Raw genomic sequence first — 57,671 nt, forward strand, 5'->3', positions numbered from 1 at the left:
CACCCGTCAACCATGCCCCAGGACACGGCGTCAACCATGCCCCGAGACACGCGTCAACTATCCGCTGAGACTAGACAGTACATGCGTGTGCCCCTGCACGCATGAATCGGTTGATTCCGTGTGCGGGGGCACGGTTCCGTTTCCTGGAATCGTTGGAAAATGGCGGTTTATGGCATGCGTGCGTAAATATGGCATATGACCGGTGTGCCCCTGCGCGTGAAAAACAAGCCTCGTACGCGTACGGGGGTACGGAGTGTCCAACGGGCAGGGGTGAAACGGGGCGAAGAGCCTCGTATGCATACGAGGGTACGGGGTTATCTCCTGTGATCGTGTTCAGCGAGCTCCCGACCATCAGGGGTCACCGAACATGGTCATGGGTATCCGATGCAGTGTTCGTGCGCAGTTTATCCGATAGATGCGGAGTCGGGAAGGGCACGTGCGGAGTCGGGTGCCGAAGATATGTGCGGCCGGCCCGGACGGGCCGAGGCAAAACCTTGGAATTCCGGCGAAGCGTCATGGCGTTTTGTCGGGTCGTTCCGCGTTCTTCGAGACCCCACTCCGCACGTGTTGTCGAAAACTCCGCACGTCACCCCAAAACTCCGCACTTGCATCATGGCTGCTGTGTGACGAGGCGGGTGGATGGATCCCGCCGGATGGCTGGTCCGGGCCATGCGGAACGGCTGCCGTACCCGGTCCGGTTCGCCGTGCTCATGACGTGCGACGGTGGCTCGGTTGGTCTCCTGAACCGCATGCGGACGGGACGGAACGGACAGGCGGGCGGCCCCGGCATGGCCGATTGTGCCCGATTTGGGAGGCAATCGGGCGAACCGGGTGATTTTCCCGCGCTCGCCGATTACCATGGGGCGGGTAACGGGCGTGCCGCCGTATGCCGCACGCCATTCGCGGATGTTCGAACGAAGGATGCAGAACCATGCCGAAGATGTTTGGAACCGATGGGGTGCGCGGACTGGCCAACCGTGATCTGACCGCCCGCCTGGCGCTCGACCTGGGCGACGCCGCCGTGCGCGTGTTGGGCGACGCGGGCACGCAGGACAACCAGCCGGAGGGACGCCGCCGCGCCCTCGTCGGCCGTGACACGCGCGTGTCCGGCGACTTCCTCGCTTCCGCGCTGTCCGCGGGCATGGCCGCCGGCGGCTTCGACGTCATCGACGCGGGCATCATCCCTACCCCGGGCGTCGCGTTCCTCACCTCCGTGCTCAACGTGGAGATGGGCGCCGTGATCTCCGCCTCCCACAATCCCATGCCCGACAACGGCATCAAGTTCTTCGCGCGCGGCGGCTTCAAGCTGCCCGACGCCAAGGAGGACGAGATCGAGGCCGTGCTCGGCCAGGACTGGGACCGCCCCACCGGCGCCGGCGTGGGCCGTGTGAGCCACGACACCGTGACCGCCACCAACCTGTACATCGACCACCTGGTCTCCTCGATCGCCCCGCTCAATCCGGACAAGACCCAGCCCAAGCCGCTCAAGGGCCTCAAGATCGTGGCCGACTGCGCGAACGGCGCCACCTCCGTCGTGGCCCCCGAGGCTCTGCGCCGCGCCGGCGCCGACGTGATCGTCATCAATGCCTCCCCGGACGGCTACAACATCAACAAGCACGCCGGCTCCACCCACCCGGAGCAGCTGCAGGCCATGGTCAAGGCCACCGACGCGGTCATGGGCGTCGCGTTCGACGGCGACGCCGACCGCTGCCTCGCCGTGGACGAGGACGGCAACATGGTCAACGGCGATCAGATCATGGGCATCCTCGCGCGCGCCAAGAAGGAGTCGGGCAAGCTCGCCGACAACACGCTCGTCGTCACCGTGATGAGCAACCTGGGCTTGAAGCTTGCCCTGAAGGACATGGGCATCAAGACCGTGCAGACCGCCGTCGGCGACCGCTACGTGCTCGAGGAGATGCTGCGCGGCGGCTACACGCTGGGCGGCGAACAGTCCGGCCACGTCATCAACCGCGAGTTCGCCACCACCGGCGACGGCACCCTGACCGCCCTGACCCTGTGCAACGAGGTCGTCCGCTCCGGCAAGAGCCTCAAGGAGCTCGCCGCCGACTTCCCGCAGCTGCCGCAGACCCTCGTCAACGTGCCGAACGTCGACAAGATGGCCGCCACGACCAACGCCAAGGTGCAGGCCGCCGTCGAACGCGAGGAGAAGCTGCTCGGCGAGACCGGCCGCGTGCTGCTGCGCCCGTCCGGCACCGAGCCGCTCGTGCGCGTCATGGCCGAGGCCGCCACCCAGGAGCAGGCCGACGAGGTGTGCGAGCGCCTCGCCAAGGTCGTCGCCGACGAACTCGCCCTGTAGCCCGCGTCCGGAGCCCGTTCCGGAGCACACCCCGTAAGGAGTCAACGCATGTTCGGCAAGAACACCAAGGTCGACCTCGCCCTCAACCGCGACGTCGAACAGCTCATCAAGACCGGCGGCAAGGAGCGCATCCTGCCCATCGTGCAGGCCGGCGAGCCGGTGCTGCGCGCCAAGTGCGCCGCCTACACCGGCCAGCTGTCCAAACGCACGCTCGCCAAGCTCATCGACACGATGCGCACGACGATGCTCGAGGCGCCCGGCGTGGGCCTCGCCGGCCCGCAGATCGGACTCGGCCTGGCGCTCGCCGTCGTCGAGGACCATGTGCGCGACGACGAGGACGACCCGCGCGAGATCGCCGAATTCCCGTTCCACGTGATCATCAACCCGAAGTACACGCCGGTGGGGGAGAAGACCGCCAGCTTCTTCGAAGGATGCCTGAGCTTCGACGGCTACCAGGCGGTGCGCCGCCGCTGGCTCGACATCGAGGCCGAATGGGACGACGAGGACGGCGGCCACCACAAGGAACGGCTGCACGGCTGGCCGGCGCGCATCTTCCAGCACGAGACCGACCATCTGAGCGGCGAACTGTACATCGATCAGGCGGAGATCCGCTCCCTGACCACCACGGAGAACCTCGAGGACTTCTGGTGCGACGACCCGGTGCCCGCCGAGGCCGCCGAGGAACTCGGCTTCGAACTGTGACGGCAAGGCCGTCGCGGGCATGATGCCATGACGACAAGGGCCCCGCGGGCCGGCGACGGCCGCGGGGCCCCGCCATACCCGGGCATGGGCTATAGTGAGACGCGGTGATCGACCCCTCACGGGGCGGTCAACCATGCAACACTCACGGCATCGATGGACGAGGGCGTCGGCATGCCCTCGGCCCGGACGATGCCATAACCGAATACAGGGAGCATCCCATGTCCCAGGAGAACGGTGCGCACGGCGAGGCCGGCGCAACCAACGGGAACGAATCCAGGAACGAATCCAGGACGACCGGCGCCGCCAGCACGGACGCCGGCCTCAACGCGCGCGCGAAGGCGCCGCGGGGGCCGAAAGGCCACAAGTCCAGGGGATGGCTGTGGTCGCTGATCGCCGTCATCGTGGTCGCCGCGCTCGTCGTCGGCGTCAACGCGTTCTTCACGAACAAACAGGGCGGCGACGCGAACGGCGACGGCGGCGCGTCCGCGGCGAAGACGGCGGACACCGTCGCCATCGGGCTCAAGCTCGCCCCCGTGAACCTCGACATCCGCCACCAGTCCGGCTCTGCGCTCGAGCAGATCCTCATCGGCAACGTGTACGAAAGCCTCGTCTCGCGCGGCTCCGACAACAAGGTGCATCCGGGCCTGGCCAAAAGCTGGGACGTGTCCAAGGATGGGCTCACCTACACGTTCCATTTGAACGACCACATGAACTTCTCCAACGGCGACACGCTCGACGCCGAGGACGTGGCCTGGTCCATCAACGAGCTCAAGGCGAGGAAGTACTACAACTACGACCAGGTCGCCAACCTCGACAAGGCCGAGGCCGTCGACGCGCACACGGTGAGGATCACGCTCTCTGCGCCCGACTCGAACATGCTGTGGTACCTGACCGGACGCCCCGGCCTCGTCTACGACAAGGACGCGACCTGGGACGAGAAGACCGGCGCGCTCGGCTCCGGCCCGTACACGGTCGAATCCTTCGATCCGAGCGACAAGATCGTGTTCAAGGCCAACCCGAAGTACTGGGGCGCCGCGCACAAGGCGAAGACCGAGAACGTCGTCATCCGCTTCCTGCCCGACGACAACGCCGGCATCAACGCCCTCAAGAGCGGCGACGTGCAGGTGCTCTCGCCGATCACCGCCACCCTCGCCGTACCGTTCCGCGACAACCCCGACTACGTGGTCAAGGCCGGCGACGGCTCCGACAAATTCGTGCTCGCGTTCAACATGACCGACGCCAAGCTCAAGGACAAGCGCGTGCGCCAGGCCATCCGTTACGCCATCGACCACAGGCAGATCATCGCCTCGCGCGGCGGCGTCGACGCGAAGCTCGGCGGCCCGATCCCCAAGGTCGACCCCGGCTACGAGGACCTGTCCGGCGTGTACCCGCACGATGCGGCCAAGGCCAAGAAGCTCATGAAGGAGGCCGGCTACAGCGAGGACCATCCGCTCGAGCTCACACTCACCTACGCGAACGTGTACGGCAGCGAACTCGGAGACCAGCTGAAAAGCCAGTTGAAGCCCATCGGCGTCGACCTGAAGATCGACTACGTGGAGTTCTCCACCTGGCTGCAGGACGTGCACACCAACGGCGACTACGAGCTCTCCCTCGTCGACCACGCCGAAAGCCACGACTTCTACAAGTGGGCCACCCCGAGCTACTACTACCACTACGACAACAGGCAGGTGCGGGACCTGTACGCGAAGGCGCTCGCCGCCACCTCGGACGAGGAGGCCTCCGACTATCTCGCCAAGGCCGCGAGGATCGTCTCCGAGGACGCTCCCGCCGACTGGCTGTTCTCCTGGCGCGTCACCATCGCCTACGCCAAGGGCGTCCACGGCTTCCCGCAGAACCTGAGCCAGACCGTGCTGCCCCTGTGGCGGATCACCTACGAGAAGTGAGCCGCCGATGCGATTCGTGATACGACGGCTGCTGCTGTTCGCGGCGGCGCTGTTCGGCATCTCCGTGCTCGTGTTCGCCGCGCTGCGCATCCTGCCGGGCGATGTCGCCGTCGTCATGGCCGGCACCAACGCGACCGCCGCGCGCGTCGCCGAACTGCGCGCCGAATTCGGCCTCGACCGGCCGTACCCCGTCCAATACCTCGACTGGGCGGCCGGGCTCCTGCATGGCGATCTCGGCATGTCCGCGCTGACCGGCCGCGCGGTCGCCGCGCAGGTCGGCCGACGCGCCGCGATCACGTTCCCGCTCATCGTGATGAGCCTCGTCGTCGCGCTCGCCGTCGGCCTGCCGCTCGGCTGTGCCGCCGTCATCACGAGGAATCCGCGGCTCCGCGGCTTCTTCCATGTGCTCGCCATCGCCGGCGGCGCCGTGCCCGCCCTGTGGAGCGGCCTGCTGCTGCTCCTGCTGTTCGGCCGGGGCGTGGGCCTGCTGGGCGTGCTGCCCTCGCAGGGATTCCCCGCCGACGGCTGGACGGGCGCGCCCGGGCGCGCATTCGCCTCGCTTGTCCTGCCCGCGTTCGCCACCGGATTCGTCGCGGCCGCCGGCATCATGCGCTACACGCGAGCCGCCCTGGAGGACATCGCCGCGGAAGGCGGGCCGGTCGACATGGCCATGGCGTGCGGCATGACGCGCACGCAGGCGCTGCTGCGCGTGGGGCTCCGCCTCGCCACCCCGCAGCTCGTCTCCGTCGTCGGACTGACGTTCGCCTCGATGATCACCGGCGTCATGGTCATCGAGAACCTGTTCGCCCTGCCCGGGCTCGGCGCGCTGCTCGTCGGCGACGTCGGCAACCGCGACCTCGTCGCCGTGCAGAGCGAACTGTTCCTGCTGGCCGCGTTCTTCCTGACGCTCGGCCTCATCATCGACCTGACGCACCGCGCGCTCGACCCGCGCCTCGCCGCCGGAGAGGGGGAATGATGACCGCACGCCGCGTCATATCCCGAGCCCGCATCGCCGTGGTCGCGCGCACCATGTGGTCGCGCGGCACCGGCCGCTACGCGCTCGTCATGCTCGGGGCCTGGCTGATCGTCGCGCTCGTCTCGCTGTTCTGGACGCCGCAGCCGCTGCTCGCCACCGACGGCTACCACGTGTGGGACACGCCGTCGGCCTCGCACTGGCTCGGCACCGACGGCACCGGCGCCGACGTGCTGAGCTGGCTCATGGCGGGCTCGCGCACCAACCTCGCCATCGCCGCGCTCACCGTCGTCTGCTCGGGCGCGCTGGGACTGCTGCTCGTCGGGCTCATGGTCTCCAGGTCGCACGCGCTCGCCTCCGTGTCCGTCGCCGTCGTCGACGCGCTCATCTCCATCCCCACCGTGCTCATCGCGCTGCTGCTCGCCGTGCCGTTCGGCGCCTCCGCCGCGGTCGTCGTCGGCGCATGCTCGATCGCCTACGGATTGAACCTCGCCCGCGTCGCGCGTCCCGCCGCCCTGCTCGCCGCACGCTCGCAATACGTCGAATCGGCGCGTTCGAACGGCATGGGCGGATTCGGCGTGCTCGTGAGGCATATCGTGCCGAACATCACGCCGGTGCTCGCCGTGCAGCTGTCCATGTCCGCCGGCACGTCCGTGCTCGCCGAGGCCGGACTCACGTATCTGGGCGTCGGCGTGGGCGCGGGCGTGCCCAGCTGGGGGCATTCGCTTGCCACCTCGGTCAAGCTCATCAACGTGTTCCCGCTGACCGTCCTGTGGCCGGGCCTCGTCGTCACGCTCGCCGTCGTCGCGTTGAACCTGTTCGGCGACGCGCTGCGCGACGCGGCCGACCCGGTCGCGAACCCGGCGCTGCGCACCGCGGGTCCACGCCCCACGCATTGGAGGAAGGGGACGTCCGATGACCGTTGACATCGCGGACCTGCATATCTCGCTCGGCATGCAGGAGATCGTGCACGGCGTGGACCTGCACATCGGAGACGGGGAGCGTGTCGGGCTCATCGGCCCATCCGGCTCCGGCAAGTCGATGATCGCGAAGTCGCTGCTGGGACTGCTGCCCCGCGAGGCCGCGCTATCCGGCGCGATCACGATGGGCGACGCCGCGATCCTCGCGCCGGGGGCGGCCGGTGACGGCGCCGACGATTTTCGTGGCGGTCGTGGCGGTCGTGACGGTCGTGACGGGCGGCGGGGCGGTTCGTCCATCTATGCGGACGAACGCACGCTCGCCGACCTGCGCGGACGGTACGTGGGCGCCGTGTTCCAGAACCCGACGCGCGCGCTCAACCCGGTGATGACCATCGCGCAGATCATCGGACTGCCGCTCTACCTGCACTACGATCTGACGCTTGCCGAACGCGTGGAACGCATCAAGGCGATGCTCGACAAGGTCGGCCTGCCGCAGGATACGCTGCTCAAACGGCCACATGAGCTTTCGGGCGGGCAGCGGCAGCGCGTCGGCATCGCCGCGGCGCTCGTCACATCGCCACGCCTCATCATCGCCGACGAGCCGACCACCGCGCTCGACTCGATCACGCAACGCCAGATCGTCGACCTGCTCGTCTCGCTCGTCGACGACGCGGGCGCATCCATGCTGTTCATCACCCACGATTTCGCCGTGCTGCAACGCGCCACCACACGCTGCTACGTGCTCGATGCGGGGCTTGTCGTCGAATCCGGCGCCACCGCCGGCCTGCTCGCCGCGCCCAAGGCCGCGCCGACCCGCGAACTCGTCTCCGCCGCCCGTACGCTCACATTGCATTCCGATATGGCAGGGATGGCCGGGGCGGACGGAGCGGAAGACGACGCATCCACGTTGCCGCCCTCGCCCGGGGAGCCGGGTGAAGCGGGGAGCGGCGCATCCATGCGCCTTCCCCTCAAGGGGGATCCGGCGGCACAGTCGACCGAGGAGACGAAACGATGACCGATTCGACCCGATCCCTCCTCGCCGCCCGTCACATCGACGCGTCGTTCGCCACACGCGACATGCACGCCGGATTGCGTGGTCTGACGCATCTGTTCTCAAGCGCTCCCCGCCGGCAGGTGCTGTTCGACGTGTCCGCCGAGGTGCGGGCGGGGGAGTGCCTCGCCGTGATCGGCGCGTCGGGTTCGGGTAAGACCACGCTGACACGCATCATGCTGGGGCTTGGCTCCGCCGATGCGGGCGGGGTTTTCTATAGAGGGAATGCCGTTTCGCGTGGCTCGGCCGGCATGAAGGCCCTGCGCGCCGAGTCCTCCATCGTGTTCCAGGACCCGTATGGCTCGCTCGACCCGCGATGGACGGTGGAACGTTCCGTGTCCGAACCGTTGTGGCTGCGCCGGCGCGCGCTCGGCTACGCGTTCGACGAGGTCGGTGCGAAGACCGTGCAGGCGCTGGCGCGCGTCGGCCTCGACCCGCGCGGGTTCCTGGATCGATACCCGTGCGACCTGTCCGGCGGGCAGGCGCAGCGCGTCGCCATCGCCCGCGCCATCGTCAACGAGCCGAAGGTGATCCTCGCCGATGAGCCGATGAGCGCCATCGACGTGGCCGCCCGAGTGCGGATCCTCGAGACGTTGCAGTCGATCGTGCATGGCGGAGGGACGTCCCTGGGTGCGGATGCCGTGGGCGAACGGCCCGCGCTGATCGTCGTGTCGCATGATCTGGGGGTCGTCCAGCACATCGCGGACCGTATCCTCGTGCTCAACGATGGGCATGTGGAGGAGACCGGACCCACCGCGCAGGTGCTTGGGCGTCCGCGATCCGACTACACCCGCCGTCTCATCGAGGCCGCCTCGCTGTAACGGCGCCTCCGGCGCCGCGGCGCGCATGCGTGCGGATTGGTTTCATTGCGTGGTGTGGGTTATCGGCTGTGTGTTTCGTCCGCTACCCGCATACCGGGCTTGTCCGTGGCTGCGATCGTCATGTCGAGCGCCTGCCGCTGTTGCGCGCATGCGGGAGGGCGACCTCATGGGGGATGGTCTGCCGGCTTATGAGGTGAGGCCGTTGTTCGTATGTGTGCGGATTCCTGCCGACAGACCCGTCCACGTATGGGATCGGTATGGGTATATGCGGAGTTTTCGAGCTTCGTGCGGAGTTCGAAGGCGTTCGTGCGGACCGGGGTCGGGTAGCCACCGGTTTTCGGCGATGTGCTTATGTGGACAATGCCTGGTATTCCGCCATTCCATGCAAGCGTGCATGGCGTGGTGGAAGCCGTCTTCAAGGAGTGGGTCCGCACGAAGCCCCGAAAACTCCGCACGAAGCTCGAAAACTCCGCATATATGACGCATATCGATCGCGCGCGTCGCCCGACAATCATGCAGGAGACCGAGGCCCTTTCGAAGAATGAACCGTTTCCGAGGGGCCGGGGTCTTTTTCCGGGATTAAGGGCCCTTCGGTAGGTCGGAGCTTTTCCGGCTGGCGTGCTTCCGGGGTCTGTTTCCCCAGTTGGTTCCCTTTCGGGTTCCTCTAGCTGGTTCCCCTAGCGAGTTCCCCTAGATTGGTTCCCCTAGTTGGTTCCCGCCGGGGGGGCGTTTGGAATCATCCGGCTTCCGAGCAGTCTCCGCTTGAATCGTTCCGTTTCCGATTCGCCTGTGAGAGCCATTTCCAATGCCATCCCCGTCTCAGGCCATTCTGTCTTCGGGCCATTCCACTCGGGGGTGCCGTTCCTTTTCATGGCCTCTTGTCGTTGTGGCATTCCGCTCTTGGGGTGTTGTAGTCCTCACTCGCCTGCGCGGTGTCCTTGGCGTTTGGGTCATTTCGATCCTGGAGTGTTGTCTTTCATGGACGTCCCGTTTTTCGGGTCATCCTGTTTTCGAGGCGCTCCGCATCCCTGTTGACATGTCGGCCGGTTGGTTATATGGTTAGTTACACAAGTAACTAACCAACTAACTAGCGAGGTTGCTTGTATTGAATCATCCGTTCGGCCCAAGGAGGTCATCATGAAGATCCAAGGACGATATGCGGCGATCGCCGTCGTGTGCACGATGCTGATCCCGTTGGCGGGGTTGGCCGCCGATGCGCGCGGCGATGCGCTGGGCGAGCCGGCCCCGGCCTCCGCGGCCGCGCGGCCGGCGGATGCGTTGGAGCCGGTCGTGCCCGACGACGTCCAGAAGACGTACGCGTCCGAGATCGCACGGCTGCGCGACACCGTCTCCAGTGCCGAGGCCAGGCAGGTGCTGGCCGACGGCGTCATCACGCAGGACGAGCTGGCCGGCCTCACCGCCGGATACACGCAGTGCCTCGCCTCCAAGGGCATCCGGTGGACCGAGCCCGCCGAGCCCGTCTACGCCGCCAAGGCCGACTACAACACCCTGCCCACCGGTCCGGTCGTCAAGAACGCCGACGGCACCTTCACCGGCAACGAGGAGGTCAAGGCGTGCAGCGACCGGTACGGGTACGATGAGGTGTTCGGCCTGTACGACGACATGCGCGCCAATCCGGCGAAAACCGCCTGGGAGTGACGCCGCCCACGGCCGTGCGCAAACGTCGCGCGCACGGACGCGGGCCCACCGTGAACGGAGTTGAAGCCACATGCGATTCGATTTTTCGGGGACCACGCCGCTGTTCCGGCAGGTGGCCGAGCAACTGGGAGAGGCGATCGTCTCCGGGGCCTTCGCCGAAGGCGAGCAGGTGCCCAGCACCACGGAGATCTCCACCACCTACAAGATCAACCCGGCCACCGTGCTCAAAGGCATGAACCTGCTCGTCGACCAGGGACTGCTGGAGAAGCGCCGCGGGCTCGGCATGTTCGTCACCGCCGGGGCCCGGCGCAAGGCCGGAGACGCCAAACGCGACGAATTCCTCACCACGCACGTCGGCGCATTCATCGCCGAAGCGAAGCGGCTCGGCATCGGCGCCGACGAACTCAAGGACATCATCGACAGGGGATACCGATCATGAGCCTCATCATCAACGACCTGACCAAAACCTTCCACAAGGCGTCCGCGCCGGCCCTCGACCACGTGAACCTCACGCTCGAACCGGGCATCCACGGCCTGTTCGGGCGCAACGGCGCCGGCAAAAGCACGCTGCTCGCCACCATCGCCAACCGGATCCTGCCCACGTCCGGCGACGTCGAACTCGACGGCGAGGACGTGCGCGACAACGAGCACGCGCAGGCGCGCATCCACCTCGTCAACGAAACGCTGCCGTTCCTGTTCGGCATGCGCGTCTCATCGTTCCTCAAGCGCGAAGGCCGCTATTGCGGCGGCATCGACGGCGAGGCGGCCGCGCGCATGCTCGCCGCGTTCGGCATCAAGGAGAACGCCTCATACGGCGGTCTCTCGCTCGGCCAGCGCCAGATCGTGCGCCTCGTCGCCGGACTGTGCCTGCCCGTCGACGTGCTGCTGCTCGACGAGCCGGTCAACGGCCTCGACGCGGCGAACCGCGAACGCTTCTACCGGCTTCTCATCGCATCGTTCGCCGAGCGCCCGCGCGTCATCGTCGTCTCCACGCACATCATCGACGAGGTCGCGCAGGTCGTCGAACGCGCCGTCATTCTCGACCATGGCCGCGTCGTCGACGCGTTCGACGCCGGCGACGTCGCCTCCCGCGCCACCGTGCTCGTCGGCGACGAGACGCGCGTGAACGCGTTCGTCGATGCGGAAGGGCTGCAGCCGGTCGCGGTCGAACGCATGGGGCGTCTCGCCACCGTCACCGTGCGTGGCCACGTGGACGAGCGTGACGCGCCCGACGGCATCGCCGTCAGCGGCCTCGGCCTGCAGGACTACTTCATCCGCGTCACCGGCGACGGCGGCACGACGGGGAAGATGACCGGCGCCGGTGGTGCGGAAGACTTCGCCGGGAATGCCGCCACGGCCGGTGCGACTGCGACGGGAGGCGATCGCGATGCGTAACGGACACCCTCCGAACGGCCCCCAGACCCGCGCGATGCGGCGGGACGCCCTGCTGGCGGCCATGGCGCTGCTCGCCACGATCCTGCTGCTGGCGACCATGCGATGGGGACTGTATCTGGCCTCGCAGCGACTCGGGTTCCTGTGGGTGAATCCGCTGACCGGCGGCGCCTCCATCTCGCCGTTCCGATTGGACCGGCTCACGGCGATGATGCTGTTCCTCGGCGCGGTCGCATGGTACGTGCTTTTCTTCGACCGGATGCTGTGCCACGGCGTCTCCCGGCGTTCGTTCGCCACGACGTCCGGCGGCATCGGGTTGTTCGCGGCGATCGTCTCGACCGTGCTGCTGGTGCCGTTGGCGTATGTCGGCACCTATTTCGGCAGCATCCGGCTGTACCAGACCGGGCACCTGGAAGGTGGCACGTGGATTGCGGAAGGGCCCAACGATGGTTGGAGATGGGTCAACGGCTGGCTGGGCAACGGCGTCATGATGGGCCGTGTCAACCGCTTCGCGAATGCGTGGGTCGGCCACAACCTCGATCCTCGTGATCCGTACGCCGCCATCAGACATGCCGGGCTTCCGCTGTTCCTGCTCGCCTGCGTCATCTTCCTCGCGATGATGATCGCCGCCACGGCCCTCGGCATGCTCGCCGGGGCGGCGCTCATGTGGGTGCTCGACGGCGGGACGCGGCGCATCGTCGGTATGGCGGCGGCCCTGCTCGCCGCCTATGCCGTGGGCGTGCTGGCGGTGCTCCCGTGGATGGAGGCGATGCGCGACCCCACGTGGTCCGGATGGGTGGGCGTGCTCAGCCCGCTGTGGGTGCGCCTGACGCGGGGCGATTCACTCTACAACGAATACGACGTGAGCCATACGGAACTCGCACTGCTGTACGCGTGGCTGCCGCTCATCGAATCGTTGCTGCTGTTCGCGGTGTGCGCGGTGGCGGCGAGGCGGCTCGCGGCGCGGCATGAGGTCCATTCCGTGCGGCTCGTCGCGGCGGGGGCCGGCGGCGAAGGAAAGACGAGGTGATCGCGATGGGATCGACGGCAATGAAGACGGCGCCCGGCATTTCGCCCAACGCGCGAGGCGGTACGCGGGGCGGTGCGCAGGGCGATGGGGCGGCGATGGCGGCGCGGAGGATGCGGCGTCATCGGGCCGGCCGGCAGACGCGCGTCATGATGCGGCGATGTGCGGGACTGTATGCGGCGGTGCTCGGCGTGGGCGTCGTGATGGCCGCGATCGGCGGCGGCGTACGGTATCTTGCCCTGCACGGGGACTGGCATGTGCGGATGCCGTACGCGCTCGACACCATGATGGGCGCCGGCGCGGCCGACATCGAATCGTTGATGGGGCTGATGCTGTTCGTCGCCGGGCTGGTCTGGTTCCTGGCGTTCGTGGGGCCGGAACTGTGCCACGGCGTGGACCGGCGCTCGCTGGCGTTCGCGCCGGCCGTATGCGGTGTGGCAGCCAGCGCCCTGTCGGCGGTGGCGATGACCGCGCTGGAATACGGGTTGGTGGATCGCGTTCGGCAAGGTTCCGTCGAGGTGACGGCTGGCGCATCCCCGGTCTATGGCTGGTGGGGCAACGATCTCTACCAGACGCCGTTCTCCTACCGGTTCCTGTACGCGTGGCAGTATATTCCGGCCTCCACGGGCGGCGCCTCGAAGGTGTCGGGCATCATCCCCGGCGGGTGGCTGTTCATGGGCGCGGCCTGCTTCGCGCTGATGCTCGCCGCCGCGGCGCTGGGACTGCTGGCCGGCGCGGCCGCCGCATGGGCGTGCTCGGGCGGTGCGAAGCGGATTGCGGCGTCCGCGGGCGTGGTCGTCGTCGCCTATGCGGCGGCGATGCGGCTGTTCCTGTTCAACGGCTCCGTGAAGCTGGCATGGCTGGCGCAGGCCATGACCGGCGAGGTCATCCGGTACACGCGGGCCTGGGACGAATGGCATCTGTACGTCGCGTGGATCCCGCTCGTCGAGGCGGTGGCGCTGTTCGTCGTCTGCGCGGCCGTCGCCCGTCGGCTCACGATGCGACGCGAGGTCCACGCCGCACGGCGATGGCTCATCTGAATCGGCCTTGAACCCTTGGAACGCCGCGGATTCCCTTCATGGGCGATCCGCGGCGTTCCCGTTATGCGGACGGCTCCGACACGCGGGAACACGGGGGAGTGGTATGGTGTGAGTCATGCAGATTCTCATGTGTTGTTGTCGCTAACCGACGCCCCCGGGCGAACGGTCAGTGACGCATAACTTGAGATAGGGCATCCGAACGCGGCGGGGGATTGCCGCGATCTTCATTTCGGATTTCATACGCTATGGGCAGACCGGTATCGGCCGGTACCGATTACGCGTGGATTATTGGCACGTTGGGGGTGCCGATACTCGTTCGGGATCCGCGAAGGAAGCATACGGGAACGGCGACGGATACCGAAGCGTTCCCGATTCGCAAGGCCTTCATCATCATCGGCATCGTCATTCATCGTCTCGCAGGGGAACGCCGGTTCACGACGGCAGCCAGCCGCATACCGACCCCACCAGTCCGCAACGAAACCACGAACCACAAGGAAACGAGACGATCATGACCATCGCGAACAGCACCGCCGACCTCATCGGCGACACCCCGCTCGTCAGGCTCAACCGCATCCCCGCCGAGGACGGCGTCAAGGCGACCATCGCCGTGAAGATCGAATACATGAACCCGGGCGGCTCCTCCAAGGACCGCATCGCCGCGCGCATCATCGACGCGGCCGAACGCTCCGGCGAACTGAAGCCCGGAGGCGTCATCGTCGAACCCACGTCCGGCAACACCGGCGTCGGCCTCGCCATGGTCGCCCAGCAGCGCGGCTACCGCACCATCTTCACCCTGCCCGACAAGGTCTCCGAATCGAAGCGCGCCGTGCTGCGCGCGTACGGCGCCGAAGTGGTCGTCACCCCCACCGACGCCGGCCCCGACGATCCGCGCTCCTACTACCAGGTGGCCGAACGCCTCGCCAAGGCCATCCCCGGCGGTTACCGGCCCAACCAGTACGACAACCCGAACGGACCGGCCAGCCACTACGCCACCACCGGCCCCGAGATCTGGCGCGACACCGACGGCAAGGTCACGCACTTCGTGGCCGGCATCGGCACCGGCGGCACCATCTCCGGCACCGGCCGCTACCTGAAGGAGGCGTCCGACGGGCGCGTCGTGGTCGTCGGCTCCGACCCGGAAGGCTCCATCTACTCCGCGGCCGGCCCCGCCGACGTGCACCAGTACGACATCGAAGGCGTCGGCGAGGACTTCTACCCGAAGGCCTACGACCGTTCCATCCCCGACGAGATCGTCAAGGCGAACGACGCCGAGGCGTTCGAGATGACCCGCCGTCTCTCCGGCGAGGAGGCGCTGCTCGTCGGCGGCTCCTCCGGCATGGCCGTCGCCAGCGCCGTCAAATACGCGAAGGAACACGACCTCGACGAGAACCAGCTCGTCGTCGTGCTCGCCCCCGACTCCGGCCGCAGCTACCTCGAGAAGATCTTCGACGACGACTGGATGCGCGCCAACGGCTACGGCGACGTGGTCGACCGCACCACCCTTCCGTCCCTCGCCGAACGGTACCTGTAGCGACCCCGCCCCCGCCGGGACGACAACCGGCGGACACAACGACCGTGACAACCACGGCAACCGACAACCACGACAACCGACAACCACGGCAACCGACAACCACGGCAACCGACAACCACGACAACCCCGCAATCGCACGATCCCATCCATTCCATCCATCCCATCCATCCGAAAGGAACACCCATCATGACCGCCGCATACAACGCCCAGTTCGCCGAAACCGCCCTCGCCACCCGTGCCATCCACGCCGGGCAGGAACCCGACCCCACCACCGGCGCCGTCGTCACGCCGATCTACGCCACCTCCACGTTCAAGCAGGACGGCGTGCTCGGACTGCGCGGCGGCCACGACTACTCGCGCTCCATCAACCCGACGCGCACCAGCTTCGACGAACAGCTCGCCGCCGTCGAAGGAGCGAAATACGCGCTCTCCTTCTCCTCCGGGCTCGCCGCCATCGACGTGCTCCTGCGCTCCACCCTGAAGCCCGGCGACAACATCCTCCTCGGCAACGACGTGTACGGCGGCACCTACCGTCTGCTCGCCAAGGTGTTCGTGCCGTGGGGCGTCAGCCTCGACGTGGTCGACATCACCGACCCGAAGGCGGTCGAGGCGGCGCTCGCCGCCAAGCCGTACCGCTACATCTGGGTCGAGACCCCGTCCAACCCGCTGCTCAACATCACCGACATCGCCCTGACCGCCGAGCTCGCGCACAGGCACGGCGCCAAGGTCGTCGTCGACAACACGTTCGCCTCGCCCGCCCTGCAGCATCCGCTCGACGAGGGCGCCGACGCGGTCGTCTACTCGACCACCAAGTACATCGGCGGCCACTCCGACGTGGTCGGCGGCGCCGTCGTCCTCAACGACCCCGACGTGCGCGACCAGGTCGCGTTCCTGCAGAACGCGGCCGGCGCCGTGCCCTCCCCGTTCGACTCCTGGCTCGACATCCGGGGGCTGAAGACCCTCGACCTGCGCGTCAAGCGCCACTCCGCCAACGCGCTCAAGATCGCGCAGTGGCTCGAATCCCAGCCGTCCGACGTCGTGGAACGCGTCTGGTACCCGGGTCTCGAATCCCACCCCGGACACGAGATCGCCGCACGCCAGATGCACGGCGGCTTCGGCGGCGTCGTCTCCGTGCAGCTCGCTGCCGGCGCCGAGGCGGCGAAGCGCTTCGTCGACCACACGACCATCTTCACGCTCGCCGAATCGCTCGGCGGCGTCGAAAGCCTCATCGAGGTGCCCGCCGCCATGACCCACGCCTCCGTGTCCGGCACCACCCTGCAGGTGCCCGACAACCTCATCCGCATCTCCGTCGGCATCGAGGACGCCGACGACCTCATCGCCGACCTCGACCAGGCGCTGGGCAGGCTGTGACCCCCTCCGCCGCATCTCCCACGGTGCGGCGGACATGCCATGGTGCGGTAATCATCCCATGGTGCGGTCTCGCGCAACGGCGTTATTCCGCCGTTGTGGAGAAAACGTGTCGCCGCACCATGGGAAGGGCCGCGCCAGGGGAGAGGCCGCGGGCCGGTCGCACGGCATGGGTGCGATGCGGGGATGTATGGTGGGAACCATGACTGGACAGACGGCGGACATGCATGCGGCGGCCTTGGCCGCGCTCGGACGGTACTTCGGCTACGAATCGTTCCGCCCCGGGCAGTCCGGCGTGGTCGACGCGCTCCTGCGCGGACACGACGTGCTCGCCGTCATGCCCACCGGCGCCGGCAAATCCTTGTGCTACCAGATCCCGGCCGCCCTGCTGCCCGGCGTCGCCATCGTCATCTCGCCGCTCATCTCCCTCATGCAGGACCAGGTCGACGCGCTCAACGACGTGGGGCTTCCGGCCGCGTTCGTCAACGGCATGCAGACGCCGGACGAGCAGTCCATGACGCTCGCCCAGGCGTCCGCCGGCCAGGTGAAGCTCCTCTACGTGGCCCCGGAACGCCTCGAAACCGGCCGGTTCCGCGACTTCGCCGCACGCACCCCGATCGCGCTCGTCGCCGTCGACGAGGCGCACTGCGTCTCCCAATGGGGACAGGACTTCCGATCCTCGTACCTCGCCATCGGCGACTTCATCCGCTCGCTGCCGCGCCGCCCGGTCGTCGGCGCGTTCACCGCCACCGCCACCGAGAAGGTTCGGCGCGACATCGTCGGCCTTCTCGGCCTCGACGCGCCCCGGGTGACCGTCACCGGATTCGACCGTCCCAACCTGTACTTCGACGTCATCGCCATGGAGCGCAAACGCAAGGCCGCATGGATCGCCGACTACGTGGCTGCGCACCCCGGCGATTCCGGCATCGTGTACTGCGCCACGCGCAAGGAGACCGAGGCGCTCGCCGACACGTTGAACCGGGCGGTTCCGGAACGCCGGGCCGCCGCCGGTGCGACGGCCGGGGGAGCGGGATCCGCCGGCGGCCCGGTGGCCGTCGCCTACCACGGCGGCATGAGCCCGGAGGCGCGCGGGCGGGCGCAACGCGACTTCGTCACCGACCGGGTGCCGGTCGTCGTCGCCACGAACGCGTTCGGCATGGGCATCGACAAGTCCAACGTGCGCTACGTGATCCACCACAACATGCCCGAATCCATCGAGGCGTACTACCAGGAGGCGGGCCGCGCCGGCCGCGACGGCGAACCCAGCCGGTGCGCGCTGCTGTGGAACGAGTCCGACATCGTCACACGCCGCCGCCTGCTCGACTCGGACAACGACAACGAGCGCATGACCCCCGAGGAGCAGGAGATCGCGCGACACAACCGCCGCCGCCTGCTCGACGGTATGATCGGCTACTGCCGCACCACCGAATGCCTCCACCGGTACATGACCCGCTACTTCGGCCAGGAGGACGGGTCGGTGTCCGGGGCAGGCACCGGTGCGGCGACGGCCGGCGCGCCGGGCAAGTGCGGTGCGTGCGCGAACTGCGAACGCACGTTCACCACCGTCGACGTGACCGACATCGCGCGCAACATCAGCCGTTGCGTGCACGACGTCATGTTCGAGCACGACGAACAGGGGCATGAGACCACCCCCACGCCGGTGCGTCGCGGGCTCGGATCCGGCAAGATCGTGAGGATCCTGCGCGGCTCGCAGGCGCAGGACCTCGCCTGGCTCGCCCCGGAGCGCATGCCGAGCTTCGGCACGCTCAAGGACGTGCCGGAGGCGCGCGTACGCGACGTGCTCAGCCAGATGACCACCGACGGCTATCTGACCGTCGGCGACGGCAGGTTGCCGCTCGTCGGATTCGGCCCGCGCGCCGCCGAAACCGTCGCCCCCGACTTCCGCTACGAGATCAAGCGCGTGGACCGCCGCTCCGACCGCACGGCCGATGGGGGAGCCGACGGTAGGACGCGGCGCTTGGGCGTGGGCGGCGGCGTGCCGTCCTCCACCGTGTTCGGTTCGGCCGGCACCGTCGGACCGGTCGATGCCGATGCGTACGTGCCCTCGGACGAGGAGGACGCGCTGTTCGAGCGTCTTCGCGCCCTGCGCCGCACCATCGCGCAGGAGATCGGCAAACCCCCGTACATCGTCTTCTCCGACCGCGCGCTGCGCGACATGGCGCGCATCCGGCCGGTCACCGACGCCCAGTTCCTCGCCGTCAACGGTGTGGGCGAACGCAAGCTCGAACGCTATGGCAGACGGTTCATGGACGAGATCGCGGCGTACGGCGCGCAGGGAGCGTGACCGTCGGGCAGAGGATGTGACCGTCAGGCAAGGGATGTGACTGTCGGGCAAGGGATGTGACCGTCGGGCGGGAGACGCGGCTGAGGGGCAAGGATGTGACCGTCGGGCAAGGGACGCGGCCGACGGGCGGCCGGTGCGTCTTCCGCGCGCCCGGACGGCGGGCCGCCGTGTCGTCCGCGCGTACCGTATGCGTGCCGCATGGTCGTGCGCGCCGCATCGTGCCGCGCGGTCGTGCGCGCGACGGATGTGCATGCGTATGAAGACGTCTATAAGGAACGTCTATAACGCCGACGAAGCCTGACGACCCCGTCTCCACGGTCCGCGACTAGGATGGGCGGCGGATGCGTCGCATGGCGATGTGCGACACGGAAAGGAACGAACATGGCTGACAAGACCGACAAGCCCGTGGTGGAAAGCTTCCAGCTCGACCATACGAAGGTGAAGGCGCCGTACGTGCGCTACATCGACACGGAGAAGGGTCCGCACGGCGACGTGATCTCCAACTACGACCTGCGCCTCGTGCAGCCGAACGAGAACGCCATCCCGACGGCCGGGCTGCACACCATCGAGCACACGATCGCCGTGCTGCTGCGCGAGCGCATCGACGGCTACATCGACTGTTCGCCGTTCGGCTGCCGCACCGGCTTCCACCTGCTCACCTGGGGCGAGCATCCCACCGAGGAGATCGCCAAAGCGCTCAAGGAGTCGCTCGAGTTCATCGCCTACAAGGCCACGTGGGACGACGTGCCCGCCACCACGATCGAAAGCTGCGGCAACTACCGCGACCACAGCCTGTTCACCGCGAAGGAATGGTGCAAGGACATCCTCGCCAAGGGCATCAGCTCCGACCCGTTCGAACGCAAGGTCGTCTGACCGGAGGGGACCGGGTGCCGGGGTACCCGGCGGATGGTGTCCGGAGGACATCCCGCAGGTGAGGCCGGGGATATCGTACTTGGGGCATGTGTCCCGCGTGCGATATCCCCGGCCTTACCATTTCAAGCCGGAGAAACCGGAACCGGGGGAATTCTCTGGAATACGTTTCCTCCGGCTTCATCGTTTTGGGCCGGGGAATCGTACTTGAGGGAACCTGGTGGAATACGTTTCCTTCGGTCTCTCCGGTTCAAGCCGGAGAAACCGGAACCGGGGGAGTCCCTTGGAATACGTTTCCTCCGGTTCTGCCTTCTTTGGCCGGAGGGAACGTACTCGGGGGATTTGATGGAATACGTTTCCTTCGGTCTGCCCGCGTGGAACCGGGGAGACCGTATATGCCGGCATGCGGCCGCCCGCTGTCCGCGTGCATGATGCCATGCGGGATATCGGGCGACCGCATTGTGGAGACTCCAGCCACGTCACGGGGGACCCGACCGTACTACCGGGAAACCCGGCCGTGTTGGAAGGCTCCGGTCGTATCGGAAGGCTCCGACCGTATCATGAACAACCTCAGCCGTATCACGGGAAGCCTCCGGCCGCATCACAGGAAACCCGCGGTGTTTGTGAGGCGGGCATGGTAGCGTAACGCGTCAGTTGACCCGTTTCCGATTCAATCGCCGTGCGCCCGGCCGCACGGACGTGAGGTGTGCCGTGGAGTCCAATACGCAGTCCCGTCGTTTCCGTCACGCGACCATGCGCGACCTGCCGCAGATGCTCAAGGTCTACGCGCACGCCCGCGAGCTCATGGCCCGCAACGGCAACCCCACGCAATGGGGGAACACGTTCCCGCGCGAATCGGTGGTGAGGGACGACATCGCCAACCAGCGCACCATGCTGCTGGTCGACATGAAGGACGGCCACGAGCGCATCCTCGCGCAGTTCGCCCTATGCCCGGGCGAGGACCCCACCTACGCGCGCATCGACGGGGCGTGGCTCGACGACGACACGTACGTGACCATCCACCGCATCGCCTCGTCCGGGCTGGTGCGCCATGCCGCGCGCGACTGCATCACCTGGGCGCTCAAGCACTACGGCAACGTGCGCGCCGACACGCATCCGAACAACAAGGCCATGCAGCACGTGCTCGAGACCAGCGGGTTCGCCCGTTGCGGCCTCATCCAGCTGCTCGACCGGCCGACGGACACCACCAGGATCGCCTACCAGCGCCACGAGTGGTAGGGGCATCGGAATAACGGGGTGTCATCCGGGGTGTCATCAGCGTCGCTCGGCCGCGATGCCTTCATGCCGTTCCCCCTCGGCATATTCCGTTGCCGCCCGTGGTATTCCGATGATTCCGGTAATCCCGTTGCCGATGCCGGTTTAAATCGCGGAAGGGGAGTATCGGAACGAGGGGATTCCCGCTGTTCCCGATCGCGGATACGACATGGATACGACATGGATACGGGAAAGCCCCTTGATGCAAATCGAGGGGCTTTCCCTATTTCGTCATGCTCGTTCACCATGGATGCGTCAGACATCGCCGATACATCCATGGTGAACGAGCATGACGAACGTCACCGCGCTTCCGCGGGGGAGGCGACTTGCGGGGTTTCGGCGTCGTCCGTGGCCTCCAGCTTGGAGTGGCGGCGGCTGTAGCCGAAGTAGACGGCCAGGCCGATGGCCAGCCAGATCGCGAACCGCACCCAGGTCTCCCAGTTCAGGCCGGCGATGAACACCAGGCAGAAGATGATGGACAGCGCAGGCACGACCGGCACGCCCGGCGCCTTGAACCCGCGGTGCGCGTCCGGGGCGGTCTTGCGCATCCACAGCACGCCGGCGGAGACGATGATGAACGCGGACAGCGTGCCGATGTTCACCAGCTCGAACAGGATGTTGATGTTGATGAAGCCGCCGGCGATCGCGGTGAGGATGCCGAAGAACCAGGTGCCCTTGAACGGCGTGCGGTGCTTCGGGTGCACCTCGCTGAAGAACTTCGGGAACAGGCCGTCGCGGCCCATCGCGTAGCAGATGCGCGACTGGCCGTACAGCTGCACGAGCATCACCGTGGTCATGCCGACGAGCGCGCCGATGTTGACGACCACGGCCAGCCAGTTCATGCCGGTGTACAGGATCACGCCGGCGACCGGGGCGTCGATGAACTTCGCGAACTCCTGGTAGGGCACGATGCCGGTCATCACCAGCGTCATGATGATGTAGATCACCGTGGAGACGGCGAGCGACAGGAGGATGCCACGCGGCAGCGTCTTGTTCGGCTCGATGGTCTCCTCGGCGGAGGAGGACACGGCGTCGAAGCCGATGAAGCTGAAGAACACGATGGACGCGGCCGGCAGGATGCCGTACGGCTGGGTGGAGCCGGGCTGGAACGTGTAGATGCCGTACGGGGAGAACGGCTGCCAGTTGGACGGCTTGACGTACCACACGGCGCAGATGATGAACAGAGCGATGATCGCGAGCTTGATCATCACCATGATGTCGTTGGTCTTCTTCGTCTGGTTGATGCCCACGGACAGCACCCAGGTGATGAGCAGCACGACCACGAAGCCGGGCAGGTTGAAATAGGTGGTCACGCCGGGCGTGGTGCCGTATGCGGCGGTCAGTTCGACCGGCAGGCTCAGGCCGAAGCCTTCGAGCAGCTTGTTGAAGTAGCCGGCCCAGCCCGCGGACACGGTGGCCGCCTGCAACGCGTATTCGAGGATGAGGTTCCAGCCGATCACGAACGCGATGAGTTCGCCGAACGCCAGATACGCGTACGAGTAGGCGGAGCCGGACACCGGCGCCATCGACGCGAACTCGGCGTAGCACAGGCCCGCGAAACCGCAGCAGATGGCGGCCAGCAGGAACGAGACGGACAGCGCCGGGCCGGCGGTGAGCGCGCCCTTGCCGGTGAGTACGAAGATGCCGGTGCCGATGATGGCGCCGATGCCGAGCATCGTCAGGTCGAAGGTGCGCATCGTGCGCTTGAGCGGGGTGGAATCGGCGACAAGCTGATCCACCGTTTTCTTACGGAACAGATTCATGGTCTTCTCTCATGAATTAGTGGAATGGGGCTTGGCCGGACGGAATTCCGGGACCCCGACACGCCTCAACGCCGGGAGTCTGAACTATGGGCGGCACGATGCCTCCGCGCCGTGCAGGGGGACGAAGTGGCCTGCGGGCAAACGGCTCGTGAACCGCGTAACCGCCGAGTATAGGGCGACCCGGGGAAAAGCGGCGCCGCGCGTCTCACGATGCGTCCGTCATGCGAAAAACGGGTCGTAGTGTGGAAGCCGATCCGTGATGCGGGGACGCGCAAACCTCGCGTGTCGGCATGTGGGCGCGAAAACGGACTCGTCACAACGCCGCGCGACAATGGGGCACCATGAGTATGAACGCAGCTCCCGAAATCGAATTCAGCTCCCAGGCGGGCAGGGCCAACTACGCGGCCGCCCGTCGCCGCTACCCCGCGCAGGCCATCGTCGACCTCAAGGCCCTGCGCGACAACATGGCGCATCTGGTGAGCGTGGTCGGCGGCCCCCACTCCGGCACCGCCGTGATGGGCGTGGTCAAGGCCGACGCCTACGGCCACGGCCTGCTGCCCGCCGCGCTCGCCGCGCTCGCCGGCGGCGCCACCTGGCTCGGCACCGCCCAGTCGCATGAGGCGCTGCTCCTGCGCAAGCTCGGCATCGGCCCCGACCGCTGCCACATCCTCACGTGGGTCTACAACGGCACGGAGGTCCCGTTCGACGAGCTCATCGCCAACGACATCGACGTGTCCGTCGGTTCGCTGCCCGGCATCGACGCGGTGGCCGAGGCCGCCCGCAAGCTCGGCAAGACGGCGCGCGTGCACGTGAAGGTCGACTCCGGCTTCGGACGCAACGGCTTCACGCCGGAGGGCTTCGACGCGGCGCTCGCCAGGCTCGTCCCGCTCGCCAAGGAGGGCGTGCTGCATATCGTCGGCCAGTGGAGCCACCTCGCCGTGGCCGATTCGCCGGACGTGCCCGAGTTCGTCGCCTCCACCGACCGCCAGATCGAGAACTTCAAGGCGTTCACCGCCCGCATGGAGAAGGCGGGCATCGCCCCCGAGATCCGTCACCTCGCGAACACCGCGGCCACGCTGTCCCGCCCCGAGATCCACTTCGAACTCACCCGCCCGGGCATCGGCCTGTACGGCTACGAGCCGGATCCGGCGATGGGCACGCCGTCCAGCTACGCGTTGAAGCCGGCCATGCGCCTGCAGGCGCAGCTCGGCACCGTCAAGGACGTGGAGGCCGGCCACGGCATCTCCTACGGCCGCACCTACCTCACCCCGGACGACACCTCCACCGCGATCGTGCCGCTCGGCTACGCGGACGGCATCCACCGCTCCGCCTCCGGATTCGACATGCAGGGCGCCAAGCACGTGGAGAAGCCGGGCGGCCCGGTGCGCGTGATGACCGCCGAAGGGCCGAAGCTGTACCGCGTCTCCGGCCGCGTGTGCATGGACCAGTTCATCCTCGACCTGCACGGTTCGGCCGCCGCGCTCGACGTGCATGAGGGCGACACCGTGGAACTGTTCGGCCCGGGCCGCGGCGAGGAGTTCGCCGAGCCGACCGCCGACGACTGGGCCCGCGCCGCCGACACCATCAGCTACGAGATCTTCACCTGCCTGCGCAACCGCATCCCGCGCCTGTACGAGCACGCCGCCGAGGTGCTGCCCGCCGACGATCTCGCCAGGCTCGACCCGGCGTCGCTGCTGTAACGGCTGCTGTAACGGTTCCTCGTAAGCGGTGCCGTCCGGAGGCTCCGGACGTCCCGGATTCTCGAAGCGAACGCCGATCCCGAGAATCCGGGACGCTGAGTGGATCCAAGCGTCCGGTTTTCTCGAGCTTCCGGGACATGAACCGTGGCGGCGGAACCCAAGGAACCACCCGCCGGTAGGGGAACCGCGGGTAGGATGGGCGGCATGGAGACGACACGGGACGGGGAACCGGTATTGAGCGGCGAAGGCTACACCGCCTTCGACGAGGAACGCTGGGCCCCCGAGGCGCCCAAATCGAAGACGCGCACCGCGTTCGAACGCGACCGCGCCCGACTCATCCACTCATCCGCATTGCGCCGCCTCGGCGCGAAAAGCCAGGTGCTCGTCGCCGGCACCGACGACTTCGCCCGCACCCGCCTCACCCACACGCTCGAGGTCGCGCAGATCGGCCGCCAGATCGGCAAACTGCTCGGCTGCGACCCGGACGTGGTCGACTGCGCGTGCCTCGCCCACGACCTCGGCCACCCGCCGTTCGGCCACAACGGCGAACAGGCGCTGGCCCGCATCGCCGCGGGGATCGGCGGCTTCGAAGGCAACGCGCAGACCCTGCGCCTGCTCACCCGTCTCGAACCGAAGGTCCTCCACCCCGACGGGCGCCCCGCCGGCGTGAACCTCACGCGCGCCTCGCTCGACGCTGCCGTCAAATACCCGTGGACGCTCGCCGAAGCCCCCGAATACGCGCGCCTCACCGGCGTCAAACCCACCAAGTTCTGCGTCTACCCGGACGACGAGGACGTGTTCCGCTGGCTCAAGACCGGCGCCCCCAAAGCCGTGAAGCCGATGGAATGCCAGGTGATGGACCTCGCCGACGACATCGCCTACTCGGTGCACGACGTGGAGGACGCGATCGCCACCGGCGCGTTCGACCCCTCGGCCCTCTCGAACGTGCGCACGCTCGACGCCATCGTCGAGGACACGCGCGCCTGGTACGGCGAACGGTGGGACCCGGACGGGCTGCTCGCCGCGTTCGCCCGGCTCTCCCGGCTCGGCCTGTTCCCCGAACGCTTCGACGGTTCGCGAAGGGACCTGGCCAGACTCAAGAACATCACCTCCGACCTGATCGGACGGTTCGCGTGGAGCGTGGAAAGCGCCACCCGCGAAGCCCACGGCCCCGGCCCGCTCACCCGGTACTCGGCCAACGTGGTCATCCCCGGGGAGACCTCCTACGAGATCGTGGCGCTCAAGGGCGTGGCCGTGCATTTCGTCATGGCGCCGCGCCAGCGCGAGCCGCTGCATCGCGAGGAGCAGCGAATCGTCGAGGACCTCGTCGACGTGCTCATGAGCGAATCCCCGCGCCCCTCCGACGTGCTCGAAAGCCAGTTCCTCGACGACTGGCGCGAGGCCGGCGATGACGACGGCCGCCTGCGCGTCGCCGTCGACCAGGTCGCCTCCCTCACCGACGCCTCCGCCCTCGCTCTCCACTCCATCCTGTGCTGACCCGGCGTTCCCGTTGTGCGGGGGACGGACGGCATATGCGGGGCGCGACCGTAGGCTTGGCCGAACGGCCTGGAGTGTGTCGCGCCCCGCATATGCCATCCGGCCCTCCGGCATACAAGGACGGGACGTCCCATCGGCCGGGCGATCCCACGGTGGGGTAGGGTAGAGGGTTATGGCCGGAATGATCAAGAAGGAAGACGTGGAGAAGGTGCGCGCCGCCGCGGACCTGTACGACATCGTATCCGCATCCGTCTCGCTCAAGCCCTCCGGCACCGGCACGTACGTCGGCCTGTGCCCGTTCCACGACGAGAAGACCGGCAGCTTCAACGTGCGCCCCGCGCTCGGCGTCTGGCACTGCTTCGGCTGCGGCCTGGGCGGCGACGTGTTCAAATTCGTCGAACAGCAGGAGAACATCGACTTCCGCGAGGCCGTCGAACTGCTCGCGGACAAGTACCACATCGAACTGCATTACGAGCAGAGCGGCACGGGGCGCGCCGACGGGCATTCCGGCTCGAAGCGCGCGCGCCTGCTCGAGGCCAACGAGGAGGCGCAGCGCTTCTTCGTCTCCCAGATCATGACCAAGGAGGCGCTCGCCGCCCGCAAGCTCCTCGGCGGGCGCACGTTCAGCCAGGCCGACTGCGAACGCTTCGGCTGCGGATACGCGCCGCAGGGGTGGGACAACCTCGTGCGCCATCTCGCGTCGAAGGGCTTCACCCAGCAGGAGATGCTCGACGCGGGCCTCGCGCGTCAGGGCCAGCGCGGCGTCTACGACTATTTCCGCGGCCGCGTCACCTGGCCGATCCGCGATTCGACCGGCCGTACGCTCGGCTTCGGCGCCCGCAAGCTGTACGAGGACGACCAGATCGCCGCGAAGTACATCAACACGCCGGACACGCAGCTGTACCGCAAGAACCAGGTGCTCTACGGCATCGACCTGGCGAAGAAGGCGATCGTGAAGAAGCGACAGGTGGTGATCGTCGAGGGGTACACGGACGTGATGGCCATGCACCTGGCCGGCGTGGACACGGCGATCGCCACGTGCGGCACCGCGTTCGGCGCCGAGCACGCGAAGATCGTGCGCCGTCTCATCGCCGACGATTCGCTCGGCGCGGTCCAGCTGGTGGGGCCGTTGAAGGTCGAGGGCCAGCCGCTGAGCTCGCGCATCGTGTTCACGTTCGACGGCGACGCCGCCGGGCAGAAGGCCGCGCTGCACGCGTTCGGCCTCGATTCGGCGTTCCTGTCGCAGACGTTCGTCGCCGTGGCGGACGACAACCTCGACCCGTGCGATTTGAGGATCGAACGCGGCGACGAGGCGGTGCGCTCGCTCATCGGGCATGCGAAACCGCTCTACGATTTCGTCATCGACGCGGCGATCGGCCGGTTCGACACGTCGTACACGACCGGGCAGATGGGCGCGGTCAAGGCGGTGGCGCCGCTGGTGGCGCAGATCCGCGACCGGTCGCTGCTCGACATCTACACGCGCAAGGCGACGCGCCGCATCGGCGTGGACCTGGACATCATGCGCCGCGAGGTGAACCAGGCGCGCCGGCGGCTGCATGTGCGCGACGAGGACGCGTACGCGCAGCGGCGCCGGTTCAACGCCGGTCCGGAACGCCGTGCGGACCCGGGCGCGGACCCGTACGCCAACCCGGCGGCGCGCCGCGCGCTCGAACGCCGCGACGCCGCCGAACAGACGTATTTCCGCATCGACGACGCCGTGTTCATCGCCGAACAGCAGTTCATGGCCGTGCTCATCCAGATCCCACGCGCCATCGACCCGTCGTGGTTCGGCGAACTGACGCTCGCGAACTTCATGACCCCGGTGTTCCGCACCCTGTTCCAGGCGGTGGCCGCCGCCGGCGGACTGCCCGGGGACGGTACCCCGCAGGGGCTGTGGATGCACAATCTCACCAAGGCGGGCGGGCCGATGCTCGAATCGACGATCAACGAACTGGCGGTCATGCCGTTGCCGTTGCCCGCCGACGGACGCCCGGCCTCCGGCGGCGGGGACGGGGACGGTTCCGGCGGCGCGGATCCGGGCGGCGGCCATGCCGACGAGCGGCTGCGGCCCGCCACCAAGGCGGAGCGCCGGTACGCCGCGGAACTGCTCGCCAAACTGCTCGACATGGGGCTCATGCGCCGCATCGGCGCGTCCCGGCGACGGATGGCGATGCTGCCGGACGGCGAGGAGAAGATCGCGCTGCTCGGCGAGGTGACCCGCATGGAGACCGCGCGCAAGGACCTGCAGTCCCAGGTGTACGGCAACAACATCGGCTGACGGCGGCCGGCATCGGCCGGCCCGGCTCGGCGGGTCCTGCGGGTCGGACGGGGAGGGCCGTCGCGGCCCCGGCAAGGATTGGACCGGTCGGAAAACCCGCGATTGGCCCCATCCAAATTGGACCGGTTTGGACCGGGCCGCGTGCGTGCGCCCGATAATGGTCGGCGAAACCGTCCGGCAGGGGCCGGACGCACGCGGACATACGAAGGGAACACCGATGACGCAGAACCGTGCCGAACTCAACCGCAACCTCGCCCAGATGCTCAAGGGCGGCGTGATCATGGACGTGACCACGCCCGAACAGGCGAAGATCGCCCAGGACGCCGGCGCCTGCGCCGTCATGGCGCTCGAACGCATCCCCGCCGACATCCGCGCCGCCGGCGGCGTGAGCCGCATGAGCGACCCGGCCATGATCAAGGGCATCCAGGAGGCCGTGTCCATCCCGGTCATGGCGAAGGTGCGCATCGGCCACATCGCCGAGGCCCGCATCCTGCAGGCCATCGACATCGACTACATCGACGAGTCCGAGGTGCTCTCCCCGGCCGACGACGTCTACCACATCGACAAGAACCGGTTCGACGTGCCGTTCGTGTGCGGTGCGAAGAACCTCGGCGAGGCGCTGCGCCGCATCGCCGAAGGTGCGGCCATGATCCGCACCAAGGGCGAGCCGGGCACTGGCGACGTGATCCAGGCCGTGCGCCACATGCGCACAATGAACAAGCAGATCCACGAGCTCGTCTCCCTGCGCGACGACGAGGTGTACGAGGCGGCCAAGCAGCTCGCCGTGCCGTACGACCTCGCCAGGTACGTGCACGACAACGGACGTCTGCCCGTCGTCAACTTCGCCGCCGGCGGCGTCGCCACCCCGGCCGACGCGGCCCTGATGATGGAGCTCGGCGCCGAGGGCGTGTTCGTCGGCTCCGGCATCTTCAAGTCCGGCGACCCGGCCAAGCGCGCCGCCGCCATCGTCAAGGCGACCGCCAACTGGCAGGACGCCGACCTGCTCGCCAGGCTCTCCGAGAACCTCGGCGAGGCCATGGTCGGCATCAACGAGGACGAGATCCAGACCATCATGGCCGCCCGAGGCGAGTGAGACCCGGAGGCGATTGACATGGTCGTAGCGGTCGAATACATCTCCAAGGAGGAGTCCGACGGCGTGGAATCCGGGCAGGACCGGCACGGCGTGACCGGCATCCTCGCCGTGCAGGGCGCGTTCGCGGAACACGCCGCCGTGCTCGACAGGCTCGGCGCGCCGTGGAAGCTGCTGCGCGCCGCCGAGGACTTCGACGACTCCATCGACCGGGTGATTCTGCCCGGCGGCGAATCCACCACGCAAGGCAAGCTCCTGCACTCCACCGGCCTGTTCGAGCCGATCGCCGAGCACATCAAGGCCGGCAAGCCCGTGTTCGGCACCTGCGCCGGCATGATCCTGCTCGCGAAGAGGCTCGACAACGACGAGCACGTGTACTTCGGCGCGCTCGACGCCGTCGTGCGCCGCAACGCGTACGGCCGCCAGCTGGGCAGCTTCGCCGCCACCGCCGACTTCGGCGAGCCCGGGGACGCCGGGTACATCAAGGATTTCCCGCTCGTGTTCATCCGCGGGCCGTACGTCGTCTCCGTCGGCGGGTCGGCGCGCGTCGAAACCGAGGTCGACGGGCATCCGGTGGCGCTGCGCCAGGGCGGCATCCTCGCCACCGCGTTCCACCCGGAACTCACCGACGACACGCGCCTGCACGAGCTGTTCCTCTCCCTGTAGCGCTCCCCGTGGCCCGGGGCGGTGCCCGGCAATCGCCCATGGTGCGGTGTGAAGATGATGTGGAACGGCCATTTCCCGCCGTTTTGCGTCGGCGCACCATGGGAGTTTCACCGCATCATGGGATAATCGTCGGAAGGATTGCCGAAAAGGAGCGGCGGCGGGGAAGTCGCCCCGATGCGGATACGGGAAGGGAAAGGACGGTGGCCATGCGGCTGGAACTCGACCGGCGTGCGAGCGTGCCGATGTACCGGCAGCTGGCCGCACAGCTGCGCGAACGCATCGTCTCCGGCGAGCTCGCCGAAGGCTACCGGCTGCCGCCCGAGCGCGAGCTCGCCGCACGCCTCGGCGTCAACCGCACCACCGTCCTGCAGGCGTACCAACGGCTCAAGGACGAAGGCCTCGTCGCGTCGAAGGTCGGCAAGGGCACGTTCGTGACCCCGGCGGGCGGCGCCGGTGCGCGGCCATCGCCCGGTACGATCCGCACGATCCGCGACGCCGGCGTCCCCGCGCACGACGGCACGCCCGAGCCGTCCGTCATCCGGCCCCCGTGGTCGGTGCTGTTCAGCGACTACTCCAACCGGTTCACCTACCATGACATCGCCGAGATCGACCGCGCCCGGCGCGGGGGAGCGGACGGACGCGTCATCGACTTCGCGACCGGCTCGCCCAACCCGGCGGACATCCCCGACGACCTGCTGCGCGCGGTGAGCCTCGAGGCGTTCGCCTCGCACGAGTTCGACGGCCAGCCGGAATCGCCCATCGAAGGCTTCGACGAGCTGCGCGCGCTGCTCGCCGAACACATGCGCACGCGCGGCGTCGCCTGCGAGGCGCGCAACGTCATGGTCCTGTCCGGATCCGAACAGGGCATCGACCTCATCGTGCGCGCGTTCGTGAACCCGGGCGACCGCGTGCTCGTCGAACAGTCCACGTTCTTCCCCGCGTTGCAGACGTTCCGCTCCGCCGACGCGTCGATCGTCGGCGTGCCGGTCGACGCCGACGGCATGCGCACCGATTTGCTCGAGGGCTACTGCGCGCGCTTCCGGCCCAAGATCATCTACACCATCCCCACCTTCCACAACCCCACCGGCACGACGATGCCGATGGAGCGCCGCCGCAGGCTCGTCGACGTGGCGCGCCGCCACCAGTGTCTCATCGTCGAGGACGACGCCTACGGGGAGCTGTGGTACGGCGGGAACGGGGACGGCGACCGCCCCGTGCCGCTCGCCGGCATGGAGAACGCCGGATACGTGATGTACCTGTCCACGTTCTCGAAGACCGTCACCTCCGGGCTGCGCACCGGATGGGTGGCGGCCGACCCGCACGTCATCGCGCGTCTGGCCGCATTGCGGCGCATGGTCGACCAGCATACGAGCACGTCGTCGCAGCGCATCTGCCTCGAACTGCTTAAGGAGGGGCGCATCGCCGGGCACGTGCGCGACCTGACCGCCGCCTACCGACGCCGCCGAGACACGGCCGTCGCCGCGCTGGAACGGCATGCGCCGCAAGGCATGCGATGGACCGTGCCGCAGGGCGGATACTACATCTGGGTCTCGCTGCCCGACGGCGTGCGCGCGCTCGACCTGCTCGCCCGGTGCCGCACGCTCGGCGTCACGTTCATGCCCGGCGGCGTGTTCGACGTGGACGAGACCGACGAGACGCACATCCGCCTCAACATGGTCCGCCCCGACGCACGCGACCTGGAGGACGGCATCCGCCTGGTCTGCGACGCCGTGCGCGCCATGACGCGTTGACGGGCGGCGCCGCGGGCCGGGCTACCATGGTCCTCCATGGGAACGAATGCCATATGGAACCATGACCTGTACGACGGCCCCGCGGGGAAGCGGGACCTCATCACCGACGTGCCCGGCGTGAGGGTCGGCCACGTCACGCTGCGCTCGCCCGACGGCGCCGCGCCCACGATCCGCACCGGCGTGACCGCCATCGTGCCGCCCGGCGACTGTTTCGCAAGCAAACCGCCCGCCGCCGCATACGTGTCCAACGGCTTCGGCAAGTCGATGGGACTCGTGCAGGTCGAGGAGCTCGGCAGCCTCGAAACGCCGATCCTCATGACCAACACGCTCTCCTGCGGCGCCTGCTTCGACGCGCTCGTGGACCACGCGCTCACCGGCCACCCCGCCATCGGCGTCGACACCGGCACGGTGAACCCGGTGGTCATGGAATGCAACGACGGTCCCATCAACTCGATACGCGCCCGCGCCGTCACGCCGGCGCACGGGCTGGAGGCGATCGCCGCGGCCGGCGAGGACTTCGACGAGGGAGACGTGGGCGCCGGCACGGGCATGACCTGCTTCGGCCTCAAAGGCGGCATCGGGTCGGCCTCGCGCGTGGTGCGCGTGGACGGGCGCGACCATGTGCTCGGCGTGCTGGTGCTCACGAACTTCGGTTCGCGCGAATGCCTGCGTCTCAATGGCGAGCCGGTCGGCCTGCGCCTCGCCGAAGCGGAACACGCCGCCCCGGCATCGGCCTCGGACGGGACCGACGCCGTGGGCGCGGCCGGCGCCGGCGAGGACAAGGGCAGCATCGTCGCGGTCATCGCCACCGACCTGCCGGCCGATTCACGCCAGCTGAGGCGCATGGCCAAGCGCGTCACCGTCGGCATCGCGCGCTGCGGCGGCTACATCGGCAACGGCAGCGGCGAGATCGTCGTCGCGTTCAGCACCGCCAACCGCATCGACCATTGGGCCGGCGACGACCAGACCACACCGTCCGACCATCCCACGCCCGCCGGCGGGCCGCTCATCGAGACCGTGACACGGCTCAACGAGAACGCGATGGACCGATGCTTCCGCGCCGTGGCCGCCGCAAGCGAGGAGGCCATCGTCAGCTCGCTGCTCCACGCGCGCGGCGTGCGCGGCCGCGACGGCAAGGTCACCCCCTCGCTGCGCGACGCGTTGCGTGAGGCGGGACTGGAATTGCCGGAATCCCTGGCGGAGGCGTAGCGCACCTGCGGTGTGGCCGTATGGTCGCGTTGCACGCCGCGGCCGCGTATCATACACATGGCGCATGCGGCGCCGGGCGACCGGGGCCGCGGCGCGGACATCACGACGCAGGAAGCACGGCCCCGCGCATCCGTCGGTCTTCGACGGCACGGGCCGGCAAGGAAAGGGACAACAGACACTATGGGCACGGCATCGTCCACATCTCCGGTGACCGCCATCTCGGCGGGCAGCGAAAGCGGCATCACCCTGATCATCCACGCGGGCGCGGGCAGCCGCGGCAAGCGCAGCACGCCGGAACGCATCGCGCAGGTCGAGAAGGACCTCAACCGCGCGCTCGACGCCGGCTACGCGCTGCTCGAGGCGGGCGCGCCGGCCCACGAGGCCGTCATCGCCGCCATCCACGTGATGGAGGATTCCCCCGAATTCAACGCGGGCCACGGCGCCGCGCTCACCAGCGACGGCATCGCCCAGATGGACGCCTGCCTGATGACCGGCGACGGCGAGGTCGGCGCGGTCACCGGCGTGTCCACGGTGAGGAACCCGATCGACGCGGCCCGCGCGGTCAAGGAACAGACCAAGCACGTGCTGTTCGCCGACCCGACCGACGGCGAGATCGCCGACTGGGGCGTCGCGACCGAACCCAACGAGTACTTCATCACCGAGCAGCGGCGCCAGTCGCTCGCCGAGGCGCAGTCCGGCGGCGACGAGTGGGAGAAGCACGGCACCATCGGCGCCGTGGCCCGCGACGTGAACGGCGACATCGCCGCCGGCACGTCCACCGGCGGCATCACCAACCAGATGCACGGCCGCGTCGGCGATTCGCCGCTGCCCGGCTGCGGCACCTTCGCCGACCAGCGCACCGTGGCGGTCTCCTGCACCGGCATCGGCGAGGCGTTCATCAAGGTCGTCGCCGCGCACCAGGTGTCCGACCGCGTGCGCTTCGCCGGCGAGTCCGTGCACGACGCCGCCGTCGCCACGCTCGACGAGGTCGCCGCCCACCACGGCGACGGCGGCATGATCGTCCTGCCCGCCCAGGGCCGCGGCGTCATCGCCTACAACAGCGAGATGATGAACCTCGGCTACCGCAGCGCGGATGGCGGCATGGTGCAAGGCTGATAATCTCCTGTGAACGAAAAGCCCCGACGGGAAATCCCGTCGGGGCTCTCTCATACGGTCACGCGGCCAGGCCGCGCCGCATCACCGCGTCACTTGGTGATGGTGTTGTACGTGGGCATGTTCGTGTAGTCGAACTGCACGTTCTTCACGTTCTGCGCGGAGACGGCCGCCACGTTGTCGCACCACAGCGGGATGGACGGCAGGTCCTGCATGAGGATCTCCTGGGCGGTGCGCAGGGCCTCGGTGCGCTTGGTCACGTCGGTCTGCGACAGGGCGTTGGCCAGGGCGGCGTCGAACTCGGGGTTCTTGTAGTCGCCGTCGTTGGAGCCGTGGCCGTCCGCGGAGGCGGAGGCGTACAGCGGGGTCATGTAGTCCTCGGCGGACGGGTAGTCGAGCATCCAGCCGGAACGGAACGCGGTGGAGATGCTGCGGTCGGTGACGCGCTCGCGGATGTCGCTGAACGTCGGGTAGGCGTCGCCCTGGGCGTCGATGCCGAGCGTGTTCTTGAGCTGGTTGGACACGGCGTCGACCCACTGCTTGTGGCCGCCGTCGGCGTTGTAGGCGATCTTGAAGCTGCCGCTCCACGGGGAGATGGCGTCGGCCTTCTTCCACAGCTCCTTGGCCTTGGTCGGGTTGTACTCGAGGTTCTCCTCGCCCTTGAGCGTCTTGGAGTATTCGGGCACCAGCGGCGAGGTGAAGTCGGTGGCCACGGTCTTCGTGTTCGAGTACACCTTCTCGACGATCTGCTTGCGGTTGATGGCCATGGAGATGGCCTGGCGGCGCAGCTGGCCCTCCTCGTCGAAGCCGAAGTGGTCGAGGCGCTCCGGGATCACGAAGCCCTGGTAGGAGGAGCCCGGCTGGCTGTAGGCGGTCACGCTCTTGTTGGAGCGGAAGGTCTTGACGGCGCTGGCGGGCACCTCGTCGAGCACGTCGAGGTTGCCGGAGAGCACGTCGGAGTAGGCGGCGTTCTCATCGGTGTAGACGCGGAACTCGATGCCGTCGTTCTTCACGGTGCGCGAACCCTTGTAGTCGGGGTTCTTCACCACGGTGATGTCCTTGCCGACGTTCCACGACTTGAGCTTGTACGGGCCGTTGCCGACCGGGTTCTTGCCGAACGCCTTGATGTCCTTGTAGGCCACGGACGGCAGCGGGAAGAACGACTGGTGGGCGATCTGGACCGGGAAGACGGAATCCGGGTGGTCGAGGGTCACGACCAGCGTGTGGTCGTCCTTGACCTCAAGGCCGCTCAGCTGCGCGTCGTCGGCCACGTTCGGGTCCTGAAGCTCGTCGTAGCCCTTGATGATGGACATGCGGCTCGCCTGCTTCATGGCGTGCTTCACGTTCGCCGCGTAGCTCCACGCCTTGGCGAACGATTCGGCGGTCACGGCCTCGCCGTTGGTGAACTTCCAGCCGTCCTTGATCTTGATGGTGTACTGGGTGGCGTCGTCGTTCGGCGTGATGGACTTGGCGACCTCGAGGTGCTGCTTGCCCTTGACGTCGTAGCTGACCAGACCCTCGAACAGGTAGCGGATGACCTTGCCGCCGCCCATCTCGTTGGTGTCGGCGGGCACCAGCGGGCTCTGCGGTTCGGTGTTGTTCACCGAGATGATGGTCTGTCCGTCGGACTGCGACGAGCTGGACGAGCCGCCGCAGGCGGCCGCCGTGAACAGCATCGCGCAGGCCGCGCCCAGGGCGGCGATGCGCTTGGCATGGGTTGAGAACATGAACCTCTTCTTTCTCCTATTCCATAATGGCCGCGAACCATTGTATGAACGGCAGGTAACGGGGAGAGGCTGCTGTCCATATTCGTAAACGTTCTTATATATGCGAGTGAACTCATATATGCGTTATATGCGTATATTGCGCATCCGCGGCCGCGTCCGCGGATGCGCCCGTCGGCGGATGTGCATCGGCGGCGGCGGCCCCGCGGCGGTCTCCGTCCTTTCGGGGAGGGGACCGCCGCGGGGCCGCCGCTCGGATTCGCCGGGATTCGCCGGGATTCGTCTGGATCCGGTGGGACCCGGCGAATCAGGCCATCTGGGCGAGCAGCGCCGGCAGCTCGGCCAGCGTGTCGATGACCGCGTCGGCGCCCGCGTTCACGAACGCGTCGCGGGCCGCCGCACGCGCGGCCGCCTTGTCGGCGTCGCCCAGCGCCTCGAACTCCGTCTGGCTCAGGGCCATCTGCGAGCTGCCCTCGGTCACGCCGATGGTGAACACGCCCGCGTTCTTGCCCTCGCGGATGTCGGAGAGCGTGTCGCCCACCTTCGCGGCGCGGCGCACGTCGGTGACGTGCAGGGCCTCGAGGTTGCGGAAGATCATGTACGGGTAGGGGCGGCCGTAGCCGTCGGTGCCGTCCGGGCTGATCCAGAAGTCGGGGTCGTAGCCGTTCTCCTTGGCCTTCGGCACGACGATCTCCATCATCCTGTCCGTGTAGCCGGTGGTCGAGCCGATCTTCAGGCCCGCCTCGCGCAGGGCGGCGACCGCGTCCACGACGCCCGGCTTCGGGTCGGCGAAGCCGTCGAGGATGGACAGCAGCTTCGGCTCGAAGTGCGCGTACACGGCATCCGTGTCCGCGTCGGTCGGGGCGGCGCCGTGGGCGTCCTCCCACGCGCGGGCGATGCGGTTCATGTGCAGCATCGTGTTGATGTGGTCGTGCTTGAGCATGCCCATCGGCTTGCGGGTCTCCTCCATGGTCGGCTCCACGCCAAACTCCTTGAACGCCTCCTGGAAGGCCTTGACGGGGGCGAAGCAGCCGTAGTCCACGGTCGTGCCGGCCCAGTCGAAGATCACGGCTTCGAAACGGTTGGTCATTGTCGCTGTCTCCTTTTCCGATGTTCCGATGTTCCGGGCGGTTCTCAGGCGGTGAGCTTCACGTTCGCCGGGGCGGCGGCCTTGATCGGCTCGCCGGCCTTGTCCATCGCGGCGATGGCCTCGGGCACGGAGGCCGAGCCGGTGGCCGCCTCGAGCAGGCCGCGCTCGCCCATGTACAGGGCCAGAAGCTCGGTCACCTTCTCGATGTCGTCGGTGTAGATCTCGCCGATGTTGCCCAGGCGGAAGGTCTCCTCATGGGTGAGCTTGCCGGGGTAGATCGCGTAGCCGCGCTCCTTGATGAACTCGTACATGTCGTGGAAGTCGAACTTCGTGCCCTCCGGGTAGAGGAACGTGGTGATGATCGGGCCCTGGTTCTCCTTGAGGAACACGCGGAAGCCGAGCGCCTCCATGCGGGCGATGAGCAGGTGGTTGTTCAGCGCGTAGCGGGCGGAACGGGCCGGGATGCCGCCTTCGGCGAACATCTCGTCGAGGGCCTTGGAGAAGGCGAGCACCACGTGGGTGGGGGAGGTGTAGCGCCACTTGCCGTTCGCCTTCTCCAGCGTGTTCCACTGGTCCCACAGGTCGAGGGACAGGCTGCGCGCCTTGCCCTTGGAGGCCTCGAGCTTCGCCTTGTTGCAGATGATGAAGCTGAAACCGGGCACGCCCTGGATGCACTTGTTGGCGGAGGAGACGAGGAAGTCGATGCCCCAGCCGGAGACCGGGATGTCGACGCCGCCGAAGGAGCTCATCGCGTCGACCATGAACGTGCAGCCGTGCGCCTTGGCGACGGTGGCCACGGCGGCGATGTCGTTGAGCAGGCCGGAGGTGGTCTCCGAGTGGATCATCGACACGTGCGTGATGGACGGGTCGCGGCGCAGGTACTCCTCGACCTTGTCGGCGTCCGGGATGCGGTCGTACGGCTCGGCGTACTGCACGTAGTCGATGCCCGCGTGCTCGCAGATCTTGACCTGGCGGTCGCCGTACGCGCCGTTGGTGCACAACAGCACCTTCTCGTCCTTGCCGATCACGGAGGTCAGGACGCTCTCCACGCCGAACGTGCCGGAGCCCTGCATGAGCACGACGGTGTAGTCGCGCGGGTCGCAGTGGGCGAGTTCGAGCAGCTGGCGGCGGATCTTCTGGGTGATCTGCTGGTAGTCCTCGTCCCACGTGCAGTGGTCGAAGAGCATCTCCTCCTTGACCGTGCGGGTCGTGGTCAGCGGTCCGGGGGTGAGCAGCTTGTATTCGTTGGCCATGATGGTCGTTTCCTTTCTTTTCCGTGGATTCCATGGATCCGTCGGATCCCATGGCTCTCTTGGCTTGGACGAAGTATGCGTTGTACGCCGTGGATGTTCGTTAGGCGCTTTGAATATGGCTTCCGCCCGCAGAGTGTAATCACGAAGGAACTTTTCGGATATTTCTACGTAGATTTCGCCCTGCGGGCGGAGTGTCGTTTGTAGTAACCGAGTTGCGTTCAGACCGTGTTCACCTGCGCGGTCCGAACGCCGCCCGTCACTCGCCGCCCTCCGCGGCCCGCTTGCATTCGGACGAGAAGTCCTGGTGCTTCTGGAGCAGGTCGACGGTCAGCGGTTCGGGGAACGACTTGGAACGCTTGGAGGCGTTCGCCGGGGCCTTCTCGCCCTTGTAGAGCGGGGTCGGGTAGGTCTCGAGCAGCTCCTTGCGGCCCTTGTCGATGATGACGCCGGCCATCTTCTGCGCCTTGGGGTTGGTGGCGCGGCCCTTGTCGAGCACCGCCACCGACTCGGTCAGCGAGTAGTTGCCTTCGGTCGGGTCCACGTAGTCGATGGGCAGGCCGTTCTTCTTGTCGGCGACCGCCTGGTGGCGCAGGCCGAAGCCGATCGCCACCTCCTTGGCGCGCACCGACTTGAGCGGGCCGGAGCCGGACTGTTCGAGGTGCGGGCCGGCGTTGCGGTAGATGTCGGTGAGGATCCGCTTGCCCTTCTCGCCGGTGCCGTAGGCGTCGACGATGGCCTGGACCATCAGCCAGCCGGTGGAGGAGCCCTCCATGTCCGGCACGGAGATCAGGCCCTTGTACTCGGGCTTGGCCAGGTCGGCGTAGCTCTTCGGCTTCGGCACGCCCGCGGCCTTGAGCGCCTCGGTGTTGATGATGATGGCGCCCTCCTGCGCGGTGGTGGGGGAGCGGTAGGCCGGGGCCTTCGAGTTCTCCGTGTCGCCGAGCAGCTGCGCATGCACGTCGGTCAGGTTCGCGAACATGTGATTGCGTTCCTGGGCGGAGTCGACGTAGTAGGAGCTCATCGTGAGCATGTCGGCCTCGAGGGCCTTGCCCTCGGCCAGCATCTTGCCGCCGAGCTCGGAGGTGCCGAACTCCTGGATGATGTACTGGTCCTTGTAGCCGTTGCGGTCGAGCGCGTGCTCGAAGGCGGTGACGGCCTCCTCGTCGGCGTTCGTGTAGATGACGACCTTGCCGCCGGCCGCCGACGCGGACGTGGAGACCGCGCCGAAGGTGACGAGCAGCGCCACGCACACCGCGGAGGCGATGCCGGTGAGCAGGCTGCGGTTCCTTCGGTTGCCGCTGTCCGGCAGCTGGAAGGTGGCGGCCGCTGCGGCAAGCTGGCGGCTGGGGCGCACGGTGCTGAACGAGGCGGCCACCTGCGGGGTCCTCACGGCGGCCTTGGCCTTGCGGGCCTCCTTGGCGCGTTCGGCGGAACGGTCGCGGGTGAACAGGGCGATCAGGCCCTTGACCACGAGGTTGACGACGAGGATGAGCAGCGAGAGCACGAACACGTCGTCGAACTTGGCGATGTGCTGCAGGGCGGAGATCTTCGTGGTGATGACCTGCGTGCGGGCGCCGGTGAGGAACACGACCGCGGAGATGGTGACCATCGCGTTGACGAAGTAGTAGCCGAAGATCTGCAGCAGGGTCGGCCACGCGTTCGGCGTGACGACGCGCACCAGCGTCTTGATCCAGTTGTCGCCCATGAGCTTGGCGGTGGTCTCCCACCCGGCGTTCATCTTGGTCAGCGAGTCCTTGATCATCTGGTACGGGGTGGCGAAGTAGTGCACGATGTTGGCGATGATGAGGATCCAGAACGTGTTCTGCAGCGGCGAGCCGGAGAACATGAACAGGAAGGCGATGCCGAGCACCATGCCCGGGACCGTGTTGATGATCGCGGAGATCGCGTCCACCGAACGGCGTGCCCACGCGGGCAGCTTCGAACGGGAGGTGACCAGGCCCGCGGCGTAGACGAACACGCATCCGAAGATGGCGGTCATCACGGCGACGTACAGCGAGTTGGTGAACACCTGCGTGAGCTGCGAGTCGGTGAACAGGTTCGCGATGTGCGCGAACGTGAAGCCGAGGTGGTCCGGCCACTCCTGCACGAACGGGATGAGCAGGATCACGAGGAACACCGAAAGCGTGCACACGAGCGTGACGACGGAGGCGATGCCGCAGATCCAGTCGCGCTTCCTCCCCTTGGGCAGGTCGATCTGGCTGATCTGCTTGTAGCGGATCGCGAAGCGTTCGAGCACGGTCATCAGGATGATCGAGATGATCGAGGGGATGAGCATGAACACGGCGATCACGGCGCCGCGGTTGAAGTTCGGGATCGAGCCGAGCATCTGGTTGAACAGGGTCATGGCCAGCACGTCGTAGGTGCCGCCCACCGAGGTCGGGATGCCGTAGTCGGTGAACGCCAGGAAGAACGACTGGATGAACGCGACGGCCATTGTGCCGACCAGCGGTCGCAGCACGGTGTTGAGGAAGGTCGTCAGCGGGTTGTCGCCCATGATGTGCGAGACGATGATGAACTTCTTGTCGACGAACTGGAAGCTGTTGTTGATGAGCAGGAAGCAGGTCGGCAGCGTGTAGATGACGTAGCCGATGAGAAGGCCGTTGAAGCCGTAGATGTCGAACAGCGGGTGGCCGACGAGCTGCGTGATCAGGCCGTTCTTGCCGAACGAGTAGATGATCGCGAAGCCGTAGGTGATGGTCGGCAGCAGCATCGGCAGCTGCGCGAGCAGGGCGACGGCCTTCTTGAAGCCGCGGGGCACGTTCGTGCAGTTGATCGTGTAGCTCAGCAGGAAGGCGAGCAGCACGGCGACGAGCGCGGAGACGGCGGCCACGGTCAGCGAGTTGGTGATCGAGCGGGTGAACTCGGGGCGCGACAGGATCGTCGCGTAGTTGTCGAGCGTGGCGGCGCCGCCGGCGGTGGTGAACGAGCGGATGATCACGAGGATCATCGGCACGACGAGGAAGCCGATGAAGCATACGGCGACGATCGCGAGCAGCGTCCACAGCTCGGTCTGCTTCGGCTTGGAGGGGCGTGTCTCGTAGTTGTGGATCTCGGGACGGATGTTGGGCAGCTGTTTGCCCGCCTGGATGGATTCGACCGACATGGCTCAGGCCTCCTGGCCCGCGGCGGCGAGCTCGGCGTTGGCGTGCGCGGCCGAATCGGCCTCGTCGCCCTCGTTGAACAGGGTGTAGATGTTGTTGCGCTTCACCTCGAGCTGGTGGAGGATGAACTTGCGCACGAAGTCGGACGCCGGGTGCTCGATGATGTTCTCCGGGGAGTCGTATTGCGCCACCTTGCCGTGGTTGATGATGAGGACCTTGTCGCTCATCGTGCAGGCCTCCTCCGGATCGTGGGTGACCATGATCGTGGTGAGGTCGTACTGCTCGACGATCTGCTTGATCTTCGCCTTGATGGACTCCTTGATCACGCCGTCCAGGGCGGACAGCGGCTCGTCGAGGAGCAGCAGCTTCGGCTTCATGACCAGCGTGCGGGCGAGCGCCACGCGCTGCTTCTGGCCGCCGGACAGCTCGTCGATGTGCTTGTTGAGGTGCTCCTCGAGGCCGAGCAGCGAGATCATCTCCTTGATCTCCTCCGGCGAGGAGATGCCCGGGTTGTTCCTCAGGCCGTAGGTGATGTTCTCGTAGGCGGTGAGGTTCGGGAACAGCGCGTAGTCCTGGAACACGATGTTGAAGCCGCGCTTCTCCATCGGCACGTGGGTGAGGTCCTCGCCGTTGTAGATCAGCTGTCCGCTGGTCGGCTCGGTGATGCCCAGGATGATGTTGAGCAGCGTGGTTTTGCCGCCGCCGGACGGGCCGAGGATCGACATGATCTTGCCGTTGTCCAGTTCGAGGCTGATGCCGTTCAGCACATGGGTGTCGCCGAACGACTTGGTGATGTCCTTGAGTTCGAGCATATTTCGTCAACTGCCTTCCGATGCGGGGCCTCCCGTGCGGGAGGGCCGTTCGTATGTGGCGCCGGGTTCCGGCGCCGGGGTCGGTATTCGGTTATTCGCGGCCGGACTTCATGCCGCAGCAGCCCAACCATCCGCTGCAATTCCATGGTGGTGCCGTTCGCGGCCCCACGGGCGGGATGTGGGGGAAAGTTGCCTGAAACCATGGTGAACAGCAAGTGAAACTACGCCGGCCGCGTGTAGCCGCGTAGTTTTCGCCGCCCCGCCGTCCTCGGCGGGGTCGTGATGCACCGAGGGGCCGTTCGCGCGCCGTGGCCGTGCCGGGGCGAGGGGATTGGGATGGAGGCGAAGGGATTGGGATGGAGTCGAGGGGTTGTTTTTCATCCGTCGTTCATAGAGGATTCACCATGCCTTGTTCCGAAAAGTCGGGAAAGAACGTCAGTCGCCAGTAGCGGTGAAGGGCGATATCGCGAAAAACGGTCGGAAAACAGCACGCCGTGACTACGTAACATGCCGGGGTTTCCGCTAGGATGCTTACGGTAAATCCCCTTGTTTCACGGAGGAATCGATGCGGCGCTGGCTGGTCGGACTGTTGAAAAGCGAGACGATCCTGATCGTCGCCACGGTACTCGCGCTGATCTCGTGCTTCATCGTCCCGCCGGACGCCGATTACAAGGACTACGTGCACATGAGCACGATCAGCCAGCTCGTGTGCCTCATGCTCGTCGTATGCGGCCTGCAGCGCATCGGCGTCTTCCGCATCATCGGCTCGCGTCTGCTGCACCATGTGCGCACCGCGAGGGGCCTCGTGCTCACGCTCATCTCGCTCACGTTCTTCTCGGCGATGCTCATCACCAACGACGTGGCGCTGGTCACGTTCATCCCGTTCGCGATCTCCGTGCTCGTCATGGCGCACATGGAGGAGCATGCGGTGCTCGTCGGCACGCTGATGACGATCGGCGCGAACGTGGGCAGCATGCTCACGCCGATCGGCAACGCGCACAACCTGTACCTCAAGGCGCTCACCGGCATGCCGTCGATGGAGATGATCGGCATCATGGCGCCGTATTCGGCGACCGCGGCCGTGCTGCTCGTCGTCATCACCTGCGTGGTGTTCGGCTCCAAGCCGGTCTCCGAGTTCCGGTCGTTGGACGGCGCGGGCATCGAACAGGGGGTGCTCGCCCCGGAGAGCGGCAAGCCGCGCCCCGACGAGATCCGCATCACCGGCTACGGAGCCGGCTACGGCGGTTGGCGCACCGTCGTGTACGCGCTGCTGTTCGTGGTCTGCCTGCTCGCGGTGAGCGACTTCCTGCCGTTGTGGCTCATGTGCGTGATCGTGTTCGCCGCGTTCCTCGTGTGCGACCGCAAGGTGTTCCGCAACGTGGATTGGGGCCTGCCGCTCACGTTCACCATGTTCTTCATTTTCATCGGCAACATGAAGCGCGTGCCCGAATTCTACGAGCTCGCCGCCTCCCTGGTGGACGCGCATCCGCTCGAGGTGTCGGTCGGCTCCAGCCAGCTCATCAGCAACGTGCCCACCACGATCCTGCTGTCCGGCTTCACCGAGCAGTGGCGCCCGCTCATCATCGGCACGAACCTGGGCGGCATGGGCACGCTCATCGCCTCGATGGCCTCGCTGATCGGCTACAAGAACGTCGTGCGCAAGTACCCGGACCGCAAGGGCCGTTATCTCGCCGTCTACTCCGCCGTCAACGTCCTCTTCCTCATCGTCCTCGTCGGGCTTTCCTGGATCATCGAGCCGTGACGGCCTTCGTCCATATCCATCGCAGGTGGGGCCGGTCCGGGGCGCGCGTCGCCCGACCATAGGCTTGGCCGAACGGCCTGGAGTGTGTCGGGCGACGCGCACCCCGGACCGGCCTTCCCGTGTGGATTGCCGCACACGAAAGTTAACGCACGGTTCACCTGACGGCCAACCAGGGGTTCACGGGGGCACACCCGCGCGGTCTATCGTCATCCTCGACGTAACGAGATGATGGTGGAACTGGAACAGCCGCAGGAGATGGGACCGTGCAGACTTCGGTGGGTATTCGCGAGCGCATCGACCATGTCTATCCGTCGTTGAGGCCGGCCGAGCGTGCGGTGGGGCGCTACATCCGCGACCATCTCGAGGAGGCGGCCGGCCTGACCGTCGGCCAGCTCGCCGAGGCCACGCACGTCAGCCAGCCGACCGTGATCCGTTTCTCGCGCAAGCTCGGGTTCGGCGGCTACCGCGAGCTGCGCTATGTGCTGCGGCATCCGGAGGCGGAACGCCAGGTGACGTTCGATCCGTTGGAGGGCTTCGACCTCAATCCGTGGGACGATCCGGAGGACGTGCCGGCCAAGGCAGCCGCCGGCGCCACATCGCTCATCGAGGAACTGCACCGCACGCTCGACGTCAAGGCGTTCCGCAAGGCCACGTCGCTGCTCGCCGAGGCGGATTCGATCGACATCTACGGCGTGGAGAACTCGCTGGTGCCCGCCACCGACCTGTTCACCAAGCTCATGTACCTGGGACTGGACTGCCGGCTCAACACCGACGCCTACCTGCAGCAGATCGGCGCCGGGCACCTGCACGCCGACGACGTGGCGATCGCGTTCTCGCATTCCGGTTCGTCCGCCGACACGGTCAAGGCGCTGCGCCTCGCGAAGGCGGCGGGCGCGCGCACCATCGCCGTCACCAACCACGTCGGCTCGCCGCTCGCCGGTTCCGCCGACGTGACCCTGATCACCGGATCGTCGTCGCATACGATCTACGGCAACGCGATCTTCTCGCGCGTGGCGCACATCGCGCTCGTCGACATGCTCTACATGGGCGTGATCCTGTCCGACTACGGCAGGTTCTCCACCGCGCTCGACCAGTCCGGCCGCATGATCGCCGACCGCGAATACCGCAACTGAACGGTTCCGCCGGGTCCGGTCGGCGTGTGCGCCGCCCGACACACTCCAGGCCGTTCGGCCAAGCCTACGGTCGGGCGGCGCACACGCCGACCGGACCTCCACCGCCCGATGAGGCATTCCGCGACCGGCCATCCGTCCCTACAATGGAGCCATGACGAGCATCAGCGTGGGTGCGGCGGTGCACCCGGTCGGCGACCGGCTCTACGGGGCGTTCTTCGAGGACATCAACCTCGGCGCGGACGGCGGCCTCAACGCCAACATGGTGAACAACTACAGCTTCGACGGCGTCTGGCTCGACCACCACACGCTGCGTCCGCAAGGCGGCGAACGCTGGCGCACGCAGGCCGACCCGTTGCGCTTCTGGCGGTTCGACGGCTGCGACGCGACCAGCTGCGGCGCCTGGATCCGCGGCCCCCACGGCCAGGAGATCGACACGCCCGGCGAATGCCCGGCGCCGCCCGTCCACCGCAACAGCCGGTACGCGCGCGTGCGCGTCGCGTTCGGGGTCGGCACGCCCGGCAACCCGGCGCGCGTGGGCAACCTCGGCTACAACGGGGGAGGCGCGTACGCCGACATGCCCGCCATGTCCGTCGTCCGCGGGCGCACGTACGAGTTCCGCTGCATGCTGCGGCCCGTGGACGGCGTATTCGACGGGCGGTTCTGCACCGTGGCCGTCGTGGACCGTTACGGGCTGCCGCTCGCCGGCCCCGTGCCGCTGCGCCGCGCACGCGTGGAGCCCGACCGCGACGGATGGTACCGCGTCGCCGCCGAACTGACGGGCTCGGACACCGGCCTGGGCGCGCTGCGCATCGAGATCGTGGGCGAGGCGGACGACGGCGGGCGCCCCACGCTCGACATGGACCTCATCGAGCTCATGGACGCCGACCATTGGGGCGCCGGTGACCCGAAATGGCGCCACGGCAAACTGCGTCGCGACATGGTCGAGGCGCTCGCCGCGTTGAAGCCCCGGTTCCTGCGCTTCCCCGGCGGATGCATCGTCGAGGGCGTCACCCCGGGCAACGAATACCGGTGGAAGGACACGGTGGGCGCGCTCGCCGCCCGCAGGCAGCAGTATTCGCTGTGGTCGTTCAAGACTCCCGACGGTTCCAGCTATTCGCAGAGCTACCAGATCGGCTTCTACGAGTACTTCTGCCTGTGCGAGGATCTGGGCGCCAGGCCGCTGCCCACCCTGTTCGCCGGCATCGCCTGCCAGTCGCCCGGCCGCGACCCGCGCCACATGCCCACCGACGCGCCCGCCTTCCGCGCCAACGTGGTGCGGGACTACCTCGACCTCATCGACTTCGCCAACGGCGACCCGGACCGCGGCGGCTGGGCGGCAGTGCGGCGCGACATGGGGCACCCCGAACCGTTCGGCATGGACATGATCGGCGTCGGCAACGAGAACTTCGGCGCCGACTACGTGGAGAAGTTCGACATCATCGCCCGCGCCGTCCACGAGAAGGATCCGGACATGCTGTGCGTGATGAGCGCCGGCCTGTTCCCGTTCCGGCCCGCGATGCGCCGCACCTGGAAGCATGCGCATGCGGTGGCCGCCGGCGGGTTCCCCGGGGTGGGGCGGATCCCCGCGGGCGCGGGCGGGCCCGGCGCGGGGAACGCCCATGAAGCGGGCGCACGGCCCGTGGAAGCGGGCGCCCGTCTCGTGCCGCAGCGCGGCGTCACGGCCCGCGCCCGCATCGTCGTCGACGAACACTCGTACCACTCGCCCGAATGGTTCGTCGCGCAGTCCTCGCGCTTCGACGACTACCCGCGCGACGGCACGGCCGTCTACTTCGGCGAATACTCCGCCAACGGATACTTCGCCGGGCGGCCGCAACGGCCCGGAACGGCGAACACGTGGCGCACCGCGCTCGCCGAGGCCGCGTTCCTCACCGGCTGCGAACGCAACTCGGACGTGGTGGCGATGACCTCCTATGCGCCGCTGTTCGCGCACGTCACCGCCAAGGGATGGCAGCAGAACCTCATCGAGTTCAGTCCCGCGCGCGTCGCGCCCACGCTCAACTACGAGGTGGAACGCCTGTTCTCCACGCATGTGGGGGAGTGGGCCTACGAATGCCGCGTAGGGGGCGTCGCAGGCGGCGCCGCGGGCGGATATCCCCCGATGGGGGACGGCCCCTACGTGAGCGTGACCGGCGGCGACGACCCGTTCGTGCGTTATGTGAAGCTCGTCAACACGGGCGGCGGGCGGGTCGACGTCTCCATCGACATGGCCCGTGGGCTGCGCGCGCTCGGCGCCGGCGGCGACGGCCTGACGATGGAGGTCGAGACCCTCGCCGCCGGGCCGGACGAGAGGAACTCGTTCTCATTGGAGGGGCCGATGCGCGACGTGCTGCGCCGCCGGACGCGCGCGTCGCGCATCGGGCGCGGCGCCCACGAGTTCGCGCTGGCGCTCGACCCGTACAGCGTCACGCTGGTGACGTTGCGCTGAAGTGTGACGGGACGGCCTTCATCGCCGCCCCATCACGCCCGGCATCCTTCCGTCGCCGAGAAGGCCTCCCCGGGGTCAGCCGACGTGGCGTTCGAAGCGGTGGAAGCCGGTGATCGCGTCGATCTCGGCCATCGCGTCGGCGGGGATCTCGAAGCCGGAGGCCTTGAGGTTGTTTTCCAGCTGGCTCGGCTTGCTGGCGCCGGCGATCACGCAGCTGATCTCCTTGTGCTGAAGGATCCAGGCGAGGGAGAGGACCGGCAGGTTCACGCCGAGCTCGTCGGCCACGCCGCGCAGCTTCTCGACCATGTCGAGGTTCGCGTCGGTGAGCAGGTCGTTGATCTGGTGGTCGGCCTGCCAGGTGGCGCGCGAGCCGGCCGGCAGCGGCTGGCCCTTGCGGTACTTGCCGGTGAGCAGGCCCTGCGCGAGCGGCGAGAACGTGGTGATGCCGATGCCGAGCTTCGAGCACACGCCCATGATCTCGTGCTCGATGTAGCGGTCGGCGAGGTTGTACTGCGGCTGCACCACGGTGATCGGGTAGAGGCCGAGGCGGTCGATGATGCGCTGCGCCTCCTGGAGCCTCGCGCCGCCCCATTCCTCGGAGACGCCGTAGTAGAGGACCTTGCCCTGCGCGACGAGGTCGCTCATCGCGCGCAGCGTCTCCTCCAGGTCGGTGGACTCGTCGAAGCGGTGGCAGTAGTAGAGGTCGAGGTAGTCGGTGCGCATGTTCTTCAGGCTCTGCTCGCAGCTTTCGAAGATGTGCTTGCGGCTCAGTCCGCGGTCGTTCACGCCGTCGCCGGTGGGGAAGAACACCTTCGAGGAGATGACGAGCTCGCGGCGCGGGAAGCGGCTCAGCACCTCGCCGAAGAAGCGTTCGGCCGCGCCGGCGGAGTACGCGTCGGCGCAGTCGAAGAAGTTCACGCCGTTGTCGAACGCGAGGTCGACGGTCTGCTTCGCCACGTCCTCGGCGGCGGTGCCCTTGAGGTCGGTCACCCAGCTGCCCAGCGCGATCTCGCTGATCTTCAGTCCGGACTTGCCCACGTTGCGGTATTTCATCGATGGTTCCTATCTGTATCTGTATGTTGCGTCGCGTCGTCCCGGACGTGCGTGGCCGTGCCCTGTCGCACGGTCTGCGCACGGCGCCGTATGACTCCGCATGGTCCTGGTTGGTCGTGGCGGGGCGGCAACCCCGCTGTTATCGCTCACAATCCATGAAAGCACTTCAAGTACGCTTCAACGCAACCGCCGCATCGTGGACGTGTCGCGGCCGCGGCGGCGTCATGGGCCGCCATGCATCGTGGAGACGTGATGGGGTATCCCACGGGGGGCGTGCCGTCGGATTCCGACTGGCCGTCGAACTCGTGCGAGGCGGGGCGTCCCATGGGGGCGCGCCGTCGATCCGCCTCCTGCCGCACGCCGCCCCGCCGTGGCCCCGTGGGCGGCGCCGACGTCCGGATTTCTGTGAACGCGACGTTACGGCGACGATGCGGTATCGTTACCGCGAAAACCGCGCCATCCCGGGCGACACGCCGGTGGAACGGCGTCGTTCCAACGGTTTTGAAACCGGTTTCAGAATACGATTGCAAAGCGGTGGACGAATGCCTATCATGTGAGATGTCAGCCGGAAGGGCTGGCGGAAACAACAAGGAAAGGTGGACATCATGACCAACAAGAACATCTTCGGCGACATTCTCAACTACTGCGCTGACAACATGTTCCCCGAGAGCATCGCCCGTGAGAAGATGGCCGAGTCCGCTCGTCGCCACGGCAACCGCTGAACCGTTCTTCGGTGATCCGACCGGGCGTTGAACGCGGCCGATTGCGGAAGACCCCGAACTTCGAAACCACATCCAAGTAGCGAATCGCATACGGCGGGACCATCCGTACGCCATGGAGAGGTGATTCGCGAGTGCATCGACAACGAGAGAGAACGGCAACGGACAACGACGTCCGCCCACTGCGCCCCGTTCCCGCCCGTGCCTCCCGATACTTGATACATCCATATATCTGATACATCCATACATATATATACATAGATAAATCCCGATTCATGCCCGTGGGCGTCGTTCCGGTCGCTCGTCCGCACCCGGATCCCGGCGTCCCCGCCGCCTTCCATGCGCATCCCCGGACGTGACATCCACCGTCCGAACGCCTCCCGCGGCAACTACGATAAGGCGCATGACGTCTGCAACAACGACATACGCGGCGACCTTCGACGCGGGCACCACCGCCCTCAAGGGCGCCCTGGCCGCCCGCGACGGCCGCATCGTGGCCAGCGCGAGCGAGGACCTCGACCTCATCATCGGCGGTGACCGCCGCGAACAGGACCCGGAAGCATGGTGGCGCGCGTTCCGCGACGTCACCCGCCGCATGCTGGACGACGCCTCCCGAAACGAACCCGGATTCCATGCCGGGCTCGTCGCCGGCGTCATCTGCAGCGGGCAGATGCAGGACGTCATCGCGCTCGACGCGGACCTCGCCCCCGTACGCCCCGCCATCCTCTACTCCGACGGCCGCGCCGGCGAACAGGCCGCGGCCCTCGCCTCGGCGCTCGGCCGGGGAGACGCGGCGGCCGGCGGATCCCGCTTCCTCTCCATCGTCGGCAACCGGCTCGAAGGCTGCCTGCCATTGCCCAAACTCATGTGGATGCGCGAACGCGAACCCGACGCCTACGCGCGCATCCGCCATGTGCTCATCAGCTCGAAGGACCTGCTCGTCGCACGCCTGACCGGCGCGTGCATCGGCGACGTGGCCGCATGCTCCACCGCCGGCGCCATGGACATCCGCTCCGGCGCATGGCACGCCGGCCTCGTCGCCGCGGCCGGCCTCGACCCGGCGATCCTGCCCGGACTGCACCGCCCGCAGGACGTGGTCGGCCATGTGGGCGCCGAAGCGTCCGCGCTCACCGGCCTCGCCGCCGGCACGCCCGTGTACGCGGGGTTCGGCGACGCCGGCGCCACCACGTTCGCCAGCGGCGTGGGCCATGCCGGGCAATACAACATCAACCTCGGCACCTCCGGTTGGATCGCCACGGTCTCGCCCGGGCCGTTCACCGACAAGCCCGGCGCCGCGAACCTCGCGTTCGGCGTGGAGCCGGGATTCGTCAACGCCGTGCCGTTCCTCAACGCCGGCGACGTGCACAGGTGGGCCACCGGCGTGCTCGCCGGCGGCGACTACCGGGCCATGCACCGTCTCGTCGTCTCGTCGCGCCCCGGCGCGAACGGCGTGCTATGCCTGCCGTACCTGGTGGGGGAGCGGTTCCCGGTGATGAACGCGACCGTCCGCGGCGCCTACGTGGGGCTGGACCCCGACTCCACCCGCGCGGACATGGCCCGCGCCGCGCTCGAAGGCGTCGCGTTCTCCATCCGCCAGGGCATGGAGGGCTTCGATGCGGCGCCCGAATCGATATCCCTCATCGGAGGCGGCGCGCGCGAGGAGGCCTGGTGCCGCATCATGGCCGACGTGCTCGGTCATCCGGTCACCGTGTTCGACCACGCCGACATCCTGCCCTCCGTGGCGCTCGCCTCGCTCGTCTTCGGCGACCCCGACCTGCCGGGCGCGGTCTGCACCGGCACGTCCTACCGGCCCGACCCGTCCACGCGCGCCGCCTACGACGCGGCGTACGCGCGCTTCCTCGCGCTCTACCCGGCGCTGGCGACGCTGCGCTGACCCGCCGGGCCGCACCCCGGCCGGAGTCCTCCGCGGCTCCCGGCCCGCCATGCCGGCGCCCCGGAACCGCCCGCATCTCACGATGCGGGTGAAAGTGGACGGCTCGGGGCCCCTGCGGCCTTCGCGTTGTTACGATGGGGCCTTATGAGCGAGAACATCATGCGAATCATCGACCTTCGAGGCCAAGTCCTGTCCCGTGCCGAACTGCTGGCCGCGATGCCGCGCGCCGCCATGGGCACCTCCGAGGCCACCGACCTCGTCCGCCCCATCCTCGACGACGTCAAGGAGCGCGGCGCCGCCGCCCTGCGCGACTTCGAGGAGAAGTTCGACCACGTGCGCCCCGAGCACCTGCGCGTGCCCGAGGAGGAGATCCAGGCCGCGCTGACCACGCTCGACCCCGAAGTGCGCGCCGCCATCGAGGAATCCGTGCGCCGCGCCCGCGCCGTCGCCGCCAACCAGGTGCCGAAGGACTTCCACACCGACCTCGCGCCCGGCGCCCGCGTCGCCGAACGCTGGATCCCGATCCAGCGCGTCGGCCTGTACGTGCCCGGCGGCAAGGCCGTCTACCCGTCCTCCGTGATCATGAACGCCGTGCCCGCGCAGGCCGCCGGCGTCGAATCCCTCGCCATCGCCACCCCGCCGGCCCGCGACGACGCCAAGGGCCTGCCGAACAAGACCATCCTCGCCACCTGCGCCATCCTCGGCGTGCACGAGGTGTACGCGGTCGGCGGCGCCCAGGCCATCGCCATGTTCGCCTACGGAGCCAAGGGCTCCGAGCCGCAGGACGGCGCCGTGCTGTGCGACCCGGTCGACAAGATCACCGGCCCGGGCAACATCTTCGTGGCCACCGCCAAGTCCCTCGTCTCCGCGTTCGTCGGCATCGACGCGGTCGCCGGCCCCACCGAGATCGGCATCATCGCCGACAAGGACGCGAACCCGAGCCTGCTCGCCGCCGACCTCATCGGCCAGGCCGAGCACGACGAGCTCGCCGGCTCCGTGCTGTTCACCGACTCCCCGGAACTCGCCGGGAAGGTGCAGGAGAACCTCGCCTACCGCGTGCCGCGCACCGAGCACGCCGAGCGCGTCCACACGTCCCTGTCCGGCACGCAGTCCGCCATCGTCCTGACCGACGGCCTCGACCAGTCCATCGACGCGGCCAACGCGTACGCCGCCGAACACCTCGAGATCCAGACCGCCGACGCGGACGCGGTCGTCAAGCGCATCAAGAACGCGGGCGCCATCTTCCGCGGCCCCTACTCGCCGGTCCCGCTCGGCGACTACATGTCCGGCTCCAACCACGTGCTGCCCACCGGCGGCACCGCCCGCTTCGCCGCCGGCCTCGGCGTGCACACCTTCATGAAGCCCGTCGAGGTCATCGAATACGACGAGGAGGGCCTCAAGGCCCTCGCCGCGCGCATCAACGCGTTCGCCGTCTCCGAGGACCTGCCCGCCCACGGCGAGTGCGTGCTGTCCCGCTTCGTCAAGGACCCGTACGACAAGGAGACCCTGCGCGAGCAGGAGAAGGAAGCCGGTCTGCTGTGAGTGCCATCCCCTCGAACCTGCCCCTGCGCAACGATCTGATCGGCGAGGAGCCGTACGGCGCGCCGCAGCTCGACGTGCCCGTCTGCCTCAACGTCAACGAGAACCCGTACGCGCCGGACCCGGCCGTGTGCGACACGATCGCCCGCCGCGTGCGCGAGATCGCGCCCACGCTCAACCGCTACCCGGACCGCGAGCACATCGAACTGCGCCGGGCGTTCAGCGACTACCTCGCCCGCGAGTCGGGCACGCGCCTCGACGTGGACGAACTGTGGGGCGCGAACGGCTCCAACGAGATCATGCTCCAGCTGTTCCAGGCGTTCGGCGGCCCGGGGCGCACCGCGCTCGGCGCCGATCCCACGTACTCCATGTACCCGGAGTACGCGCGCGACACGTTCACCGGCTGGAAACTCGCCCACCGCAACGAGGACTTCACGCTCAACGTGGAGAAGACCATCGAGGCGATCCGCGAGGTCAAGCCGTCCATGGTGCTGCTCACCAGCCCGAACAACCCCACCGGCACGCCGCTGCCGATGGAGGACATCGAGCTCATCCTCGCCGCCTGCGAGAAGGCCGAGGTGGCCGGCGCCGGCGAGGGCGTGCACCCGATCCTCGTCATCGACGAGGCGTACGTCGAGTTCCGCAACCCCGGCACCCCCAGCGCCGTGAGCCTCATCAAGGACCATCCGAACCTGGCCGTCAGCCGCACGATGAGCAAGGCGTTCGCCTTCGCCGGCGCGCGCGTCGGCTACCTCGCCGCGTCCAAGGGCATCATCGACTGCGTGCGCATCGTGCGCATGCCGTACCACCTGTCGGCCGTCACGCAGGCCGCCGCCCTCGCCGCGTTCGAGCACACCGACGAGCAGCTCAGCCGCGTCGGCCACCTGCGCGAGACCCGCGAGGCCACCGCCGCATGGCTCAAGGAACAGACCTACAAGGGCGCGCATCTCGAGGTCGCCGAATCCGGCTCGAACTTCCTGCTGTTCGGCGGCGGTTTCGACAAGCGCGACGCGATCTTCGACGAACTGCTCAAGCGCGGCGTGCTCATCCGCGTCGTCGGCCCGGACGGCTGGCTGCGCGTGTGCATGGGCACCGACGAGGAGATGGCCCGATTCCGCGAGGCGCTCTCCGAGACCCTGCGTATCGTGGAAGCCGAATAACGTCACGCGAACGACATCACCACGTCGCATCGCAGACTTTTCCGAAGGAGCAACACCATGGCGCGCACCGCGCACATCGTCCGTGAGACCAGCGAGTCGCACATCGACCTCGAACTGAACCTCGACGGCACCGGCCGGACCGACATCGACACCTCCGTGCCGTTCTACAACCACATGATGAACGCGCTCGGCAAGCATTCGCTCATCGACCTGAAGATCCACGCGCACGGCGACACCGACATCGACGTGCACCACACCGTCGAGGACACGGCCATCGTGTTCGGCGAGGCGCTCAGGCAGGCGCTCGGCGACAAGCGCGGCATCCGCCGCTTCGCCGACGCCACCGTGCCGCTCGACGAGGCGCTCGCCAAGGCCGTCGTCGACATCTCCGGCCGCCCCTACGTGGTGTGCACCGGCGAGCCGGAAGGCTACGAGTACTGCATGATGGGCGGCCACTTCACCGGCTCCCTCGTGCGCCACGTCATGGAGTCGATCGCGCTGCACGCCGGCATCTGCCTGCACCTGCAGGTGCTCGCCGGCCGCGACCCGCACCATATCGCCGAGGCCGAGTTCAAGGCGTTCGCGCGTGCGCTGCGCTTCGCCGTCGAACCCGACCCGCGCATCGAGGGGCTCATCCCCAGCACGAAGGGCTCCCTGTGATGTCCGACGACAAGAAGGACGACCAGGGCTTCGACGGCCTGTCCGACGAGGAGATCGCCAAGGCGATGGAGGGCTTCGAGCAGGAGTTCGCCTCCGACGCATCCGGCGATTCTTCCGACGCTTCCGACTCCGCCGACGTGCCGGATGTCCCGGACGGCCTCGGCGCCATCGACGTCCCCGACGACGCCTCCGAGATCGACCCGTCGTTCGGGTTCGAGGACGCGCTCGAGGGCCTGCTCGGCAACAAGGCGAAGATGGCGGCCATCGTCACCCGCATCGCCTCCGCGCCGCTGCTCGCCGCGTTCTGCCAGCTGTCCGACATCTCCGCCGACTGCGTGGGCTCCAACCAGGGCGCCATCGCCGTGCTGCGCAACCTCGACGGCGACGCCCCCGAGGCCGCCGCACGCGACATCACCACCGTCGTCGGCGGCATGAGTGTCGTGCTCGGCGTCAACCGCGCCGACAAGCTCGAGGTCACGATGTACGCCGGCGGCAAGTCCGGCGGCACGCTCGCCCCGCCCATCCTGTTCAATTCCACGCCGCGCTTCGTCGAGGACCTCATGCTCGGCATCACCACCGTCGCCCAGCTGAAATCCAAGGGCTTCGAGGTGGTCGATTCCGGCTCCATGGACCACGACCAGGCCATGAAGGTGATCGCCGACCACACGCGCATGGGGCGCGGCGGCGCCACCCGCGGCTCCAGCATCGCATAGGAACCATAAGGGACAAGGAGGATTCCCATGACCACCGCAGTCGTGTTCGACTATGGCTTCGGCAATGTGCGTTCCATGGTGCGCGCGCTCGCCCGCCTCGGCGTCGACACCACCCTGACCTCCGACTACCGCCAGGCGCTCAAGGCCGACGGCCTCGTCGTGCCCGGCGTCGGCGCGTTCGCCGCCTGCATGGAGGGCCTGCGCCACGTGCAGGGCGACCGTGTGATCATCGACCGTCTGCGCGCCGGGCGTCCCGTGCTCGGCGTGTGCGTCGGCGAGCAGGTGATGTTCGAGACCGGCCACGAGCACGGCGAGAACGCCGCCGGCGTCGGCCTGATCGGCGGCTCCGTCGACCCACTCGACGCGGACGTCGTGCCGCATATGGGCTGGGACACGGTCGAAGACGCGCAAGGCTCCACGCTGCTCAAGGGCGTGGAAGACGAGCGCTTCTACTTCGTGCACTCCTACGCGGCCCACGAGGCGAAGGCCAAGGACCTGTCCGGGCTCCAGATCGACATCACGGACGACCAGCACGTCACCTGGTGCACGTACGGCCGCAGCCGTTTCGTCGCCGCCTACGAGCGCGGCCCCCTGTCCGCCACGCAGTTCCACCCGGAGAAGTCCGGCGACGCGGGCGCGCAGCTCCTCGAGAACTGGATCGCCACGTTCTGACATCCGGTCGTATCGTTGCCGCCCCGGCCCCTTCCGTGCGGGAGGAACCGGGGCGAGCCTCAGGAAAACCCCAGAAAGGTGTGATTGCCATGTCCCTTACCCTGCTTCCCGCCGTCGATGTGCGCGACGGCAAGGCCGTGCGCCTGCGCCAGGGCGAATCCGGCTCCGAGACCGACTACGGTTCCCCGCTCGAGGCGGCCCGCACGTGGGTGGAGTCCGGCGCCGAATGGATCCATCTGGTCGATCTGGACGCCGCGTTCGGCACCGGCGACAACCGCGCCCAGCTGCGTGAGATCGTCCACGAGCTCGGCGACCGTGTCAACATCGAGATGTCCGGCGGCGTGCGCGACGACGCGTCGCTCGACGCCGCGCTCGAGGCCGGCGCCGCCCGCGTGAACATCGGCACCGCCGCGCTCGAGAACCCCGAATGGACGCGCAAGGTCATCGCGAAGTACGGCGACCGCGTGGCCGTCGGCCTCGATGTGCGCGGCCACACGCTCGCCGCGCGCGGCTGGACCCGCGAGGGCGGCGACCTGTTCGAGACGATGAAAATGCTCGACGACGCCGGCTGCTCCCGCTACGTCGTCACCGACGTGGCGCGCGACGGCATGATGAGCGGCCCGAACCTCGACCTGCTGCGCGAGGTCGCCGATCGCACCGACGCGAAGGTGACCGCCTCCGGCGGCATCTCCAAGCTCGACGACCTGAGGAACATCAAGGAGCTCGCCTCGATCGGCGTCGACTCCGCGATCCTCGGCAAGTCCCTCTACGCCCGCGCCTTCACCCTCGAGGAGGCCCTCAAGGTCGCCAAGTGACCAAAGGCCGCCAAATATAATGATGGATGGATCATCAAGTGGTCCATAGGTGCTGAATGTCCCTCAGCGTCCCCGATTCTCGAAACAACCCCATATCTCGAGAATTGGGGACGCTGAGTTGTTTCCAGCGTCAGTATTTCTCGAGACAACCTTGGATTTCGAGAATTAGGGACGCTGAGAGGTTTTCAGCGTCAGTATTTCTCGAGACAGCCCCGGATCTTCTCGAGGCATCCTTGGATCTCGAGAAAACGGGACGCTGAGGGGTTCCCAGCGTCCCTAATTCTCGGGATATGGGTTTTTCTCGAGAAACACCGACGCCATTCACGCGCAGGGGAGTTCGCCCTTTTTGATCATCTTTTTGAAGACGGCGTAGTCCTCGTCGTTCTGCTCGGCGTAGCTCACGGCGAACGAGGCGATCGCCTGGTCGAACTCGTCGGAACCGCCCAGATAGTTCGCGATCGCGATCGAATCGCCGGTGCGCGCGTGCGCATGCGCCAGGCACCATGCGCACATGCGCGACAGGTCGGACAACGCCGTGGCGTTGAGGTTGTCGATGTCGATGGACCCCTTGCCGTTCCACAACTGGCGCACGTAATAGTCGCGTTTCTTGCCGTCCTCGGCGAGGAAGCTTGTCCAGCCGAGCAGCACATCCGCCGTGGACTGGATCAGCTTCTGGCCCTGCACCACGCGTTCGCCGTGCGTCGCATACGGGGAGGCGCCGCAATAGTGCTCGAGCACCGAATAGGTGGCCTCCTTCATCTGGATCATCATCGGGTCGTTGATGTCGCGCGCGATCCACACGCTCGCCCACGCACGCTGGCCCACCGAGCCGACGCCCACGACCTTGCGCGCCGCGTCTTGATAGCGGAAGTGGTCGAACAC

At 67.7% G+C, this 57,671-nt stretch carries 41 protein-coding genes and 4 pseudogenes (1 of these 45 running past the window's edge); 36 read left to right on the plus strand and 9 right to left on the minus strand.

Annotated features, from left to right (window positions below; translation table 11 throughout):
- Positions 1-931 precede the first annotated feature (931 nt).
- The 17 genes and pseudogenes from glmM (at position 932) to GFD21_RS09650 (ending at position 21,119) form a co-directional block, all read left to right on the plus strand.
- A complete protein-coding gene (gene glmM, locus GFD21_RS09570; RefSeq protein WP_163197745.1) occupies positions 932-2,317 on the plus strand; it encodes a phosphoglucosamine mutase in 1,386 nt (461 codons plus the stop codon).
- Positions 2,318-2,365: 48 nt separating this feature from the next.
- Complete coding sequence (locus GFD21_RS09575) at positions 2,366-3,019, plus strand: peptide deformylase (RefSeq protein WP_163197746.1); 654 nt, start codon at positions 2,366-2,368, stop codon at positions 3,017-3,019.
- A gap of 218 nt (positions 3,020-3,237) precedes the next feature.
- Positions 3,238-4,923, plus strand: coding sequence for an ABC transporter substrate-binding protein (locus GFD21_RS09580; protein ID WP_163197747.1), 1,686 nt, complete (start codon positions 3,238-3,240; stop codon positions 4,921-4,923).
- A 7-nt stretch (positions 4,924-4,930) separates the two neighbouring features.
- Positions 4,931-5,899, plus strand: coding sequence for an ABC transporter permease (locus tag GFD21_RS09585; RefSeq protein ID WP_163197748.1), 969 nt, complete (start codon positions 4,931-4,933; stop codon positions 5,897-5,899).
- On the plus strand, positions 5,899-6,822 hold the full coding sequence (locus GFD21_RS09590; RefSeq protein WP_404801582.1) for an ABC transporter permease: 924 nt from the start codon (positions 5,899-5,901) through the stop codon (positions 6,820-6,822). Before GFD21_RS09585 ends, GFD21_RS09590 begins: the two co-directional genes overlap by 1 nt.
- Positions 6,812-7,672 (plus strand): annotated as a pseudogene (locus GFD21_RS09595) (ATP-binding cassette domain-containing protein); the annotation flags it as partial. The gene GFD21_RS09590 and the pseudogene GFD21_RS09595, both read left to right, overlap by 11 nt.
- A 155-nt stretch (positions 7,673-7,827) precedes the next feature.
- Positions 7,828-8,688, plus strand: coding sequence for an ABC transporter ATP-binding protein (locus GFD21_RS09600; protein ID WP_163197750.1), 861 nt, complete (start codon positions 7,828-7,830; stop codon positions 8,686-8,688).
- A gap of 1,137 nt (positions 8,689-9,825) precedes the next feature.
- Positions 9,826-10,347 (plus strand): hypothetical protein, encoded by a 522-nt coding sequence (locus GFD21_RS09605; protein ID WP_163197751.1) that lies wholly within the window; start codon positions 9,826-9,828, stop codon positions 10,345-10,347.
- Between the two features lie 70 nt (positions 10,348-10,417).
- Positions 10,418-10,786 (plus strand): GntR family transcriptional regulator, encoded by a 369-nt coding sequence (locus tag GFD21_RS09610; RefSeq protein WP_163197752.1) that lies wholly within the window; start codon positions 10,418-10,420, stop codon positions 10,784-10,786.
- Positions 10,783-11,742: an ATP-binding cassette domain-containing protein gene (locus GFD21_RS09615; RefSeq protein ID WP_163197753.1), complete on the plus strand. Its 960-nt coding sequence runs from the start codon at positions 10,783-10,785 to the stop codon at positions 11,740-11,742. The genes GFD21_RS09610 and GFD21_RS09615 overlap by 4 nt, the downstream gene beginning before the upstream one ends.
- The gene (locus GFD21_RS09620) at positions 11,735-12,769 is read left to right on the plus strand and encodes a hypothetical protein (protein ID WP_163197754.1); all 1,035 of its coding nucleotides are present in this window, start codon (positions 11,735-11,737) and stop codon (positions 12,767-12,769) included. Before GFD21_RS09615 ends, GFD21_RS09620 begins: the two co-directional genes overlap by 8 nt.
- A gap of 110 nt (positions 12,770-12,879) precedes the next feature.
- Complete coding sequence (locus GFD21_RS09625; RefSeq protein ID WP_163197755.1) at positions 12,880-13,806, plus strand: hypothetical protein; 927 nt, start codon at positions 12,880-12,882, stop codon at positions 13,804-13,806.
- Between the two features lie 508 nt (positions 13,807-14,314).
- A complete protein-coding gene (locus GFD21_RS09630) occupies positions 14,315-15,337 on the plus strand; it encodes a pyridoxal-phosphate dependent enzyme (RefSeq protein WP_163197756.1) in 1,023 nt (340 codons plus the stop codon).
- A gap of 186 nt (positions 15,338-15,523) precedes the next feature.
- Complete coding sequence (locus GFD21_RS09635; protein WP_163197757.1) at positions 15,524-16,708, plus strand: cystathionine gamma-synthase; 1,185 nt, start codon at positions 15,524-15,526, stop codon at positions 16,706-16,708.
- Positions 16,709-16,895: 187 nt separating this feature from the next.
- Entirely contained in the window at positions 16,896-19,010 is a 2,115-nt protein-coding gene (locus GFD21_RS09640; protein WP_163197758.1) for a RecQ family ATP-dependent DNA helicase, read from the plus strand.
- A gap of 381 nt (positions 19,011-19,391) precedes the next feature.
- Positions 19,392-19,883, plus strand: a complete 492-nt coding sequence (locus GFD21_RS09645) for an S-ribosylhomocysteine lyase (RefSeq protein ID WP_163197759.1) — start codon at positions 19,392-19,394, stop codon at positions 19,881-19,883.
- Between the two features lie 750 nt (positions 19,884-20,633).
- Positions 20,634-21,119 (plus strand): GNAT family N-acetyltransferase, encoded by a 486-nt coding sequence (locus GFD21_RS09650; RefSeq protein WP_163197799.1) that lies wholly within the window; start codon positions 20,634-20,636, stop codon positions 21,117-21,119.
- Between the two features lie 335 nt (positions 21,120-21,454).
- Here the strand turns inward: GFD21_RS09650 and GFD21_RS09655 are convergent, their stop codons facing one another.
- A complete protein-coding gene (locus GFD21_RS09655; RefSeq protein WP_163197760.1) occupies positions 21,455-22,918 on the minus strand; it encodes an amino acid permease in 1,464 nt (487 codons plus the stop codon).
- A gap of 341 nt (positions 22,919-23,259) precedes the next feature.
- Between GFD21_RS09655 and alr the strand changes: the two genes are divergently transcribed.
- From alr to GFD21_RS09695, 8 genes are all read left to right on the plus strand, one after another.
- The gene (gene alr, locus GFD21_RS09660) at positions 23,260-24,618 is read left to right on the plus strand and encodes an alanine racemase (protein WP_163197761.1); all 1,359 of its coding nucleotides are present in this window, start codon (positions 23,260-23,262) and stop codon (positions 24,616-24,618) included.
- 204 nt (positions 24,619-24,822) lie between these two features.
- A complete protein-coding gene (locus GFD21_RS09665) occupies positions 24,823-26,115 on the plus strand; it encodes a deoxyguanosinetriphosphate triphosphohydrolase (protein ID WP_163197762.1) in 1,293 nt (430 codons plus the stop codon).
- 172 nt (positions 26,116-26,287) lie between these two features.
- Positions 26,288-28,393 (plus strand): DNA primase, encoded by a 2,106-nt coding sequence (gene dnaG / locus GFD21_RS09670; protein ID WP_163197763.1) that lies wholly within the window; start codon positions 26,288-26,290, stop codon positions 28,391-28,393.
- Positions 28,394-28,610: 217 nt separating this feature from the next.
- A complete protein-coding gene (pdxS, locus tag GFD21_RS09675) occupies positions 28,611-29,486 on the plus strand; it encodes a pyridoxal 5'-phosphate synthase lyase subunit PdxS (protein ID WP_163197764.1) in 876 nt (291 codons plus the stop codon).
- An 18-nt stretch (positions 29,487-29,504) separates the two neighbouring features.
- Positions 29,505-30,149, plus strand: a complete 645-nt coding sequence (gene pdxT, locus GFD21_RS09680; protein ID WP_163197765.1) for a pyridoxal 5'-phosphate synthase glutaminase subunit PdxT — start codon at positions 29,505-29,507, stop codon at positions 30,147-30,149.
- A gap of 206 nt (positions 30,150-30,355) precedes the next feature.
- A complete protein-coding gene (gene pdxR / locus GFD21_RS09685; RefSeq protein ID WP_163197766.1) occupies positions 30,356-31,900 on the plus strand; it encodes a MocR-like pyridoxine biosynthesis transcription factor PdxR in 1,545 nt (514 codons plus the stop codon).
- Positions 31,901-31,936: 36 nt separating this feature from the next.
- On the plus strand, positions 31,937-33,109 hold the full coding sequence (locus tag GFD21_RS09690; protein ID WP_163197767.1) for a DmpA family aminopeptidase: 1,173 nt from the start codon (positions 31,937-31,939) through the stop codon (positions 33,107-33,109).
- 180 nt (positions 33,110-33,289) lie between these two features.
- Positions 33,290-34,225: an isoaspartyl peptidase/L-asparaginase family protein gene (locus GFD21_RS09695; protein ID WP_163197768.1), complete on the plus strand. Its 936-nt coding sequence runs from the start codon at positions 33,290-33,292 to the stop codon at positions 34,223-34,225.
- Between the two features lie 89 nt (positions 34,226-34,314).
- On the opposite strand, the gene GFD21_RS09700 is transcribed toward GFD21_RS09695, so the two are convergent.
- The 4 genes and pseudogenes from GFD21_RS09700 to GFD21_RS11480 form a co-directional block, all read right to left on the minus strand.
- Positions 34,315-35,949, minus strand: coding sequence for a peptide ABC transporter substrate-binding protein (locus GFD21_RS09700; protein WP_163197769.1), 1,635 nt, complete (start codon positions 35,947-35,949; stop codon positions 34,315-34,317).
- A gap of 304 nt (positions 35,950-36,253) precedes the next feature.
- Complete coding sequence (phnX, locus tag GFD21_RS09705; RefSeq protein WP_163197770.1) at positions 36,254-37,036, minus strand: phosphonoacetaldehyde hydrolase; 783 nt, start codon at positions 37,034-37,036, stop codon at positions 36,254-36,256.
- Between the two features lie 44 nt (positions 37,037-37,080).
- Entirely contained in the window at positions 37,081-38,289 is a 1,209-nt protein-coding gene (locus tag GFD21_RS09710) for a 2-aminoethylphosphonate--pyruvate transaminase (RefSeq protein WP_163197771.1), read from the minus strand.
- A 256-nt stretch (positions 38,290-38,545) separates the two neighbouring features.
- Positions 38,546-39,400: pseudogene (locus GFD21_RS11480) on the minus strand (ABC transporter substrate-binding protein); the annotation flags it as partial.
- A 24-nt stretch (positions 39,401-39,424) separates the two neighbouring features.
- Here GFD21_RS11480 and GFD21_RS11485 point away from each other — a divergent pair.
- Positions 39,425-39,478, plus strand: a pseudogene (locus tag GFD21_RS11485) (hypothetical protein); the annotation flags it as partial.
- A 261-nt stretch (positions 39,479-39,739) separates the two neighbouring features.
- Here the strand turns inward: GFD21_RS11485 and GFD21_RS11490 are convergent.
- Both GFD21_RS11490 and GFD21_RS09720 read right to left on the minus strand, forming a co-directional pair.
- Positions 39,740-41,413 (minus strand): annotated as a pseudogene (locus GFD21_RS11490) (ABC transporter permease subunit); the annotation flags it as partial.
- 3 nt (positions 41,414-41,416) lie between these two features.
- A complete protein-coding gene (locus tag GFD21_RS09720; RefSeq protein ID WP_163197772.1) occupies positions 41,417-42,223 on the minus strand; it encodes an ABC transporter ATP-binding protein in 807 nt (268 codons plus the stop codon).
- A gap of 565 nt (positions 42,224-42,788) precedes the next feature.
- Here GFD21_RS09720 and GFD21_RS09725 point away from each other — a divergent pair.
- The 3 genes from GFD21_RS09725 to GFD21_RS09735 all read left to right on the plus strand — a co-directional run bounded on the left by GFD21_RS09725 (position 42,789) and on the right by GFD21_RS09735 (position 47,564).
- Positions 42,789-43,985: an SLC13 family permease gene (locus tag GFD21_RS09725; protein WP_034526852.1), complete on the plus strand. Its 1,197-nt coding sequence runs from the start codon at positions 42,789-42,791 to the stop codon at positions 43,983-43,985.
- A gap of 263 nt (positions 43,986-44,248) precedes the next feature.
- Complete coding sequence (locus tag GFD21_RS09730; protein WP_163197773.1) at positions 44,249-45,118, plus strand: MurR/RpiR family transcriptional regulator; 870 nt, start codon at positions 44,249-44,251, stop codon at positions 45,116-45,118.
- Positions 45,119-45,269: 151 nt separating this feature from the next.
- The gene (locus GFD21_RS09735; protein ID WP_163197774.1) at positions 45,270-47,564 is read left to right on the plus strand and encodes an alpha-L-arabinofuranosidase C-terminal domain-containing protein; all 2,295 of its coding nucleotides are present in this window, start codon (positions 45,270-45,272) and stop codon (positions 47,562-47,564) included.
- A 75-nt stretch (positions 47,565-47,639) separates the two neighbouring features.
- Here the strand turns inward: GFD21_RS09735 and GFD21_RS09740 are convergent, their stop codons facing one another.
- On the minus strand, positions 47,640-48,617 hold the full coding sequence (locus GFD21_RS09740; protein WP_163197775.1) for an aldo/keto reductase family protein: 978 nt from the start codon (positions 48,615-48,617) through the stop codon (positions 47,640-47,642).
- 1,122 nt (positions 48,618-49,739) lie between these two features.
- On the opposite strand from GFD21_RS09740, the gene GFD21_RS09745 reads away from it, so the two are divergent.
- The 7 genes from GFD21_RS09745 to priA all read left to right on the plus strand — a co-directional run bounded on the left by GFD21_RS09745 (position 49,740) and on the right by priA (position 56,789).
- Positions 49,740-51,230, plus strand: a complete 1,491-nt coding sequence (locus tag GFD21_RS09745; RefSeq protein WP_163197776.1) for a xylulokinase — start codon at positions 49,740-49,742, stop codon at positions 51,228-51,230.
- Between the two features lie 144 nt (positions 51,231-51,374).
- Positions 51,375-52,772: a histidinol dehydrogenase gene (gene hisD / locus GFD21_RS09750; protein ID WP_163197777.1), complete on the plus strand. Its 1,398-nt coding sequence runs from the start codon at positions 51,375-51,377 to the stop codon at positions 52,770-52,772.
- Entirely contained in the window at positions 52,769-53,929 is a 1,161-nt protein-coding gene (locus tag GFD21_RS09755) for a histidinol-phosphate transaminase (protein WP_163197778.1), read from the plus strand. The genes hisD and GFD21_RS09755 overlap by 4 nt, the downstream gene beginning before the upstream one ends.
- A 57-nt stretch (positions 53,930-53,986) precedes the next feature.
- Complete coding sequence (gene hisB, locus GFD21_RS09760) at positions 53,987-54,589, plus strand: imidazoleglycerol-phosphate dehydratase HisB (RefSeq protein WP_163197779.1); 603 nt, start codon at positions 53,987-53,989, stop codon at positions 54,587-54,589.
- Complete coding sequence (locus GFD21_RS09765) at positions 54,589-55,302, plus strand: hypothetical protein (protein WP_163197780.1); 714 nt, start codon at positions 54,589-54,591, stop codon at positions 55,300-55,302. Before hisB ends, GFD21_RS09765 begins: the two co-directional genes overlap by 1 nt.
- A 27-nt stretch (positions 55,303-55,329) precedes the next feature.
- Positions 55,330-55,974, plus strand: a complete 645-nt coding sequence (gene hisH, locus GFD21_RS09770; protein ID WP_163197781.1) for an imidazole glycerol phosphate synthase subunit HisH — start codon at positions 55,330-55,332, stop codon at positions 55,972-55,974.
- An 89-nt stretch (positions 55,975-56,063) separates the two neighbouring features.
- On the plus strand, positions 56,064-56,789 hold the full coding sequence (priA, locus tag GFD21_RS09775; RefSeq protein ID WP_163197782.1) for a bifunctional 1-(5-phosphoribosyl)-5-((5-phosphoribosylamino)methylideneamino)imidazole-4-carboxamide isomerase/phosphoribosylanthranilate isomerase PriA: 726 nt from the start codon (positions 56,064-56,066) through the stop codon (positions 56,787-56,789).
- 321 nt (positions 56,790-57,110) lie between these two features.
- Here priA and GFD21_RS09780 read toward each other — a convergent pair whose 3' ends face one another.
- Positions 57,111-57,671: the final stretch of a DUF2252 domain-containing protein gene (locus tag GFD21_RS09780; RefSeq protein ID WP_163197783.1), read on the minus strand. The gene runs 885 nt beyond the window's last position; the window shows 561 of its 1,446 coding nt (coding positions 886-1,446); its start codon lies off the right edge, out of view — the gene reads right to left on this strand; its stop codon occupies positions 57,111-57,113.

It is taken from the genome of Bifidobacterium platyrrhinorum, from assembly GCF_010667645.1.
GTDB classification, from domain to species: domain Bacteria; phylum Actinomycetota; class Actinomycetes; order Actinomycetales; family Bifidobacteriaceae; genus Bifidobacterium; species Bifidobacterium platyrrhinorum.

Coding starts and splice junctions, on each gene's coding strand:
- glmM (WP_163197745.1), top strand. CDS start 932: ATGCCGAAGATGTTTGGAACCGATGGGGTGCGCGGACTGGCCAACCGT.
- GFD21_RS09575 (WP_163197746.1), top strand. CDS start 2,366: ATGTTCGGCAAGAACACCAAGGTCGACCTCGCCCTCAACCGCGACGTC.
- GFD21_RS09580 (WP_163197747.1), top strand. CDS start 3,238: ATGTCCCAGGAGAACGGTGCGCACGGCGAGGCCGGCGCAACCAACGGG.
- GFD21_RS09585 (WP_163197748.1), top strand. CDS start 4,931: ATGCGATTCGTGATACGACGGCTGCTGCTGTTCGCGGCGGCGCTGTTC.
- GFD21_RS09590 (WP_404801582.1), top strand. CDS start 5,899: ATGACCGCACGCCGCGTCATATCCCGAGCCCGCATCGCCGTGGTCGCG.
- GFD21_RS09600 (WP_163197750.1), top strand. CDS start 7,828: ATGACCGATTCGACCCGATCCCTCCTCGCCGCCCGTCACATCGACGCG.
- GFD21_RS09605 (WP_163197751.1), top strand. CDS start 9,826: ATGAAGATCCAAGGACGATATGCGGCGATCGCCGTCGTGTGCACGATG.
- GFD21_RS09610 (WP_163197752.1), top strand. CDS start 10,418: ATGCGATTCGATTTTTCGGGGACCACGCCGCTGTTCCGGCAGGTGGCC.
- GFD21_RS09615 (WP_163197753.1), top strand. CDS start 10,783: ATGAGCCTCATCATCAACGACCTGACCAAAACCTTCCACAAGGCGTCC.
- GFD21_RS09620 (WP_163197754.1), top strand. CDS start 11,735: ATGCGTAACGGACACCCTCCGAACGGCCCCCAGACCCGCGCGATGCGG.
- GFD21_RS09625 (WP_163197755.1), top strand. CDS start 12,880: ATGCGGCGTCATCGGGCCGGCCGGCAGACGCGCGTCATGATGCGGCGA.
- GFD21_RS09630 (WP_163197756.1), top strand. CDS start 14,315: ATGACCATCGCGAACAGCACCGCCGACCTCATCGGCGACACCCCGCTC.
- GFD21_RS09635 (WP_163197757.1), top strand. CDS start 15,524: ATGACCGCCGCATACAACGCCCAGTTCGCCGAAACCGCCCTCGCCACC.
- GFD21_RS09640 (WP_163197758.1), top strand. CDS start 16,896: ATGGTGGGAACCATGACTGGACAGACGGCGGACATGCATGCGGCGGCC.
- GFD21_RS09645 (WP_163197759.1), top strand. CDS start 19,392: ATGGCTGACAAGACCGACAAGCCCGTGGTGGAAAGCTTCCAGCTCGAC.
- GFD21_RS09650 (WP_163197799.1), top strand. CDS start 20,634: ATGCGCGACCTGCCGCAGATGCTCAAGGTCTACGCGCACGCCCGCGAG.
- GFD21_RS09655 (WP_163197760.1), bottom strand. CDS start 22,918: ATGAATCTGTTCCGTAAGAAAACGGTGGATCAGCTTGTCGCCGATTCC.
- alr (WP_163197761.1), top strand. CDS start 23,260: ATGAGTATGAACGCAGCTCCCGAAATCGAATTCAGCTCCCAGGCGGGC.
- GFD21_RS09665 (WP_163197762.1), top strand. CDS start 24,823: ATGGAGACGACACGGGACGGGGAACCGGTATTGAGCGGCGAAGGCTAC.
- dnaG (WP_163197763.1), top strand. CDS start 26,288: ATGGCCGGAATGATCAAGAAGGAAGACGTGGAGAAGGTGCGCGCCGCC.
- pdxS (WP_163197764.1), top strand. CDS start 28,611: ATGACGCAGAACCGTGCCGAACTCAACCGCAACCTCGCCCAGATGCTC.
- pdxT (WP_163197765.1), top strand. CDS start 29,505: ATGGTCGTAGCGGTCGAATACATCTCCAAGGAGGAGTCCGACGGCGTG.
- pdxR (WP_163197766.1), top strand. CDS start 30,356: ATGCGGCTGGAACTCGACCGGCGTGCGAGCGTGCCGATGTACCGGCAG.
- GFD21_RS09690 (WP_163197767.1), top strand. CDS start 31,937: ATGGGAACGAATGCCATATGGAACCATGACCTGTACGACGGCCCCGCG.
- GFD21_RS09695 (WP_163197768.1), top strand. CDS start 33,290: ATGGGCACGGCATCGTCCACATCTCCGGTGACCGCCATCTCGGCGGGC.
- GFD21_RS09700 (WP_163197769.1), bottom strand. CDS start 35,949: ATGTTCTCAACCCATGCCAAGCGCATCGCCGCCCTGGGCGCGGCCTGC.
- phnX (WP_163197770.1), bottom strand. CDS start 37,036: ATGACCAACCGTTTCGAAGCCGTGATCTTCGACTGGGCCGGCACGACC.
- GFD21_RS09710 (WP_163197771.1), bottom strand. CDS start 38,289: ATGGCCAACGAATACAAGCTGCTCACCCCCGGACCGCTGACCACGACC.
- GFD21_RS09720 (WP_163197772.1), bottom strand. CDS start 42,223: ATGCTCGAACTCAAGGACATCACCAAGTCGTTCGGCGACACCCATGTG.
- GFD21_RS09725 (WP_034526852.1), top strand. CDS start 42,789: ATGCGGCGCTGGCTGGTCGGACTGTTGAAAAGCGAGACGATCCTGATC.
- GFD21_RS09735 (WP_163197774.1), top strand. CDS start 45,270: ATGACGAGCATCAGCGTGGGTGCGGCGGTGCACCCGGTCGGCGACCGG.
- GFD21_RS09740 (WP_163197775.1), bottom strand. CDS start 48,617: ATGAAATACCGCAACGTGGGCAAGTCCGGACTGAAGATCAGCGAGATC.
- GFD21_RS09745 (WP_163197776.1), top strand. CDS start 49,740: ATGACGTCTGCAACAACGACATACGCGGCGACCTTCGACGCGGGCACC.
- hisD (WP_163197777.1), top strand. CDS start 51,375: ATGAGCGAGAACATCATGCGAATCATCGACCTTCGAGGCCAAGTCCTG.
- hisB (WP_163197779.1), top strand. CDS start 53,987: ATGGCGCGCACCGCGCACATCGTCCGTGAGACCAGCGAGTCGCACATC.
- GFD21_RS09765 (WP_163197780.1), top strand. CDS start 54,589: ATGTCCGACGACAAGAAGGACGACCAGGGCTTCGACGGCCTGTCCGAC.
- hisH (WP_163197781.1), top strand. CDS start 55,330: ATGACCACCGCAGTCGTGTTCGACTATGGCTTCGGCAATGTGCGTTCC.
- priA (WP_163197782.1), top strand. CDS start 56,064: ATGTCCCTTACCCTGCTTCCCGCCGTCGATGTGCGCGACGGCAAGGCC.